Below are 57,671 nucleotides of genomic sequence, written 5' to 3'. Positions count from 1 at the left end.
GTCTTGTTGGCCCATTTCTGCTGGCGGGTTTCATCCCACCCGTGGTATAAGAGGCCGGTCTTGCTGTCGCGCGCATGGCGCTCCATTAATACAAACTGGCGGGTGATGTCATGGAAGGCTGTATCCTCATGAAATATTTTAGCATATTCCGCATAGTAAGGCTGTCCCATGTATAAGCCATCGAGCCACATCTGGAAGGGATAAACGTTTTTGTGCCAGAAGCCTCCTTCGGAGGTGCGGGGATGATGGCGCAACTGGCTGCGCAGGAGATCAGCGGCTTTTTTGTATTTCTCTTTGCCGGTTACCCGGTACAGCAGCAGGATGAGTTTTCCATTGTTGATGTGATCAATGTTGTATTCATCAGGGCGGTAACCTTTGATGGTACCATCTTCCTGTACAAAGAAGTCCATGCTCCGCTGAATGTAATCAAAGTAGCGTACGTTGGCAGCAGCATTCCAGATGCCTTCAATGCCTTTGAGTATTACCCCCTGGTCATAGCTCCAGCGGGCGGGACGATCGGGCGTGAGGGCAAAAGAATCACTCCATATTTTCATAGCTGTAGTTGCCATTTCCTGCGACCATTTTTTGGTGACAGGAACGGTAGATAGCTTTACGCTGGTTTGAGCAGCGGCAGTACCGGCAAAGCCGACTGCTGTTATAATGGTTAGTGATAATGCGATAGTAAGACGTTGTTTCATATTTCGTGAATCGTCGCTCGTGAATAGATTTGTTATTTCAAGGTGACGCTTTTTTCGGAAGCGCCAAATTCATATTGGATTTTCTGTTTGGCTTTGGAAGCATCGGTATTGGTGATGGCAATTTTACCGGAACGGTCGCCGCCAATACGGAATAAGAGATCCGATCCTTCCCTGTAGGTGATCTTATTGAACGACAGGTTATCGCTGTTGAGCACATCTACCACCGGATTACTGTCATGGGTAATAAGCTGGATATTGTTGAAAGTGATGCCGGTAGCTTCACTGCAATCAATGCCTTTCCTGGCCTGCAGCACCATGTTCTCCAGTTTAATGTTCTTAATATGCATTTCGGGCAGGCCGCGGATGAAGATGCCTTTTTCTGCACCATTGCATACTACATTGTTCACATAGATGTCCTTGAACACGGGCGTTGCTGCTGTTACGGGCAGGAATTCCACTTTGGGCGCTTCGCGCTTTTCACCGGTCAGGGGAACAGGGTCTTTCGCCATGTAATACATGTCGAACAGGATAGCTTCACCAGGAATGTCTTTCATATAGATGTCCCTGATAAATATGTTCTCCACCACCCCACCACGGCCACGGGTGGTTTTGAAACGGAGGCCGATATCAGTGCCTATAAAGGTACAATTACTGACAAAAATGTTGCGTGCGCCGCCGCTCATTTCACTGCCTACCACAAAGCCGCCATGGGCATGGTATACGATACAGTTGCGGATGATAACGTTTTCTGTAGGCATACCTCTCTGACGGCCAGCCTCATCACGGCCGCTTTTCATGCACAGGGCATCATCGCCTACATCGAAGGTGGAGTTTTCTATGAGTACGTTCTTACAGCTCTCCACATCAATGCCATCGCCATTCTGGGCATACCAGGGGTTTTTAACTGTGATGTTGCGAACGGTAAGGTCTTCACTCATAAGCGGGTGCAGGCACCAGGCCGGAGAGTTTTGCACGATGATACCTTCCAGCAGTATTTTTTTGCATTGGGTAAGTACCAGCAGGTTGGGACGCAGGAAGTCTTTGACAGAATCATAGAAAGCCGGTGATTTCCCGGGCTCTATGACACCCGGATTTTTAAGCTGCGACCCTTTGAGGGCTTTGGCGGTAGGGTACCAGGTACGTCCGTCGGTACTGATGCCGCCGGAAGCCAGGAGTTTTTTCCATTGGCTCTCTGTCAGCTTGTCTTTTTTTACCATCCGCCAGGCATCTCCATTTCCATCTATAATACCGGCGCCGGTGATGGCAATGTTCTGCTGCCCGGAGGCCGATATAGGCGATTGGTTGCGCATTTGCGGCAAGCCTTCCCAGTTCCCTTCCACGAGCGGATACTGGCTAAAATCGTCTGTAAACTGCAATACGGCCCCTTTCTGAAGGTGCAGGTTGACATTACTTTTCAGTACGATGGGACCTGTATTCCATAAACCGGCCGGGACCAGTACTACACCACCGCCCTTTTTATTGCAGGCATCAATGGCCTTGTTGATGGAAACGGTATTCAGGGTAAGGCCATCGGCTTTACCCCCATATTTGATTATGTTGAATGTGTCTTTCCGGAAGACCGGCGCTGCTATTTTAGGCAGGGTCTGCGTGCTGCCTTGCAGGGCAACTGCTATAAGCAGGGCTGGCAGCAACAGGTGCCGGGTAGTCTTTTTCATGTTAAGCAAATCAATCGCACTTGTTGTATTCATCAATAATTTAATTTGAGCAGGGACAGAAATAGCCCGGATGCCCTTTCCGGGCCCGGGTTCCGGCAACAATTGTAAACAGATATTCATTATTAACGAACTCATTCCCATTGTTTTTTTACGCAAACGTTGCCGAAAGCGTTTTAGGAAGAAGTATCGGGAATCCGGTATCCAATATTCAGCCTGTTAATGGTGTAAGTGGCTGATTAGTTTTGGGTTCCGTATTCCAGGTTTCCGGGTCCTGCCCGTCCGGGCGATTGATTAAATTTTCAAAATTATGGCCTGGTGCAAGGCGCTTTAGCAGAAGCAATAGCCGATCAATAACCTGAATATTCCTGACCCAGGAGGTAGGATTCTTTTTATGCCGGTTGCCCGTGAAGAGCTGTGCAAGATTTAAAAACCGGCCGGCGGCCCGGTGGAAACCGGGGCCGGCCGTTGTTGGTTGTTCCAAGGTTTCTACTATTAAACCAAGATCGATTTTCTCATGTGGTTGTGATCTATTGCTGATAACCCTGGTTCTGTTTGAATTCGTCTTTGTTGATGATGGCATCTATTTGTGATTGCGGTATGGGCCGCAGGACATGGAAATCTTTGATATTGGCACCAGCCTGCGGATTGTGTTTGGCAACACGCTCCACGAGCTTACCAGTACGCTTCAGGTCGAACCAGCGCCATTGCTCTCCTGCCAGTTCCCGCGCCCGCTCATCCAACAAAAAGTCGATGGTAACATCTGCCGCTGTGATGTTCAGCGTCGTAGGCGGCAGACTGGCAATGACTGCCCGGCGGCGAACGGTGTTGATGAGGTTAGCGGCCTCCTCATTGTCATTAAGCATATGTTTTGCCTCTGCGGCAATCAGGATGATATCGGCCAAACGAAAGATGACGGCATCGCGGGCGCTCTGCTGTTCGCCCACGCTGGGACGGGTAGGATCGAGGAACTTTTTGAGCGATATGAAGTTGGAGTTATTCTTAGGTGTACCATTGGGGTTGTAGACGTTGGTAGTATCGAATATCTCGTATTTGCGGGTATCCCGGAACTCACTGGTCACTTGGGCCCCCTTCTTTATCCAGTGCGACGTATCACCGGGATTAATGGTGAAGCTCTGTTTGACGCCTGTGGTTAAGGTACGTTCATAGGTAGTGGCCGTGGTTTTGTTGCTGAACCAGGTATCCTGGAAACTGCCGGCATAGCGGCTGTCTTTTGTTTCATCATAGAGGTTTAAAAGAAACCGCGTAGGCATGTACCGGCTGAAAGGACGGCCATGCGCGATGTCCCTGGCCATACCCGGACGCACATCATATTTTTGCAGGAACATGAGGTGGCCATTGTTGGCGCCACGGGGATGGCCGCCGGGATATACGATGGCGCCAGCCGCTCCCTGAAAGTCATTTAATGCAAGATTGGTGGAGTAATTGACGGCCCAGATAATCTCTTTGTTAACCTGGTTGTTCATGTTCCACAAAGCCGCATAGCTGGACTGCAACTGCAGGCCATAGAGCGTCATTACCCGGTTGGCATAGTAATAGCTGCTGTCGTAGTTTTTGGTGTACAGGAATATTTTGGACAGAAAAGCTTCTGCCGCAGGTTTGGTAACACGGCCATTATCGGTAGTGGTATTCGGCAATACGGCGGCTGCCCGGCGCAGATCGGTAATGATCTGGTTATAGAAAGTATCCACCGGTTTGCGGTTGGCTGTGTTGGCAAACCCTTTTGTCTCTTCGAGTGTGAAATGAACACCACCCCAGGTTTCCACGATGGTATAGTAATACCAGGCACGCAACATGCGCAGTTCTCCTTCCCGGATGTTTTTGAGGTTATCGGAAAGGCCGGATTGCTGCACGCGGTTGATGAGCGCATTGCACAGGTTAATGACTGAATAAAGCCGCTGCCAGTTGGCCTGTATGATGGTATTGGTGGGATTGAGCCCCCCGGTGAATTGTGTAAGTTCTGTATTGCCATCGTCCACACCACTCATCCACAGATCGCTGGAAGCTTCGTAGAGATGAAAACCTGCTTCCTTGCCCCAGAGGTGGCGGTTATAGCTATAAGCAGCGCTTACGCCGGCCTCAAAGCCGGCAGGGGTATTGAATACCGCGTCGGCCGTGAGACCACCGGGATTGTATTCTTCCAGTTTCTTTTTACAGGCAGTAGCCAGCATCAAAATGGCTGCTATGGCTGAGAGATATATTGCAATTCGTTTCATGATTACTATTTTTATTTGGTGTTTCAGGGTGAGCCGCCCCGGAAGGGCGACCCACCCTTACTATCAAAAGTCTACATTGATACCGGCTACTACTAATTTGGTGAGCGGATCATTTAAGGAACCGCCACGCTCTGCGTCATAATCATCAATTTTTGAGAAGGTGAAGAGGTTTTTACCGGTTATATAGAACCTCATACCTGCTACGCCGTATTTGTTCAGGAACGGTTTGGGCAGGTTGTACCCAAGGGTAATGTTCCTGATCTTGACAAATGACCCATCTACATACTGCAGTGTAGAAGAATAGAGTAAGGCGGAAAATGAGCTGCTGGTGCGTGGGTGGGGGAAGTCATTGGAAGGGTTTTCCGGCGTCCAGTAGTTAACTACCGCTCCATTTTCCCGGCCGGGCAGGTGTATACGCCCGTTATAGGCATATTCAATGGTTTGACCCATACGGGCAAAAACAAATACGTTGAGATCAAAAGCTTTGTACCGGAAGTCTATATTGAGGCCGGCATTCCATTTGGGTACGAGCTGGCCCACCACCATACGGTCTTTGAGGGGACTGATAACGGTGTCTTTTTTACCGCGGTCTTCCACGCGAATGTCGCCTGGCAGTTGTGTGTATAGTTTAGCCATGGCCGAATCGGCCATTTGCCAGATACCTATTTTATTATAATCATACGACACTTTGGTAGGATGACCTATGAACCATTTATTGAGCGGGTCATCAATACCTCCTGCGAGTGCCGTGATTTTTTCTTTGGCGGTATAGAAGCTGATGCCGGCATTGAGGCTGATGTCGGACTTGCGGATGATCGCGGCATTGAGGTTGATATCAATACCGGTGGTTTGTGTACTGCCCACATTGTCGAAGGTAGCTGACACACCGGAAGTGGGCGGCAGCTTACGAATGGTGAGCAGGTCATCGGTTTTGGTTTGATAGAGGTCAATGCTACCATTGAGGCGGTTGCCGAATAAACCGAAATCCAGGCCAAAGTTGAGGGCCTTGGTTTTCTCCCACCGGAGGTTAGGATTACCAATGGTATCACTGAAGGCAAAGCCCAGTGCAGAATTGTCGCCAAAAGAATTGGGAATACGCACCAGGGCAGATTGTGTACGATAGGCTGTAATGGCATCACTGCCGGTGACGCCATAGCTCACGCGTAATTTCAGGTCGCTGAGGTAGCTGACGTTCTGCAGGAAGGATTCATCACTGAGGCGCCAGGCAATGGCAGCAGCAGGAAATACATCCCATTTGTTGCCGCTACCCAGTTTGGAAGAACCATCCGTACGCACGCTTACAGAAGCGAGGTATTTTCCTTTGAAGGAATAATTCACCCGCCCTGCATACGAGACCAGGTTTTCTCTGGTATAGCCGCTGGTGATGGAAAGGTTCTCGGTTGAGTTTTGCAGGGCATAGAATAGTTGGGAAGGCAGTATTTGTTTGGTGCCCTGCGCCTGTACAAATTCATTGTTGATCTCCCAGAAGGTGGTGATACCGGTGAGCGTAATATTATGGTCGCCTATCTCTTTGTTATAGTTGAGTATGTTTTCCCAGTTGATATTGCGTCCGCGGCTGGCTACTCCCATTCCCAGGGTACGTTGCCCCCGTTGCAACATGGAGTTGAGATCAAAGAAAGCCCCCTGGCGGGAGTCAGTGAAGACAAGCCCAAGGTTGCTCCTGAGGGAAAGCCCTTTAAAAGGTGTCAGTTCGAGGTAGGTAGCTGCAAGGGTACGGGTAACAAGGGTATTGTTGGTAGCCATGCCCGGTTGCTCATCCACCAGCGGGTTCCACCGCGCCTGGTCATTCAGCGGCGACAGGATGATTTTGCCCGCACTATCATAAGGCAGTGACCAGGGAGCTACCTTACTGGCCTCATCGATTGGATTGGTGCGTACGTCAATGTCATAGTAGGTGAGCTGCATCTGCATTCCTGCTTTGGCAATTTTACCAAGGGTCTGGTCTACATTCATGCGGCCGGTATAGCGTTTCAGTTCATCCCCTTTCAGGAGGCCTTTTTCATTATAGTAGTTAAGTGAGAGATAGATTTTTGTTTTGTCGCTGCCGGCGGATACACCTACATGATGTTCCTGCTGGCTACCCTTGTTCAGAAGCAGATCGAAGTAATCGGTATCCACACCATTGGCAATGTTCTTCAATTCTTCTGCACTGAATAAGAGGCCATCATTGGCCTCACTGCTCCAGGAACCATTGGGATTAATACCGGCCTGGGGTATCCTGCGGTTGGCTTCCCTTCTCCATGCCTGGTATTCCTTAGTGTTCATGACACGCGGGTATTCGGATATAGAAGATATTCCATAGTAAGAGTTAACGCTGATGGCAGGCTTACCGCTGCTGCCTTTTTTGGTGGTGATGAGGATAACCCCATTGGCGCCACGGGAACCATAGATGGCGGTAGAAGACGCATCTTTTAGTACATCGAGCGACTGGATATCATTGGGATTGATGTCCTGGAAGGAGTTGTATTGTATACCATCAACGATGACGAGCGGGCTATTACTGGCTATGAGTGAGCGGTTGCCCCGGATAACGATGTTGACACCGGAAGAAGCAGAACCACTGGAGCGGGTGATATCGGCGCCAGGCAGTTTACCCTGCAGGCTTTCCAGCACGTTGCCGGAAGGGACTTTTTTGATCTCGTCGCTTTTAACAGATACAACGGACCCTGTAAGGTCACGCTTTCTCACTTGTCCATAACCGATGATGACGATATTTTCCAGGCTTTTGGCCGCAGAAACCAATTTAATGTTGATCTCGGTCCTGGTACCTACTTTCACTTCCTGGGTTTCATACCCCACATAAGAAAAGATGAGTATGTCGTTATCCTCCGCATTGAGGGTGAAGATGCCCAGCTCGTTGGTAGTGGTGCCTCTTTCCTTTCCCTTGATCTTAACGGACACCCCAGCGAGCGGAACATCATTATCATAAGTGATTTTGCCGGTAACAGGTCTCTCCTGACTGATGAGCAGGTGTTCTTTGATAACGATGAGGTTGTTTTCCATGAGTTGGTAGACAAGCCCTGTTTTCGCCAGTAGTTGATCGAGGGTTTGGCGAATGCTGGCATCCTGCACATCGAGGCTGACCCTTTGCCGGATGCTCCGGAGCTGGTCGTTGTACAGGAAACGGTAGTGGGTGTTTTTTTCAATGTTGCTCAGAATGCCAGCTATTTCGGTCTTCTTGAACCGGAAACTGAGCTTTTCCTGTCCGAATCCCGTAGCTGACACGTTGAGCGTGAATACAATAAGCAAAAAGATAGTCAATTTCATAACAAGCAGTGCTTTGGAAAGCAGGGGGCTCTGTGGCCCCGTTAGAAAACATTTCATATTTTAGCGATGATATGGGTTAACAATTCTTCCCGCCTACCGGCGGGAAATACACCAATTTTTAACCTGTAACCGAACGGGGAATGCTGCAACATTCTCCGTTCTCTTTTTCGGCAGTCGGCAATCGTGAATCGGCAATGGGTTGCTGATTGTTGAAGTACCTGACTATTTGTTAGTCATCTGCGGGTCTTACTATTTTTATCATTCTGTTGATTTAGGTGATCGTATATAGATGTCATTTCCTTTGATCTCATACTGGAAAGAGACGGCGGCGGTAAGGGCTTTGAAGGCCTGCTCCACCGTTTCATTCTCCAATGAGCCATTGAAGACGAGGTCAGGCGCCTGCTGATCTTCAAAATGAATGGTGATGTTGTACCAACGCTCCAGTTTTTTTGCCAACTGGTCAAAACGATCGCCCCGGAATTCAAGACGGTTGTAGATCCAGGCCGTTTCCAGCCGTTCATTTTCCCGGAGGTTGCTATCTATGCTGATGATAGCAGTCGCTTTATCCGATGTGGTTTCCTGCTCTTTTTTTACGGCCGCTGTTTCCTCCACCTGACTGGCTACTACTTTGAGCAATACAATTTTCTGGTTGGGGTGCAGGTAGATGGGTTCTCCTTTTTTCGCACCGGTGCGGGTAATTTGCACCGATCCCCTGATAAGGGTGGTTTCAATGGTAGGCTCTTCTGCATAGGATTTTACATTGAATGCCGTTCCCAGTACCCTGATGTTGATGTCGCCGGCATGCACGATGAAAGGCTTCTGTGGCATTTTCACGATGTCGAAATAGGCTTCCCCCTGCAGTATCACTTCACGGGTATTGCCCCTGAAGCCGGGATCATAGACGATGCTGGAACCTGCATTGAGCCATACAGTAGAGCCATCCGGCAGGATGGTGCGTGTTTTACTTCCTTTTTTAGCAATGATCTCATTGCTTTCCCCCTGTTCTTTTTGACTGAAGAATGACCAGGCCCATACCCCCATTGATATACAGGCTATCGCAGCCGCCCAGCGGATGATTGTCAGGACGCGGGCTTTTTTGAACGCGGGTGCGGGAACAACCTCCTGTTCCTGTTGTTCCTGCTGCGCCGCTTCCCTGGCAGAACGTTGCAGGATATGGCTGATCCTGGTGGCCACTTCCTCCGTATTTACAGCAGTATCGGGTTTCCACAAACGCTGTAACAGCTCGTACTGCTGCATCAGGGAAGGTTGCTCCTGCAAAGCCTTGTCAAGCGCTTCTTTTTCCCCGGGTGTGGCTTCCCCGCTGAGGTTGCGGGAAAGCAGGAACCATATTTGTTCAGGTTTTTCCATGCTGTATGGTCATTTACTACAGGAAGGACAGGCGTTTTGAAAAAGACCATTAAGCCTGAACCGGGATTTTTGGGGATTTTTTGGATGGGGAGGATTGAAGGGCACAAGATGCCAGCGAACTTTTCAGCGCCTTCATCTTGCGCCAGTAGGCATAAATACGGGAAAAGAGTCAATAGCGACTGTATATCAATCATTTACAATAACTAACCCTGGTTGTACGCGAAAGCTGGTTTACAGCCTGTAATTCCGCACACGTATCCGCTAAAACTTGCACTGGAGTGCTCTCAGATAGCACGTTTTCATTAGGGAATCAGTGCAAGTCGGAGCCCATTCGCAGAGCAGACGGACCGGATAATAAGTAGGTAGCCACCAGCGCCCAAAACCCTTTAAACCTTGTGTGAACCTTGTGCCATCCTGGTAGGTTAAAGCGCACTTGGCACATACCTGGTACAAGGATGGCAGGAGGATTGAGTTAGGATCAGACCCGGACTCCCGGGAAATTAAGGGGTCGCATTTTTACCCCTGTTTTGTCGTTTTCGCCCATCCGTGGTATAAATGCGCCGTCGTATGTTTGCATTATCAAACAATAAACAAACAACTCACTCTTTAAAAAGTAAGACATGGAAACAACAACAAAAACAAAGGTTACTGTATCTGCCACGGTTAATGCACCTGTAGCCAAGGTATGGCAATACTGGAATGAGCCCCAACATATCATGAACTGGGCTTTCGCTTCTCCTGACTGGCATGCTCCTGCCGCCACGAATGATCTGCGGGTAGGTGGTACGTTCTCTACTACTATGGCCGCCAAAGATGGCAGCTTCAGTTTTGATTTCGGCGGCGTGTATGATCAGGTTATTGAACATAAACTGATTGAATATACGCTCGGTGATGGCAGGCAGGTAAAGATCACTTTCGAAGGCAATGGCAATGAAACAAAGGTGACAGAAACCTTTGATCCAGAAGATATGCACCCCGTAGATTTTCAACAAGCCGGCTGGCAGGCGATCCTGGACAATTTTAAGAAGTATACAGAGGAAGCGTAGTACCTGATTCCGATAGAGCGTTCTTTTGGAGCTACAATGCACAGTACTCAATAGCCATGATTTACAAGTTACTGTGGTAGAGAATAGCGGTAGTTATGACTGCCGCTATTTTTGTTTTTATTATTACTGGCCCAGTTCCTTTTTAATTAAAGCGATCTGCTCTTCAAAATCTCCTTCTTCCATCGGCTCTTCCTCATCTGCCAGGTCCATGTATTGGTTGTGGACTTTTTTGGAGGCTTCATTGGCCTCGGTCAGCAACTGAAGGGCTGTATGCAGGTCTTTGGCAACCCCCATGCCCTGGAAGTAGAAGGAAGCAAGATCACTTTTAGCGACTATATGCCCCAGCCCGCTGGCTTTTTCGGTAAGCAGGAATCCGTGGCCGGGATCGGGTGTAATACCACCAATACCTGTCATGTAGATGTGGCCTTCCTTCCAGTAAGCCCAGGCAGTATTGATGTTGTTCTGCTGCATGGTATGCAGGGTATCCAGCGCCAGGTGTACTTTGTCGGGGTATTCGTCTATGATGAAATCGGCCAGTTCTTTCAGGTCGGCAGTTTCGCCTTCCTCAATAGCCCGGGTACGCCATTTTATGACTTCGTCCCGCTCACTGGTATTGAAATAGTAATGATTGGCCAGTTCATGACAAGCCCTTGCATCGCCCTTTTCTGCCAGGTCTTTGAATAGCTGCTGACTCTCTTTGTCCATTTCTTCAGAACCACGCTCGTCATAAACAGCCAGCGATAGTTCAAGGGCTATCCAGTAGAGGCTGCCCGGGCACTGGGCATACTGCTCTATGAAGGAGCGGTATCGCTTTATTTCTTCCCCCTCCCGCATTTTGGAGGTGATTTTAAAGAGGTCTTTTTTATTGAGCAGCTCACATATAGAAAAGTTGTGCAATGCAATACCTCTCTCATCAATGAGATAGATACGGGTATTGATAGTGAGAGGATCAGCCTCCAACCGGTACAGGTACTGCTGGTCCATATTGGCAGCGATCGGGATAAACTGCCTGCCCATTACTTCCTTGCGGTGTTGTTGCGTTTTGTCAAATGTCCACACGTCCACACCGTCATCTATTGAAATCTTGTCGCCATTGAGGATCGCCGTAATTATTTCAGTCATTTTTGCCTGATCTATCATAAACCATTGTCTAAAAGTTAAATATAAGCAGCCTCCCTGTAAAAACAAGCTGCAAATTATAAGCAGTGAGCTATGAACGGTGAGCTGTACGCTTTTTAAGCCACCAGCCCCTGAAAGCAAAGGTGTTGGGGTGATCTAAACTGGACAATTGTATTGATGATAAAGATAATTAAGCTGACATAGATTCAAAACATTGCTCCTATCTTTCAGGCTACGATTATTATTCCATATGAATATATATACCACGCTGACCATTTTATTGTTAACAAGTATACGGTTTCCGGCCCAAGCCAGGCAGCAACCGGTAAGCGATGCCTGTAGCATTGTACCGGCCCCCAGGGCGGCGCATATCGTCCGCATTACCGGCGATACCATAGTGGTGGCTCATGGCAGCACGTATTTATTTACGCCCGATACACCGGAAGACCAGGGCCTGGTAAGCACCAACCCGGGTGTAAAAGGACTGTTACAAGAGATAAAACCTAAAACCGGCCAGGGCCTGCAATATGCAGTGCTGAGCAAGGAAGGCGTTGAGAAAAAGGAGGGCGCCCTTATTACCGGCGATCAACTGGTGGTTCATTCAAAGGATGGCAAGCATACAAGAAGCTATTATGTTCTGCTGCAAACAATGGCCCTGAATGGCCGGCTTGTAGTGGAACAGCCCGGCATTACCCTTCATACGCCCACTAACCTGGTGTTCTATTATACAGCCGGACAGCGAAGCCCCAATGCCAGCATACGCATATATATTCCTGCCGGGATTACCGTAACGATGGAGAATACGACCGTGAATGTTATTGGCCGCGGTGATGTATTGCTGAAGTACCTGGCCACACAATCTATCGGCCGCGTGGGCACAAACTATTCTTATTCCAAAGTGGGAGAGGTAAAGATCACGAAAACTGCCCAGGGAGGTGCTGTTGTTGCATTTGATCACCTGGACCTGCGCCCGGCCAATGGCGCCGACCTGCGATTGGTGATCAGGGATGTTGTGTTGTCAAAGGCAGGGGCCTATTTTTTTAAAGCGGATTATACGACTTCCAGTCCGGCTGTACTCACGAGCGCCGGCACAGCCTCAGAGACAGCCACCCTCACCGCCAGCGCTACGATCACCAATTTTACCAGGGTAACTGGTAAGGAGGGGCAGTTTACCTGGCAGGCGGGAAAGTATCCTGCATCGGTCCAACTGCTGCAATCGGCTGACAAAGGAAAGAGCTGGAAGGCAGCGAAGGCCACTATTGATGCCCGTAAGGGTAAGGCTGTGGTTACCGGCCTGACAGCTAACCAGCTTTATAGTTTCCGCATACAGGTAAAGGATGGTATCCATAAAGGATTTTCCAATACGGTGCATTATTATGCCGGCCCGGTGGATGTGAAAAAGTTTGGTGTGGCCGGCGAGGATAACAAGGATTACACCGAAGGGATTAATAAGGCGATTGATTCCCTGCATGCACTTGGTGGCGGTATACTGTTGTTTACCAAAGGCGTTTATTCCGTACGTACGGTACATTTAAAGAGTAATGTATGGCTGTATGTAGACAAAGACGCTACCCTGAAAGCAATTAAAGGAGCCGATGCGCCGGAAAGCACGTGGTTCAGTGACCGGAAGTACCGCTCCGGCCTCTCTCCCACCGATACCGGTCCTTATGATGACCCGGAAAATTATATGACGAAGCAGGATGTGGGCCACCATTATTTCCGGAATACGATGTTTTTTGCAGAGCGGGAGGATAATATTAAGATTATTGGCAACGGACGTATTACCGGTGATGGCAACCTGGTAACGGGCGACCGCGTGATGAATAATGCACCGGATAACCGGGCCGATAAGATGTTTGTGTTTAAGTTATGTACGAATGTTGAGATCGGCGGATTGTACCGTAAGGAAGACCTGTGGTATGATGAAGAGAAAGATGAACCTTATTATATGAAGGGCGGCGCCAAAGATTTCAATACCGATAATATGCTGCAGATTGACCAGGCCGGGCATTTTGTGTTACTGGCTACGGGGACAGACCATATATATGTACATGATACTTATTTCTCCAGGGCCAATCAAAGGAACGTGCGGGATATTTATGATTTTATGGCCTGCAATGATGTAACCGCCGTTAATATTTATTCCAAAGTAAGTTCGGACGATATTATTAAGCCCGGTTCAGACTGCTCACTGGGATTCACCCGCCCGGCCAGCCGTTATAAAGTGCGCAATATTATTGGTGATACCAATTGCAACCTGTTCCAGATAGGCTCAGAAACAGCAGATGATATTACAGATCTCCATGTTGACAATATTTATGTGTTGGGCGCCAATAAAGCAGGGTTCTCTATTTCCACGAATGATGGCGGACATATTAAAGATGTACACCTGAACTGCGGCCATACCGGTCCTGTCCACTCCCGGTCCAAAATGTACCGGAGTACCACGCCTTTCTTTATTTCGATCTCTAACCGCGGACGTATTTTAGGCGCTACAGTTGGCAAGTATGCTTTCACTGACCATGGTGAAAAGCACAATGAGCTGCTGGTAAAGAATGTGAATATCGGGCGGGTAGAAAATATTATCCTGAACGGGATTGATATTTACGAGGTATACAGTGGCAGTTCTTTCAGTGGCAAGCGGTGGAAGGCCTATGATGGCAGCCAGAAGAAGGCAACACCTATTATTGCCGGCTATAAGTTGCCCGACGCTTCCGTGATGGAAAGCAAGCTGGATTTCAAATTGCCCAACGGCCAGCATACCGGTTATATTACTAATGTTGTATTTAATGATGTGCATGTATTGGTGAAGGGTGGCAATCCTTTGTCTGATACCGGACAGGCGCCGCCTGAGCTGGGTGTAGGTCAATATAATGTTTCGAACCTGAAGGTGCAGCCATCCTTTGGGCTGTGGGCGCGCCATGTAAAGGACCTGACCGTAACCGGATGTACTTTTAAGTATGAGCAACCGGACGGTCGCTATGCCATTTACCTGGATGATGTATTGGGAGCGAAGATCAATGCTGTAAAAACGATGCGCGGAAAGGATAATGAAGCGGTGATCAGGCTAAATGAGTCAAAGGACGTGGTGGTAGATGATGCCGTGTATTATGACGGTACCTGGGGCAATACACCGGTGGCGCTTCCCCGCATTCATTATACTTCGGGTAGCAGCGTAGCCAGCTTCCCGGATAAGAGCAGGCAATAGTATAGTATCAACAGAGACTCCGCACCAGCTCCCTTGCCTCTCTGGCGGGCAGCCTTTTCTGCATGACGGATATTCCTGTCTATGTTTAACGCAGTGCATATTTTTTTGATGGCAATGGCCATTTGCACATCCACGGTATTGATAGAGATGTTGAGTATCTCTGCGACCTCCCGGTGTTTAAGCCCGTCTTCCCGTACAAGCTTGAAAATGATCTTACAACGCGGTGGCAGGCTGTCTACCGCCTGTTGCATTTTCATCATTATTTCTGCTGTTACCAGTTGCGTGTAAGGATCTGTAGCCATCTGGCCGGCTTCTATATCAAGGTCATCAAAAGGGGCCTGGATGAGCGCTTTCGCTTTTTGGGCAACCGCATTGAGGGCCTGGTTTTTGGTAGCCACATATAAGTAAACGGTAAGATTGTCCACTTCGTTTATACGGGCGCGATTAGTCCACAGTTTTACAAATACATCTTCCACTATTTCTTCGGCAATTTCCGGTGAGCGGGTGATGACGCGTGCGAAGTGCAGCAGGCGTTTACTGAAGAGTTTGTACAATTCCGTAAGGGCAGGTTCATGACCTTTACAGATAGCATCCTGTATGGGGCGCAAGCAGTTGGACATAGGTTTACAATCGTCGCGACAAGTGTAGGCAGATTAGCCGGAATAGTGAATAAGAGACAGGATTTTATTTACGCAAACGTTGCCGGAGCATTTTAGCTAAGGGTTATCCTGTATGTTATAATTTAATACACCCTTCGACAGAGTTTATTCCGCTCTGCGGAACTCAGGGTGCCAGTTTATCCACACGGAACCAGTCGAAATCGGCAAAGCCGGCATCATTTATCCGGGTGATGCGGGTGCAGAACAGGCCTGTTTTAGCACCGATCCAGCGGCCAACCTCGGCCTGGAAGTCAGTTTCTATATCGGTAAAGGTGCTACCATCTGCACTATAACCAAAGCGGCATTTGGCGCCGGGGCGCACCTGCACCCGGAAATAGATGGTAGCCGTGGAGTCACCCACTTTGGAAATGATCTTTTCTGTTTCTGCATTTCCTTTGTAAGCGTCTTTACAAGTAGCATACACCAGCCAGATACCATCCTTTTTACTTTTAAGCGCCAGGTTAGCATAGCTCAATCCCATGACGATGATACCGGCTTTTTCATTTTCCAGTTTGGGATTGGGCGTAAAGGAAAGTTTGGTGGTAGTAACAAATTCTTCGGCCGGCCATTTCTGCAATAAGATGTTGGGCACGTCCCAAAGGTTTTTAGCCGAGTCCGGGAACAGGCCGGAATACAGGCGCAGCGCCCCTTTAGCCGTATTCATGAATGACCAGGTAGCCAGCGGATTGGCCTGCCATTGCCATTGCAGTCCAAGGGTGCGGCCATTGAATTCATCGCTTTCAGCCGGTGTGGCAATAGGATAGGTTTTACCTACGTTCGGCTTTTTGTATACCAATACCGGTTCGCCTTTACCATCACCGTCTTTATCTGTACCAATGACCGGCCAGTTGTTGTTCCATTTCATGGGTTGCAGATGCACTACCCTGCCATAGGCTTCTTTGTCCTGGAAATGCAGGAACCAGTCTTCCCCACCGGGTGTTTGCACCCACGCTCCCTGGTGCGGACCATTGATGGGCGTAGTACCCTGGTCCATGACGACCTTCCTTTCATAAGGGCCATAGATATTCTTAGCACGCAGTACCAGTTGCCAGCCTGTGGCTACACCACCGGCAGGAGCAAAAATGTAATAGTAGCCATTGCGCTTGTAGAGCTTGGGGCCTTCTATAGTCGCATCCGATTCATGTCCATCATATACCAACGCGCCTTCACTGGTAACTTTCGTACCAGTAGCATCCAGCTCTTTTATTACGATAAGGCTTTTGATGGAAGCACGGCTGCCGGCATAGGCATGCGCCAGGTATACTTTACCATCATCATCCCAAAGCGGGCAAGGATCTATTAAGCCTTTTCCGCCTTCTACCAGGATAGGATCTGTCCAGGGGCCTTTGATGTTTTTAGCTTTGGTAACATAGATCCCAAAATCAGGATCGGGATAGTAGATGTAAAATTCTCCTTTATAGTACCGGATAGCAGGCGCCCACACACCATTGCCATGCTGTGTTTTGGAAAAGTGATCAAACGGGGGCTGACGTTTCAATGCGTGCCCGATGATGGTCCAGTTTACCAGGTCTTTGGAGTGCAGGATGGGCAAACCGGGAATGCCGTCAAAGCTGGAAGCCACCAGGTAATAGTCTTCCCCCACCCGTACAGCATCAGGATCGGAATAATCGGCATTGAGGACAGGGTTTTTGTAGGTGCCGTTGCCATTGTCGGCTACCCAGACTTTTGAGACGGATGTATTGGTTTGAGCAAGACCTGTATTGGTCATTCCAAGCAAACAAGTAATAATAGAAGTAGCAGACAATAAACGCATCATGTTTTTAATTTGACAGGCAATTAATTCATTTCTACCATGGCCTTTATCACTCCATTGGCGGGATCGAGCCAGCCGGCGAACTGATCTTTGGTCTGGTCAAAGGTTACTTTATGGGTAATAAAGGTGAGCGGATCAATCTGACCGTTCTTTATACAGCGGATGACATGCTCAAAGTCGGTACGGGTAGCATTGCGGCTGCTCATAAGGGTAGCTTCCCGCTTGTGAAACTCCGGATGAGGGAAGCTGATGTCGCCCTTTTGCAGGCCCACCAATACATACCTGGCCCCATGCGCCATGTATTGAAAAGCATTGTTGATGGCTTTTAAGCTGCCTGTAGCATCTATGACAACCGTAGGCATATCGCCGTTGGTAATGTGTTTTAACTGCGCCATCACGTCCTCTGTGGCGGCATTGATGGTATGCTGTACGTTGAGTTTATCCTTACAAAAATCAAGGCGGTTCTGATTAACGTCCAGTGCAATGACTTTAGCTCCTGCAATGCCGGCCAATGCTATGATGCCAAGCCCGATAGGCCCTGCTCCCACTACCAGCACAAACTCGTCTTTTTCCACCCCGGCCCTGCGCAGGCCATGCGCACCAATAGCCAGGGGCTCTACCAATGCGAGCGCATCATAGGATAACCCTTCTCCATGTAATAAAGTATGGGCAGGAACAGCCAGGTATTCCACCATGCCTCCATCCACATGCACGCCACACACTTTGATGTTGGTACAACAGTTGGGCTTGCCATTGCGACAGGCAATACAGGCGCCACAATTAAAGTAAGGGATAAAAGAAACTGTTTCGCCGGGCTGAAAGCCTTCGGCTCCACCGGTCTCTACTAATTCACCTGACAGCTCATGACCAAGGATACGTGGATAAGTAAAGAAAGGCTGTGTGCCTTCAAATGCGTGCAGGTCGGTACCACAGATGCCGATACGGCGGATACGGATGAGTGCATGTCCCTTTTCAGGTACTGGCTTCTGCAGGTCCTTATACTCAAACTGACCGGGAGATGTACATACTAATGACTTCATGATGGTACAATATTATTAACTTATTTGTTAAGCAAAAGCGGAAGTCTGAGGTTCGAAGTCAGAGGTTCGACTTCAGACTTCAGACCTCTGACTTCCGGCTTCACCATTATTCCGGCGTCCAGTTCCCAAAGATATTTTTAAAAGTGTATTGTTTTGCCTGCTTGGCAGTGAGTTGCCGGGACCATTTTACTCTTTGGGTGGCATTGGCGCCAGGGCCTGTGCTTTGGTATTCTGCATATAAGACCGTCCTTTCATTATCCGGGTTGCGCCAGTTGTCCCAGCCTTCTTTTACGATGTGCACCTCCATATTGGTATGGAGGAAAACAGTTTTGCTGTAAGGCCGCCAGGGACGGCCGAGGAATACTTTTTTGGCAGCGGTATCGGCGATGAGTGAACAGTTAAAGAATACAAAACCGAAAGATTGACGGGGCGTGGTAGAAGCCGCCGTGATGTAGGAGTTGGAAAGGCTTTTAATGGTACAGTTCCGGAATACTACGGTAGCGGCGCCAAAGATAAAATCGGTGGTGCCTTCAATGTAGCAATCCTTGTAGTACTGGCGACTGTTTTCAGTGGCCACATATAAAGTATCCTGGTTGCCCAGTAACCGGCAGTTGGTGATGATGCAACGATCGCCTTCCACGTGCAGGGCTACCGCCTGTCCTACCCTGCCGGCTGTATTTTCGATGGTGAGGTTCTCTGCTGTAAAGTCATTGCCCTGCACCAACACAGTATAAGAAGTATAGGTACTGTATTTGTCTTTTCCGGTGAAGTCTTTCCCGGGATAGTCCTTCCCGGAATAATCATTGTTGGTGATGATGGTGCTGTCCTTGCTTTCTCCTATGAGCGATATCCTGGATTTCCAGGAAGGGATCACGAGCTTCTCCCTGTATATACCCTTCTTAATGAAGATCTTTACCTGCTGCTGGGAGAGGTCACGCACAGCATTTACAGCTTCCTGGATAGTTTTAAAGTTGCCACTGCCATCCTGTGCTACAGTGAATGACGAAGGATAGGTAGTGGTCTGCGCCATTACCTGTTGGGCGCAGACCACTATTAAAGCAAAAAGAACAATGGTTTTCATTTACTGTTTTACGAATTTCATTAATATTTTTTCCTGCAGCAGCCGGTATTCCACAAAATATATACCAGCAGGTAATGCACTTATGTTGATGGTGGTACTGTTGGCTGCTGACCGGGTATAGTGAACACCCATATTTCTTCCATTCATGTTGTAAATATAGAGCTTACCGATGGTGTATCGTTTCGGATGGTATACTGTCAGCCAGTTGTGCGCCGGGTTGGGATAGATCGTAAAGACCTGTTGTGTAATACCAGCTACCGGTATGGTTATATCGGTGGCTCCACCGGTAGCAATGGTAATAATACCTGTATGCACACCTGTCGTTGTTGCATTTAGCCGCACCTGGATATTCCTGGTGGGTATTGTACCTGCCGACGGAATAAAAGAAAGCCTTTTGCTACTGTCAATCCAGGTGGTTCCATCGGGTGAAATTTCGTAGCCAGCCGGCATCTTAAAGGTGATATTACCAATGAGGTATTGACCCGACAAGCCGATGACCTGTGTAGCAGAGGGAGTGCCCAGGGTTTGGGAGAAATCGCGTAAACTGCTGTTAATAGTAACTACAGGGGCATTGGCAGTAGTACCGGTAACTGCTACATTCACCGCAGTAGCGCCTTGTGTGGTGTGCGCGATGTTACCATTGTAATTTCCGGCAGCCACTGCTTTTAATCTTACTGATATCGTTGCATTGATGGAACCATTTGCCGGGGTCAATACGAGCGGCGCTGCTGCATTGAACCAGTTGGTGCCATTGGATGAAACCTCATAACCATCCGGTGGTGTAACCTTAATATTATCTGTGAGGTTGGTCCCACTTACTGTATAGGTTTGCACAGCCGATGCACTACCGGTGGTTTGCGTAAAAGCAGTGAGTGCTCCTGTGGAAGATAAGGAGGGCGGCGGAACAACAGTACCTGTTACCCCTATGTTGATGATATTGGACCCTGTGCTGGCGTGCACGATATTGCCTGTATAGGTTCCGGCCGCTGCAGCATTTAATCTTACGGTAATGGTAGTCGTATTTAAGGTGCCTGCAGTTGGTGACAGTACCAATGGCGATGCTTTGCTGAACCAGGTAGCGCCGCCATCGGCAGAGACCTGGTAGTTATCCGGCGGTGTGATGGTTACAGCGCTGTTGAGCAGGGAACCTGCAATGGTATAGGTTTGTACCGCAGAAGGAGTACCTACCGTTTGCGTGAAAGCAACCAGGGAACCGTTTGTTACCAGTGTAGGGCCAGCGGCGGTGTTTCCACTTACCGGAATGGTAAGGTCCGTTACACCCGTGCTCGTCGCTTTTATGTTCCCTGCATAAGTGCCCATCGCAATAGCATTCAGCCGTACCTGGATGGCAGTCAATGCTACAATACCATTGGTATGTGTTAAGGTGAGGGTTGTATTCCAGGTAGCCCCCCCGTCAACAGATAATTCATACGGTGCAGGAGCCGTGATAAGAACGTTGTTGGTCAATCCATTTCCGGAGATGCTGAATGATTGCGCTGCAGAGGGTGTGCCGTTTATCTGAGAAAAGGCATTCAGCGCAGCATTGGTAGCGATGGACGGAAAGTTATTGGTTACTCCAAAGGATGAAAAGTTGGTAAAACCGTTAGTCGTAGCAAAGAAAGGATCGGCCACTGTTCCCGTACCGGTAACAGTAGTGGTTTTGTTTTCCCATGCGCTGCCAACGTATTGCATGAGATTAACAGGCTTCGTAATATCAAAAGCCGCAGCCTGACCGGCCGTTAACCATCCCAGTTTGATATCGGCCACGCTTCCGCCGGGTGTTTCTTCGGCGATGGTCCACTGCCCGTTGACTACCTGTAAGGGAGCAACGGGTGCATGATCAAAACTGCTTTTTACACCTATTGAGAAGTTGTCGGTTGTACCTGTATTGGTAATAATGGCCGGATGGTAGCTGATATCAGAGGTGCCTACAGCGAACAATACAGGCGTGCCACCTACTGTACGCTTCAATGCACCTGATCCTTCTGTAATAAAGTAATTGGTACCCAGGTTGAGGTTGGTGGTTTTGGTCGCATCTACCAATCCTCCATTGGCGATGGCCAGCACTACTTTGCCATTGGTAGCGCCCGGTGCGCTATTCACTGTATTAAAGCCTGTTCCCAGTTTTAAAAGACCGGTAGTACCCACATTAATAGCCACTACCGAAGCTGCATTACCCGAAAAGGGAACAGCATTGGAGGTGGTAGTGGTAACGCTGAGGTCCAGTGTACCATTGATGTTATAGGTATACTTTCCGCCGGGGTTGGGGGTTGAGCCGGGCGTGGCATTGAAGGAACCTGCCGGGTTGGTAAGCTTCACGGTTTTACCGGCATTAATGGTATAGGTAAAGTTCTCTGAGGTAGTATTCGCCGCGTTGTTGTAATAAGCTGTAAACCCTCCACTGTTAAAGGAGATGCTGACATCCTGATCAAATGTAACGGCTAAAGGATTGGTATTAGGATATAAAGGACGAAGACGGGTAATTTTGGTGGCGCCTGAACCGGTGATGAGTACAGATGCGCAATTGGTAGTGAACTCAAGCGTAATCAGGTCATCGGGATTGGCAGCACCACCCAGTACCCCATCGTTCTTAATAGCAACGGTGGCCGCCGCACCCGCACCTACCCGCAATGCCTGGGAGGCCGGTGCTGCATAACCTCCATTGCTTTTCAGCACACCGCCGGTTTCGATGGTGAGGTTGTTACAGTTTTTCAATCCATCGAGTATAACGGTATGCCCGGAACGAATGGTAACATTAACACTATTGGGAGCCGCTCCTAAAGCCTGCAATACCCACGATGAGGAAGAAGCCACATATTTTTCCCAGATGGAAGTGGCATTGGCGCCATTGCCACTCACTGCATTGGTCCAAAAACCAGAACCGGCAGAACGGTACTCCCCGTCGAGTGGTGTATTGACATTCACGGAAGCAATGTTACTGTTGTGCGCAGGCATGCCGGAACGCGATGCTTTTACATAATAGTAATAGGTAGTCCCCAAAACAGGCAACGCATCGGTAACAGCAAAAGCCACCACGGTATCTGTAGCAGCCGTAACTTCATTGATCTTGGTAAAATTGATGCTGTCTGTACTGCGATACAACTCATACTTCATATTGGTGAGCGGCCAGCTCAGGTTCCAACTGATGGTGGACTGGCTGGAGCCCCGTTGTACCCGCAGGTTGGATACCGCAATTTCCGCTGTTTGACTGCTGCAAAGTGAGGAGGATAAAGTGCAGGGATCCCAGCCGCCAAAGATGGTTGGCAAGGTATAGGCCGCCGCTTCTGCATCTGTCAGTTGTTTTGACCAGGACACCCGCTGACTGGTATTGAGCAGTGTGCCATCCCATTTTTTGGTTTTGTATTCTGCATAGGTGATCACGCTGGTATTAGTACCTGCATCCCATGCAGACCATCCTTCGGGTTTAATGGAAGAACCCATCACGGCATTCAGGAACACTGTTTTGTTGTTGGCTCTCGTAGCATCGGTTGAATTGGCATCGTTTTGCCAGGGACGTCCAAGGGTATAATTGGTAATACCCCTGTTCTTTGTTAGCCTGCAATCCCGGAACACGTAGCCGTAAGTTTGGCCCGCCGGCGTATTGGCGGCAGTGACATATCCGCCATTGCTGCCATCCACACGATCACGGGGGAAGATGACACAGGAATCAAACACGGCGATGGAAGAACCGAAGATAAAATCGGTATTGCCGTCTATGTAGCAATTCTTAAAGTATTGGCGTTTACCATTACCATTGGCCAGTACCGTATCCTGGCCGCCAATAAAGCGGCAGTTCTTAAAGGCACACCTGTCGGCTCCCACATTGATGGCCAATGCCTGTGGGCCATCACCGGCATAGCCGGTAGAATTTTCAAAGGTAAGATTGGCTGCCATGCAGTCTGCCGCATTGATGGTAACGGTAGCAGACGTGCTGGTGCCAATGGTTACCCCATTGACTATTTTACCGCTGTAATCATCATAGGTAATGATGGTATTGGCTGCACTTTCTCCTATGAGGTGAATGAATGGTTTATTGGAAGGGATGGTTATTTTTTCTTTGTAAATGCCATTTTTTATGTAGATGATAAACGGTGTTGTTCTTCCTGTAGGGGCTGCATCTATGGCAGCCTGCAGGGAAGTATAATGACCGGTACCATCTTTGGCCACTATCATGTCGGCATTAGCGGGCACCGTGGAACCATTGGTAATGGTGTTCAGGTACACTTCCAGGTTGGTATATCCACCCGTTGTAATACCCGCCCTGTCCGACGCATCGTTGGGATTCAATCCTCTCGCTGTTTCCCAGGCATTGGGCATACCATCATGGTCATCATCAGCAAGGGGTGTGCCGGAAGCCAGCGCAGGCCATGCGTTCACAGTTTGCGCATAAGGGGTGCCATGTGGATATCCCCCCTGTACATCAATGACCCTGCCTGTTCTGTTGGTTACGTCGTTTACAATGCGTTGGTCAAGGGTATCTCTTGCCGGCAGCATGGCGCCGGCACCCTGCAATACTAGTTGATAGGCTTCCGTAGCAGTATGTGTTGTAAGCGGAGCGATATCAAAGGGCTGATCCACTTTCGATAAGGTTGTATCCGCCAATGAGCCACCCGCCATCGCCATACCTTTCCAGTTGTTGGCTGTAATAGCTGCCGACGCATCCACATAGTTGCCACTAAGGTATAGTTTCGGGTAAGGCAGATCGGTGGATTTGGAAGGGTTCATGATCATGTTTTTGATCGGAACGCCGCTGCTGGAACCCGAAGAAGTAGAAGGCCCGTATTTGTAGTAGTTGTTCACGAGGTTGTAGTTGCCCCCTTCACCTCCGTTGGTGCTATAGGAGATCCAGTTGTAGACAACGTTGTTGCGGAAGTCGGCATTTTCCTGTCCTGCTGTTCCGGGCGTGTAGGTACTGCTGCCTGCAAAGCGTGGGGCCCTTCCTTTTACGTGTGCAATGAGGTTGTGGTGAAAAGACCCTCTCTTTGATCCCCAGATACCGCCGTAGCCATGCTCCTGGTAATCATTGCCACCTGCCTCAAAATGGTAGGAATAGTTCAGCGGTTCCGAGACAATACTCCACTGCACGGTAAGGCTATCGCCCCGGTAGATAGTCAAACACTCATCCGAGCTCCAGCTTATGGAGCAGTGATCTATAATAATATTTTTATTGCCCAGGTTACCGAAGGCATCATCACTGCCACTCCCATCTACCATGCCCTTATCCTGGTTTTTATCACCCATCCGTATACGTAGATAACGGATTATTACATTATCGCCACTGATCACCACCGGATGATCGGCAATACAGATACCACCGCCCGGCGCTGTTTGTCCCGCAATAGTAGTATTGCTCCGGATGTTGAGTTTGGAAGTAAGGTGAATGGTACCCGACACGCGGAATACAATGGTTTTATGTGGATAGGTAGCGGCTGAAGCCTGCAAAGCATAGCGCAGGCTACCCGGGTTGTTATCGTCATTGAGATTGGTTACTTCAAAAACAGTAGTAGGCTGCACAGCAGTTCCCCTCCCACCGGAAGTAAAGCGGCCCGCCCCTTCAGCGCCGGGGAAGGCAATGATTTGTGCCTGCGTGCACAGGACAGCGCAGATCATGCATACGAATAAGATCCCGGCTTTACGCAGCAGGGCGGGGTAATACGGTAGTAAGGTAGAAGTCAGGTGCATAGCAGTCGTTTATGGTTCTTAGAAATGCAGGGTTTATATTGTTATTTAGCCGGCTTTGTTATTCTTCCGGCCAGTTCCAGATTCAGCGTCCTTATTTCGGCCAATACGATCTCGGCCATCATCCGGGCGCCCAGTTCATTAAAATGTGTGTTATCCTCTTTACCACCAGGATAGTTAGGATGTTCACCGGGCTTTAACTGCAGGAATAAGAGTTTTGAATTTTCAACACCCATGGATTGCAATAAAGCCTGGCTTTTCCTGTCAAGGTCAATCAGCGGCACATGCTGCTCGCGGGCAGTGGTGCGCACTATTGCTGAATAGAGCTCATGCGTGCTTTCCAGTTTGCCGGTACTATCAAATTTCCTGCGCGCCACCGGTGTTACTAACACAGGAATAGCATTCCGGCTCCTGGTATCGGTAACATATTTGATGAGGTTGTTCTTAAATTCCTCTTCCGTGGTATAGCTGGCTTTTGTTTTTACTTCATCATTGTGGCCAAACTGGATGAATACATAATCCCCTTCCTGTAAGTTATTGACTACAGGCTGCCACCGGTTCTCGGCCATGAAGGTGCGGGTGCTTCTGCCATTCTGCGCCCGGTTATCAACCGTTACAGTAGAATCGAAGAAATACACAAAAGGCATTCCCCATCCTGTTTCCGGATAAGCTTTGACCTGCTTGATGGACATGGTGGAATCGCCAATGAGGTATACGGTGATCTTCTTTGCAGGAGGCAGGGAAAATGCCAGGAGTATCCCGGCATATAGTACTATTGCCCGGGCATTTATTTTACTGCGCCAATTCATTGAGGTATATTTCTATGTTGGTGTATTGTTTATGGAGTGTGTACAAGCTGGCATCGCTGTTATCAGCAGGATCGAGCTGGTGCGCTTTTTCCCATTGATCGGGCATACCATCTTTGTCTGTATCCCCGGGAGCAGGGGCCGACTGTAAAGCAGGCCATGCGCCCACCGTGAGCTCATACGCTGTGCCATGGGGAAAACCACCTTGCACATCAACAAAACTGCCTGTTCTTTGCTTCACATTGTTCACGATCCGTTGATCCATTGTATCCCTTTTCGGCAGACTCGCGCCTGCCTGTTGCAATACAAGTGTATAGGCTTCTGCTGCCGGTTGCGTAGTGATGGATACGATATCAAAAGGCGCTTCCAGCTTTACCTGCGCCATGTCGTCTTTGCCATTACCTACTTTTACGCCCAGCCAGTTGTTGACGGTGACCTCCGCAGCCTCATCCACATAGTTACCCGCCACATAAAATTTACCGTAGGGAATGTCCTTCCGGTTGAAAGGATTCAGCAACTGGTATCTCACGTTCTTGTTGGTAGAAGGGCCGTATTTGTAATAATTATTGACGATGTTATACCGTCCGCCCTCACCAGCATGGGTATTGTTGTGTCCCCAGTTGTAGATAACATTGTTGCGATAGTCTACATTTTCTTCGGGGGCATTGCGGATGCCATCAAATCTTGGTGTACGGCTGTTGCAATGGGCAATGAGGTTGTGGTGCGCCGATAAGTGCCTGCCACCCCAGATACCGCCATAGCCATGGTGCTCATAGTCTTTATCACCTGTTTCAAAATGATAGCTGTAGTTGAGCGGCTCTGCCAGGAGGTTCCATTGCAGGGTGGAGCTATCGCCGGCATAGACAGAAAGCAATTCATCGGTACTCCAGCTAAGGCTGCAATGATCAATGATGATGTGCTTACGGCGGGTACCGCCAAAGGCATCATCCGCGCCATTGCCATCCACCATGCCACCCCGCTGGTATTTATCGCCCATGCGGAAACGCAGGTAACGGACGATGATGTTATCACCGCCTATACTTACTGGCTGATCGGCCAGGCAGATGCCATCGCCCGGGGCCGACTGACCGGCAATGGTAAGGTTACCTGCCAGCGTGATCTTTTTTTCCAGGTGGATGGTGCCTGATACAGCAAACACAATGATGCGTGGTATTTTGGCTGTAGCGGCTTCACGGAAGCTGCCGGGGCCATCATCATTGAGGTTGCTCACTATAAATACCTTTCCGCCTCTGCCACCTGTAGCATACTGTCCAAAGCCTTCCGCACCGGGAAAGGCAATGGCTTTTTCACCGGGAGCGGAGGTCACTAAGTTTTGCTGCGCGGTACAGGATAGCAGGAGGCAATAAATAAGTCCTTTCACCAATATAATCTGTCTCATCAATTTGTTTTTACCATAATGTATTCATAGGGTCAGATTAACAGCTTCTTATGGCCTCCACCTTGGATCGCCTGTAGTCGATTTTCCGGGGAAGGTATTGTCTATGATGGTAAAATCACCATTCGCCGGATTAGCAAACAACGCAGTAGATGCTTTGGTATAGGGTGTTGTGCCTGGAACTGCATTGGAAGTAGCCACATAGTCGGAAGTACTGTAGTTATCCGATCCTGTAACAACGGTAGCTGCAGCGGCTCTTACTCCTCTTACGGCAGTATTGGCTCCACTGGCTTTTCCGATACCAAAGATGCAATTCTTAACAGTGATGCCGGATGCCGCACTCTGTGTGTTCAAATCCACCAGGTATCTGTTATAATTCGGTGCCTCATTAAAGGTGCAATTCTCCAGCCGTATGGACTGGGTAAAGCTATTTTGGGTATTGCGGAAAACACCCTGGGCATCTCCCACCCGGTAAATAGTGGAATTGGTAACAGCGATGTTTTCCAGTTTTACATTGGCATTGTCAACAATCACCACGCCATAGTTACCTATATCGCTGATCACAGAATTATTCACCACAAGTGATGAAATAGTCATCGCATTGTCTTTTGTCCTGAAAAAGCCCCTGAAATACTGCATTCTGCAGGATTCAAAAACGATTTTCCCAACCGTGCACGACTTGCTGACATTAAATACATATTTGGAACCAAGTGCAAGATCATCGCTGGTGATTTTCACATTATTAAACACAATGGAGTCAATTACGCTACCACTGGCAATATCAAAGTTGGAACCTGCCATAAACAGGGTGGCCGGTTCTGCCACAGCGAGGTCATCGCCACTCACAATAATAACTGTTTTACTTAAAGCAACAGCGGCTACCTGGTAAGTCATTCCGCGCTTTAAAATAACAGTACTTCCGTTATCTATTAGTGGCAATGTATCTGATAAAACAGAAGGCCTGTTGGTAAATTCGCGCAGGTCAATAATAGTCCCGGAGAAGCTTCCTTTGGTGGAGAAATCGGCCCATCCGCGCACTTTGGTTCCACTGTAGAGATAGATGATGTATTGGGTACCAGAGGTCAGGCCCGACACAATCTTATACGCATTGGAAATATCATCGTTTGTAAGATCTACCTCTTTTACAACCGAACTGTCACTCCCCAAAAGTATTTTAATGGCAGATACGGGATCGCCACTGGTTGTCCAGCTTACCTTTACAGCGGCATCCGTGATGTCGTTGATCGTAGGCGTATTCAGGATAGTAGGAAATTTGGACGTTTTAATGGCTCCCAGGATGCCCCATTTGGAATTGAAGGCAGTATCCTTTGCATTGGCACGTACCTGCAGTTGGTATGACTTGTCCCACTCCAGATCTTCGAATGTATACGTATTGGTATCTACAAGGATTGTTCTCAGGACAGTCTCAAAAGTGTCCTTGCTTATTTGTATGGAATAGGACTCCGCGTCTTTGATAGCTTGCCAGTTGGCCTCGATCCAATTGCCATCGGATAACAGCGGCCCCTTGATTACGGGCCTGAAAAGACGCACGGGGTTATCGAGGTCATCTTTTTTACAGGCCGGCAAGAGGGCCACGGCACATAAGCAGGTGAGCAGGATCTGTATAATAAAGTGTTTGGTTTGCATGGTAGTAGTTTTATTAGTAACCATATCCGTCATTTTTCAAAACGCCCTGGCTGTTGGTAATTACTGATGAATGCAACGGGAGGATATAACGAACAGGCTCAGTACCCGCATTATCCTTGTAGCCTCTCCAGGTCCTCAGGATAAAATCGGCAGGCCCTTCGGTAGTTGTATTGCGTAAAGAACGCAACCAGTTTACCCGGATATATCCGTCGGGATTATCGCCTTTATTGGGCACATCTACTACCGGGAGAGCGACTGCAGGTTTGGAATATTTGGTATAAAAGACAGCAGTCTTATCATTTTTCTTGTAATAGAGATAATCCGGCAGGTTGGTATAATCGCCCGGGCCTGCACCATAGGCATCAGCGCCCATGTCGGTCAGCGCCTGGATGGCGTCTGCGAGCTTCCTGCCATAAATGTTCCAGCGGGCCAGGTCATATTTACGCAGGCATTCCCCGCCAAATTCCCAGGCACGTTCATTGACTATTGCCTCAAAAAAGCCTTCTTTTCCTGCCAGTGCTGCGATGTAGTTGTCTACTTTTTCGCCCCAATGCTCAGTGGCGAATGCCCTGCGCCGCACCATGGCCAGCGCATCTTTTGCAGTACCGGTAGGCCCGTTATTGATCTCGTTCTCTGTTTCGGCCAGCATCAGCAATACATCACTGTACCGCATCAGTGGCCAGTTAATGCCGGTACCTTTGGCAGAAGCCGATCCGGGCGCTGTTTTGAGCCATAAGCGGTTCCATTTACCCGGAGCAATAGACGTTACGGCCGTGGGTGTTTCCAGCAGGGTACCGTCATAGAAGATAATAGAACAGGTGACTTCGAGACGCTTATCCAGTGTATCAAAGGAATAATAATAACTGGGGGGCAAACTCAGGTAGTTGGATCCCGACCCGTAGGCGTGCGTTCCTGCATCCACCTTCACACCATTGCACCAGCCCACATCACCAAAGCCGGGCTGAAAAGCTACTTCGTACAACACATCATCATTCAGCGGCGTTACGCCCTGGCATTCATTATGGAATATTTTTTTGAAATCGGTATTCAGCGTATGCGGCTTTGATTCTATTAATTTCTTACAATAGTCATTGGCTATTTTGTAATAGTTGAGGTAATCTGACTTTCTTCTCATCTGCATATCGGGATAGAGCCAATATCCGCCTCTCATGAGGGAAAGGCGTGCTATCATGCCCAATACGAATTCCCGGTTGATGCGCTCAATACCAAAATCGAGGTCGCTGGCCCATTGCATGCCTTCTTCCGCCTTACGCAGGTCATCTATCAGAAAAGCAAGAATGGTATCGCGTCCTGTACGGGGCAAATAAAAATTATCGCCAGACTTTGTGGAAGTAGTTTTAAAAGGCACATCGCCCCAGTGGTTCACCAACAGGTAATACCAGTAAGCACGCAGGGTAGCCGCTTCGCCCAATAACTGTTTCATGGTAGCATTACCCGCTTTATATAAGGGACTATTGGTAATGCCTTCTATACAGTCATTGGCCCTGTTGATGGCGCTATAGGCGTTGTTAAATACGGTCAACAGATCGGCATTGGCATCTGTGGCTTCAAATGACCAGATATCCCTGCGCGAGTTATCGGGAGAAGCCCCCACGCTTCCTACCTCTATATCAGAGTTGCCGGTAAAGTTGTTGGATACCCGGGAAGTAAAGGCATCCTGGTTGAACAATGCGTATACGGCATTTACAGCCTTCCTGGCATCTTCCTCATTGCTGTAAATATAGTCCTGTGTAAAAGAGGATTCATATTCCTTATTCAGGAATTTCTTACAGGAACCAGCCACCAGCGGCAGTATGACGAGGCTGTATATGGCAAATCGTTTCATAATAATAATTTTCATGTTGAGACAATGCAATCAAAAAGTAACGTTTACACCCACGGTATAGGTACGGCTCTTGGGGTACCCCGAATAGTCCACTCCCGGCGTTAACGCCTGGTAACCTGAGTTGCGGGTGGCGCTTACTTCGGGATCATACCCGCTATAGCTGGTCCATAAGAAGGCATTATAAACGGTTGCATACACCCTGAAGCGTTGCATTGCGATCTTAGAGATCAGTTTTTTAGGCAGCGAGTAACCAAGGGTAATATTATTCAGGCGTAAAAAAGAACCATCTTCCACAGCATAAGAATGAAATACAGGAGAAGCGGTACCCATAGAGAAGGGAGACCATATTTTTGCGTCTTTATTCAATTCGGCCAGTTTCTGCAGATCAGTAACCAGGACCCCATTGGCATCTATATATTTATAGCGATTGGATGAATTCATAGTATTGAGCATATTGCCATAGGTAGTCCTGTACAGCATATTAAAACTGATCTTTCCGGTATTGTACACATCATTGCCATATACAAAGTTGAAGAACAGAGAGGCGTCGAAACCCTTGTAGGAAGCATTCAATCCAAAGCCACCGCTGAATTTGGGCATGGCATTGCCAATGATCTGCCGGTCCTTATCTGCTGTAATAAGAGAATCACCTCCCAGGTTTTTCAGCTTTAACACGCCGGGGCGCAAGCTGATGCCTCCCAGCACGCTGCTCGAATTGGCCACTCCTTTTGCCAGCGTGTAAGTATTGGTAGCGGGGTTATAGGAAACGAAATCGTCGGAAGTATAGAAGCCATCGGTAACGTAGCCATACATGAGGCCTACTGTTTGACCCACAATAGCCCGGTAATCGTCCTGCGCCTTCAGATCGGTACTGGCCCAATTGGAGTTAATGGATAACCTGTCTGCTGCGCCAAGGGCGTCAATTTTTGAATTGTTGGCGCCAATATTAAAGACAGCATTAAGGGTAAAGTCTTTCTTATTCACAAGGACAGCATTCAATCCCAGCTCAATACCCTTGTTGGAAGTTTGTCCGATATTGATCATCTGTGAAGTAAACCCGGTCAACTGAGGGATCGGTTCCTGTACGAGCAGGTCCTTGGTAGTATTCCAATAAAGGTCCAGTGTACCGGTAACCTTATTGCCGAATAGCATAAAATCAAGCCCGAGGTTACGGGTAATCGTCGTTTCCCATTTTAAGGAGGGGTTGGGCAATAAAGTTGATGCAAAAACATAATAGGGGTTGGCTACATCGCCAAAGCCAATGGTACGTACATCCGAGATAGCATAGGTCTTTTTCCACAGGTCAATACCAATGCGGTTATTACCGGCCTGGCCATAACTGGCGCGTAATTTAAGGTCGGTAATGAAGCTGATATCCTTCATAAAGTCTTCCTCAGAGAGGCGCCAGGCAGCGGAAACAGACGGGAAGTATCCCCATTGGTTCTGCCCGGAAAACAGGCTGGAACCATCAGCCCGGAATGTAGCAGACACGAGGTATTTCCCCTTGTAAGAATAATTTACCCGGCCGAAGAAGGACATCAGGGCCTGGCCATAGAGATCGTTGGTAGACATCCTGTCGATGGTACCCAGCGCCATATTTGAAAAAAGTTTGTCGGGCGACAGGCTTTCTGCAAAGTATTTGGCGCGCATGAATTTGGATAGGCCATTTCCATCCATCATTTCATGACCAACCATGGCCGTAAAGGAATGATCTGCTCTGAGTTTGAAATTATAGGTGAGGGTATTGGCCCAGCGGTAACCGTCTTTGTCGAGGTCGGTAACCTCACCCAGTGGCAGGTTGCCGCCCACGTTACGTGATTCACCGGTAAGCGGACCATAATACCGGCGTGTTTCTTCCTGCGATCTGTCAATATTAAAGTCGGACCGGTAAGACAGTCCTTTCATAATGTTCCAGGTAAGGGCTGCACTCAGGTTCAGGGTATTGTTGACCCTTCTTCTATAATCCTGTTCAGCCAGTTTGGGAGGACTGATGAGGCTTCTGAGGAACTGTTCATAGTCATCGCCGAGATCGTTCGACACCTCGTCAAATATAATCTGATCAGCCAATCCATTAACGGGGCGGGTTGTGATGGCATCTCCTACCCGTACACTTGAAGTACCCGCAGTACCAGCCCCCATGGTAGTAGCTTTGCTGTACCGGACGCCTGCATCCAGTTTGAGGGAATTGGAAATTTCATGGTTTAATTTAAAGCTTAAATAATTCCGGTCATAGGATGAACCGGTCATCAACCCTTCATCTTTATTATTAGTAAAGCTCAGGTTTATTTTGGTTTTATCCGTTCCGCCTGCCAGGCTGATGTTGTGCTGCGTAGAAGTAGGCGGATCACCAAACAACTCGTCCTGCCAATCGGTCCCTTTCTGCGCCTTGTATAATTCAAGGTCACCGTATACGCCAAAGAGTTTTTGGAAATTGTCTACGTCAGACTGGCTTCTGAGCCGGGCATATTCGTATTGGGCCAATACAAACTCATAGGGAGAAAGTACATCCAGCTTGCGGGGGAAAGCCCTTAACTGTGCAAATCCATTATAGGCAATCGTTGTTTTCCCTGCTTTTGCCCTTTTGGTGGTGACGATTATTACCCCATTGGCGCCACGGGAACCATAAATGGCCGAAGCGGAAGCATCTTTCAGCACGTCAAAGCTTTCAATGTCCGTGGGAGCAATATCATTGATGTTATCTACCGGAAACCCGTCTACGATAAACAATGGGGAGTTGTCCTGGGAAACCGAACCACCCCCTCTCACCCGGATCACAATTTCCGCGCCGGGCTGACCATCCACTGTGGTTACCTGCACACCGGGAATGCGGCCGCTAAGCGCTTCAGCAGGATTGGCCACCGGTATTTTCTCCAGCTCCTTGCCCGACAGGGAAGCAATAGCTCCTGTAAGGTCTTTCCGCCTGGAAGTTCCATAGCCGATCACGACCACATCTTCCAGCGAACTTTGGCTTCTTTTCAGGCGAACAGTAACCGCCCCGGCGTTGTTGCCAACCGTTATGTGTTGTGAAGTGTAGCCCAGGGAGCTGAGCTCAAGTTGTCTTTTTTTGGCATTGGCGGGAATCGTAATGGAGAAGAGACCGTCTTTATCCGTCTGGGTACCAATCGTGGAACCCACCACCAGCACAGTTACACCCGGTACAGGAAGTCCGGTACTATCGTCCAGTACGGTTCCTTTTACCGTTTGTGCCTGCGCAAACAGGCTCTTTGATGCAACAAACAATAACAATAGCATCAATAGTCTTTTCATATAGCAGTTTTTAAGTTGAAATGTCTGGAGTTTTGGTTTATACAAGCAGGCAGAACAAAGCAGCAAGGCTTTATTCCCGTTGATACAGGTCAAATTGAGTGCTCAATACTTTTAAAGGATAGGAATACAGACGCATAGGGGGACATGCGCTATGAGAAAGGATTGTTTTCGGCATAGCAAGCAATTTATTAGTTAGCAAATAGCACAACAAGTCTATACAGTTTTTCAGTAATGCCGAAGAGATTGAAACCTTTTATTTACGCAATCGTTCCCGGTAACGATGGCGTAGTGTCAAACTGACAAGTTAATGTTCTACAGGGCTTTGCAGGAAAAATGGTACCTTAGTGACCAGCGCCCTTAAAAGCATCTTTTAAAACCCAACGGCAGGCATATGAAATTTGAAGCAGTCACTATTAAGGATATTGCTAAAGCACTCGGAATATCAACCTCCACTGTTTCAAGAGCCCTGCGCGACAGCTACGAAATAAGCCCGGAAACCAAGCAGTTAGTACTGGATTGCGCCGAGAAACTGAACTACCGCCCCAACCCTATTGCATTGAGCTTAAAGGAGAAACGCAGCCGCTCCATCGGGGTGGTCGTGTGTGAGATAGCCAATAATTTCTTTTCCCAGATCATCAATGGCATTGAGTCTATTTCCTACGACCGGGGATATAATGTAATTATTTCCCAGAGCCATGAATCTTATGAACGGGAAGTAATGGACCTGCGCTACCTGGCTTCCCGGTCGGTAGACGGGCTGCTGATCTCTGTATCTACAGAAACCAATGACATTAGCCACCTGAAGGCTTTGCATGAAAAAGGATTACCCATTGTTTTCTTTGACCGCATTACGGAAGAGATCAATACACATAGCGTGATCGTAGACAATTTTAAAGGAGCTTATGAGGCTACTGAACACCTGGTACACAATGGTTATAAGCGGATTGCCGCCATTGCCAATTCAGAATTCCTGTCCATTACTTCAGAACGGTTGGCTGGCTACCGGGAAGCTCTATTATCCAACGGACTACAACCCGATGACAGTTATGTTAAGCATTGCTTTTACGGGGGTATGATCTTTTCTGAAATAGAAGAAGCGGTAAACAGACTATTTACCCTGAAGCAAAAGCCGGATGCCATTGTTACGATGAGTGATAAATTAACCAGCGGCTGCCTGAAAACCCTCAAAAGACGTGGCCTGCGGGTACCGGATGATATTGCGCTGGTAGGTTTTTCCAATTCTGATATTGCAGAGTTGATCAGTCCGCCTCTCACTGTAGTACGGCAACCAGCTTATGAAATAGGACGCGATGCCACAGAACTACTGTTACAATTGATAGAAAGCAAACGGCCTGTTAAGCAATTTGAGAAAAGGACCCTCACGCCGGAATTGCAGATACGGGAATCTTCACTGCCAAGGAAATAAGAAGTGGTCAGTTTATATTAATAGCCTACCTGCTTAGACAAAGCCTCTATAGCAGCCGCCAGGTACACGGCAGGCGCATTCCAGTTAATGGCAATCTCGTTGGAAGCATAAGAACAATCATGATCAGTAAAAGCTGTTTCCGGCTCTGTGAATTCATACTTACAACGGTCCTGCCTGCCGGGATTGGGTCCGCCTGACAATAGTCCCGGTACCGGTTCTGCAATACCGTCTGCTACAGAAGGACGGTGATGGGGATGCATGACAGAATAAGTACCAATACCTGTTACGAATGAATAGCCGGTGGCATTCCTGCCCAGCAGGTAATCCAGGTTGGTAAGCGCATTATCCAAATACTTCTTGTCTTTTGTAAGTAAGAAGGCATTAATTAGTAAGATACCCTGGTTAGCAGCCACTGAACTACTGCCCCACACAAAGTCAGTGCGGAATCTTCCCATTACTGTATAGAAAGCGCTTCCCTTGGTCTTTGTAAATTCATCAGCAAAATAAAGCAGTCTTTTTTTAAGCGCCGCCGCATCAATAGCCTGTTTGCCCACCCTTAATAAGGTATAATATCCCAGCATGCGCACATTGGCCCAGGAAGGAATTGTAAGCGGGCTCCTCAGCTCTTTAGTTATAATATCATTATAGGCTTTTTCGCCCGTAGTGGCCATTAACTCTGCGGCAGCCCAAAACCATTCATCGCCAAAGTTCCTGTCGCCGTAACCACCTGTTGTAACAGCAGGCTTATGTATCGTATTCATTTTATCCTGGTCGTAAACCAGGTCGGGATATGTCAATGCCCACTGCCAGGCCCGTTTGGCAGCAGCCAGGCAGGAATCGGATAAACCGGGCAATTGTTTCTTGAACCGTTTATAGATACGTGCTGCCTGCGCCATGACGGCTGCAAAATCGAGGGTGGCTGCTGTACCTTTCTGCACCACATAACGCGGCAGTTTGGTTACACCCGGCATTACCATGCCATCGAAAGCTGCATTGGTGCATTTGTTGTATACCCCACCGTCGTAGGGATCCTGCATGGTAAGCATCCAGCGCAGGTTATAGAGTATCTCGTCCAACAGATCAGGAATACGGTTATTGCTTTCCGGGATATTGGTTTTCAGGGTATCAAAGTAAGTGGTAAAATCTTCATAGGCCGATAAGAGCGTGCCCATGGTAATGCCACTGTTCACAATGTATTTATTGTAATCGCCGGCATCATACCAGCCGCCGGGTGAAGAAATGGTGGTACCTGCAGGTCGCTTTTCTGTTGCCGCAGAAGGATGGATCAATACAGTCCTATCAGGATGACCGGCCGGGCGATGCCATTTACCGGCATATTTTTCTTCCAATGGCATAGATACCCGCTGGTAATAAAACCCCTTTAATAAGGCTACAGCAGCCGCATGATGCGCCTGATTGGCCACCCGGAATACATAAGAAGGCCCTACACCCGGAACAAGCAACCGGAAGTTACCGGGCCGCCGGAAAGTGCTGAAGTCGGCCAGTTTGGTTTGCAGGGAGGAATTGGCCGATTGTTTGGTCTCACTCAGTTTTCCTTTATAGACAGTATCCTTCCTGCCGGCGTCAACGATATAAAAATCAGTAGCTGGTATATTGCCCACTACAGCCGCCACTTTAGGGCCCTGTACATAATAACCTTCCTGGTTGATGCGAATGGGATGAGTGGTTTGCTGCGCCTGTATAGTAATAACAAGCGAACAGCTAAACAATAGCAGGCAATGTTTCATGGATAATGTTTGAGGCTGCTTTATTGAACAATAATCTTTTTCGTAGTTGTGCCTTTGGCCGTAATCACCTGCAGGCAATAAGCGTCCGCTTTCAGGAATTGCTGTACAGGCCATATTTGCACACCCCGCACAGTTGCTTCATACAATAATTGTCCTGCCTTGTTAACGACCCGCATGCTTACCTGCTCTGCCGGCGAAAAGCCATTCAGCCGTATGGTAAAATTGCCGTTACGGGATGGATTGGGAAATACCTGCACCAGCTTATCATTGGGGTCAATATCCACCACACCGGTCACGCTGCTTTTATCAACCAGTACAAAAGTAGCAGAACGGGGCGGGATACTAAGCTTTACATCATTTTCACATAAAGATGAATTGGCTTTGAGGTCTACATAACCGGCCGGTCCGCCGGCAACGCCGGCGGGGCCATTGCCGTTGACCAGCACTTTGCGCGAAAACTCTCCATTGTCTGTATCACCGGTAAGGGTATACCAGTAGTAACGGTTACCGGGATAGAAGTTCTGGAAATTCAATTTGACCAGTTGGGTACCCGTTCCCTTATTGACAATCACCACACCTGCCTGCCCAGAACTAAACGTAGAAGCATAACTGATGATGTCATTGTGACCGGTAACGGCAGCCGAAACCATTTGGTCACCGAAGTATTTTTGGAAATAATACAGATGGTAGAAGGATGGCCGGGGCGTCCATTGAGCAACATCCGGTTCATTGCCGCTGCTAAAAGTACCGTGATCATTGCCATTGTCCCAGCCATTGGAAAGGTCCCAGCGGGAAGCCTGCCCATATTTGTTCCTGATCAGCTCACCCAGGGTGAGTGTGGCATGCAGGCCATTGATATGCGATACCATCTGCTTTGACCCCACGGCAAAAATGTTCCATTCCGTTAAGGCAATGGGCTTCAGCGCTACTCCACCCTGTTGCGTGGTCGTCTTCATCCAGTTCATCATGCTCTGGGTTTCGGTAGCTGCTGTATTGAGGATCACATCGGCTGTGGAGTTTTCATTGAAGGGCGTGTAATAAGAATGAATAATATAAAAATCCGCCGCATTACCTGCTTTGCTGAAATACCCGCTGTTCCAGGTTCTGTCTACCGGGTTCCAGGAATTGACAGCATCATATTGTATCAGTTGTGCACCGATGTAAATAGTAGCTCCTTTTTCTGTAGCGGCTTTGCGCATGGAATCAATAAATACTTTACAGTGCTGGCCATACAGCTCGCCGCTGATGATCTCCGGCTGGCCGTCCTTATTTTTGGTAACATCAATTTTATAGCCCGCCTGCCAGGGACCTGCATCTTCATTACCGATCTCCCAGAATTTGGTACGTCCATTATCATAGCGCACCCATTCAGCAGCGAGGTGGGCAGCCTGCCTTACCGGATCGGTGCTGGTACCATAACGGGCATAGCTGTAATTAACGGTAATGATGCCGGTGCTGCCTGTTTGCTGCAGCATGGCATAATAGTTATCCAGCGAGAGCGTCCAGCCCGCCGTATTCTTGCCATACCAGTAACCGGCCAGCACTTTCTTACCATCGGAATCATATAAAGAATCCGGCACATCGCCAGGCGGCGTATTGGGCAGGGCATTCCAGAAGTATACACTGCTGATATTACCGCCCGGCATGCGGATGACATTGGGCGCCAGGTTCTTTATATGGTTGATCAATACCGGCTCTGTGACCATCTGTGTCATGTACGGATTGGCATTGTTGCCAAAGAGGTACTTCGACACTTTGTTGACCACATTATTGGCATCTATCATAACAGTTACCCCCGGTGTGCCGGTAGGTTTAGTTACGTTATTATAAGCAGGAGCCGCTATGTTTTTAGGCTGCCAGTCGTTCAGGAAAAAACCAGGGTCCTGGGCGTGCGCTGTCAGCCAGCGCACGCATAGAAAGCAAAAAGCAAGTGTTATTTTTTTCATACGGGTCGTTGGGATAGTACAGTACAACCTTACTTCACAATTTTATATACACGGATATTATCAATCGCTATGTCCAGCTTTGCAATAGGTGTTCCGGTATCATTGACGAACATGAACTTGGCGATTTCATTGATGCTACCAATCACATCACCTACGGTGGAGGCAGGATCGCCGCCGCCATCAACTCCGCCGGCAGATTTTTTCCTGAACTCGCTCAACGGTACCGTCACTGTTATCCAGCCATTTGTTTTGAAATTGGGCGTGTTTTTCCAAGGCTCATACCGGTGCATATATACCCATGTATCATTGGGTGGGGGGCCGATAAGTAATACGCCGGTAGACCAGGCTTCCTTCACATAAATATCAAACTTCATTGCATAGTTAGCTGCGGGATTACTCATTTCGGAAGCAGGTAGCCAGTCTTTTGCATTGGTGATCACACCTCTTTTCCCATTCCACCAATCCCAGTTGTTGCCAGGAATGTTATCCTGCGTGAGGTGCGCATATTTTCCATGATTGCCGGGGAACAGTGCAGCGTCGTCTTTAACGGGACACCCCCAACTAAAGTTATTAATGTCATCAAAATTGCTGATCATGCCGGTACTGAAATCGTTGAACAGGAATACAGAAGAGCCTGTGCCGAATTTTGTAACAACCTGCAAGGGACCTGCCTGCGTAATGCCGGCCGGCACTGTCACCTCTATGGAAGTGCCGGCAGCCACCGTACCCAGGTTGGTAGTAACTGCTATGCCACCGGGGAAGATCACTTTCTCCACAAAGAAGAAGTTATTACCCATAATGGTAATGCGCTCGCCGGCTTTTGCATTTTCATTGCTGGCCGACGACAATATGGCCGGCGGTGGGATGACCGGAAAAGAGAATACCACTTCCCCATTCCTGGTAACGACTTTTACCGTATTTAACTGGGCCGGGTCAAGACTGGCAAAAGGCATATCGGCCGGGATGGCCACTATAATATTATTATCGGACAGCAAGGCTGAGTTAAAAGGAGTCGGATAGCCATTGAAGAATATCTGGGTGGTGGAAGCAAAACCACTACCCTGTATCACTACGACTTGTCCCGGTCCGGCCACGGTGAGGGTAGAGTCATTGGGAGCCGGGCTGCTGGCTCGCAGCCTGGTAATAACCGGCTTGCCGTCGTTGTCCTTGTCACAGGCCACCAGGCCTGCCAATACAAGCAGCAGCAGGATGATTACAGGAAATTTATATGTACGCATGTTGCGGATATTATGGTGTTTAGGAATGTATTAATCAGGCAAAAGGCTAAAGTCAAAAGGAACAGGAGCGGCAGCCAGGTTGGGTGCTTTCACCAGTTCCGCTTCCGGAATGGGCAGGTACATGGTTTGATCAGTGACCGGGTATTTTTTGGTATTGTATACCGCTGTCCAGGTACGCGGGCTCGTAGAACCAGTATTATAGGTCAGCGTATAAGCGCCCTTATCCTGGGCATCGATAATGGATTTGGCCTTCGTGGGATTAAAGTAATACAAACGCATGAGCTCATACCAGTAGATCCCTTCAAATACCGTTTCAATTCTTTTTTCCAGGAAGATATCATCGAAGGTGATGGAGGATTTCTCCGGCATACCAGCCCGTGTGCGTACAGCATTGTAATACTTCAGGGCCTCTGCATCTGCAGTGCTGGCTGCATCCCCTAAGATAGATTCGGCATAAATGAGGTATACTTCTGCCAGGCGCAGCATATAGGTATTGATGTAAGCACACATTTCACTGCCCTTGCCGCCATTGTCTTTAACAGAACCAATGATGTATTTTTTGGTATTAGCAACATCGGTAGCTGTAAAGCGATAGCCGCCGAGGTCTTTGCGTATCTCGGGATAGAAGTCGCTCTGGAACATGAAAGTAGCTTTGCGTCGTATAGAGTCAGCCTCATTGTCCAGGTAATACTGGATCAGGTTGGCAGAGGCGCCATGTGCAGCCCCCCATCCATCCCAGCTACCGGTAATATCCCCGTTGCGCGCCATATAGGCCTGGAAAGAATTGTTGATGCCCCAGGGGTCTTTAATAGGCATCCACTGAATGGAAAATAAGCTCTCTTTGTTATTCTTTGAGCTGTTGTGGTTTTCTCCCCGGAACAGGTCATAATAGTTTGGCTCCAGTACATAAGGACCATTGTTGATCACATCGGCGGCATAATACTTCGCACTGTCCAGGTCAGCTTTCCGGCGGGTACCGGCGCTGCCTACACCTGCGCGGGTAAGGTACATCCTGGCCAGCATCCCTTCGGCCGAGTGTTTGGTAACACGGCCTTCCCCAAAAGAAGCAGCCGGCAAGTTCTTTGCCGCATAGGTCATATCCCGGATGATCAATTCCCAAATGCTCTCTATCGTATTGCGCGTTACCTTGGTATCACCCATCTGGGCTACGTTGTCGTAGATAATGGGCACAGCTCCCCAGTTGCTTACCAGAAAATAATAGCCCATGGCCCGCATAAAGCGGCATTCCGCAATGGCAGAGCGCTTTACATCATCCGGAACGGTAGTGGCATTGTTGCGGACGTTGAACATGGTTTGATTGCTTTGCGCAATGATCTTGTAGAAAGATTTATAGGCCGGCAATAAAGTATTAACGTCTGTAGCAGGCACTGCAAAGCGGTAGAATTGATCCCTGTCGTTAGAGATCATATTGCCGCCACGGGCATCACCAAAGGATAGCGCCGCTTTGTCGTTATAATCAAACCACACAATATTATAGAGTGGCGCCGTACCGGCCCTTACCTCTTCGGTGGTCTTATAAAAGATGTCGGCTATCAACTGGTCTTCCGGCGGCCGGTTGAGGAAGTCTTTTTTACAGGACTGCGCTGCCACCAGCACCAGTAATATGATTAAAAGCTTATTCATATACAGCAATTTTAGAAAGGTTAAAAATCAGCGGTGAGGCTGAAAGAATACATTTTGGTAGAAGGATAACGGGCATCATCCACTCCTACGGTGAGAGAACCATAGTTGGGAGTCATGCCAATTTCAGGATCATATCCTTTATACTTCGTGAACGTATGCAGGTTCTGTACGCCGGCCGACACCTTCAGGTTACGCATGGCTATTTTGGAAGCCCATTTGGCCGGCAGGAAATAAGAAAGGGTAACGTTCTTAATACGGATGTATGACCCATCTTCAATGTACCACTGTGAAGCCCGGAAGTTGCCATTGGCAGTGTTGGTAGCGATGCGGGCTATCTGGTAACCGGGATTGGTTAGCGTGGTATTTTGATCATTGACATCAGTACTGCTGGGGCGGGCAAAGTTGGCTACTGATTTAAAGTAGTTGCTATACACGCCAGCACCTTGCGGATTCTCGTTTAAATACCTTGTATAGTTGTATACATCATTTCCCTGCACGCCAACGATCAACACGTTCAGATCAAAGTTTTTGTACGAGAAGGAGTTGGTGAACCCGAAAGTAAATTTGGGCCAGGGGTTACCAATCACTACACGGTCATTCTGGTCTATCTTACCATCTGGCTTTCCATCAGGGCCGCTGATATCCCGGAATTTAACATCCCCAACCCAGGTGCCCTGTGCGGGGTCAACCAGCATCACCCCGCTGGCCAACTGAATAGCATGGCCTTTGATCTCATTAATGTTCTGAAATATTCCATCAGCAATATAACCGGTGAGTAGGGCCACCGGCTGACCTGGCCTGGAAGAGCTGATCACCGAACTGGTTTTATACGTGCTGTTAATAGGTGTATTGTTGTACAGTTCTGTGATCTTATTACGATCTACAGAGAAATTCAATCCTGTTCTCCAGGTAAAGGGCTTTTCAATATTGACCGTATTGATGGTGATACCAAACCCTTTGTTCTCCATGGAGCCTACATTGGAGGTGGGGAAACGGATATACCCTGATGAATACGACATATCGCCACCGGAATAGTAAGGATAATCGTTGGTGGTCAGCAGGTCGGTTATTTTCTTGATATAGAAATCGGCAATTATTTCTACCCGGTTATTGAACAAACGGGCATCAAATCCCACGTTCAGTGTTTTCGATTCTTCCCATTTCAAATACGGGTTGGCAAAATTGTTGGAAAGATAACCAGTACCGCTGGCAGTAGGCACACTATACAAGGCGGCATAATAACCAGCGGCTGCCGCATTGCCACTAAGGCCATACTCTACCCGCAGCTTGAAGTCATTAAGCGCTTCTATGTTTTTCATAAAATTTTCCTGTGACAGTCTCCAGGCAGCCGAGAAGGAAGGGAAATAGCCCCACCGGTTCTCGGGACCAAAATTGGAAGAACCGTCTGCCCGCATGGTAGCCTGCAGAATATAGCGGTCATTGTATACATAATTCAACCGGCCAAAATAAGATTCCCGGGAGCTGGAGCCTTTGGAGCTGCTGTTGGTAGCTGATAAGGCATCACCTCCAGGCAATTCCTGTATAGCATTGGTGATGAAAGTGCGGCGCAACCCTTCCAATCCTTCATGCCCGTTTTCTGTAGCTTCATGGCCCACCATGGCCGTAATACCATGTTTACCAATCTTGGTATCATACTGTAGCCGGTTTTGAATACCCCACCAGTAGCTATTGCCGCTCCGGCGCGAAGAAACAGTAGTGGTATTCTCATAGCCATTAAACTTATAGGAGGGGTTAAAGATATAGCTATTCGTATATTGGTAATAGGTATTTAGCTCATTGTGGAATACAAGTCCTTTGAAGAGCGTAATATCGGCATAAATACCGCCGATAAAGGCCATTGATTTATTACGGTTATCATTTATTTCTGCCAGCGCCACCGGGTTGGTGTACTGGTACTGTGTGTTTACCGGCCCACCCCAGCTACCGTCGGGATTGGTAACAGGCACGGCAGGATTCTGGGTGATGGCAATATTCAGCAGGTCGCCATTGGTAGTATTCACGTTCTCCTTCACCTGGTTTACGCTCAGGTTTGTCCCCACTCTCAGCCATCGCCTCGTTTGATTGTCTATGTTTAAACGGATGGAGTAACGTTCAAAGCCCGAGCCTTTCGCTACGCCCTCCTGTTTAAAATATTCCGCGCCTGTATAAAAAGTAGTACGGTCATTACCGCCACTCAATCCCAGGCTGTATTTCTGCAGCAATGTTCGGTGGAACAGGGATTTTTGCCAGTCAGTGCCTTCCCCCAGTACAGAAGGATCGGCAAACGCAGGTTCAAAAGCAGCACCGCCTGCTTTGGCAAACTCATTACGATAGGTGGCATACTCCCGCAGGTTCATCACAGGCACTTTTTCGGGCCTGTCCTGAATGGTAGCCAGGCTGCTGAAAGATACTTTGGTGTCGCCGGACTTCCCTCTTTTGGTGGTGATGAGGATAACACCATTGGCGCCTACCGCACCATAGATGGCGGTAGCCGATGGTCCCTGCAACACATTGATGGTTTCAATATCATCGGGGTTAATGCCCGCCAGGATGTTGGAAGAAACATTCGTGGCGGTGTTACTGGTGCCCGTTCCACCATTGGGGTTATCGGGCTTTATCTGCACCCCATCAATAACATACAAAGGCTGACTGGAATAATTGATAGAGCTAACGCCGCGGATCAGCACGGAAGGCGCCGCACCGGGCTGGCCACTGTTGGAGGTAACGTATACGTTGGCCGCGCGTCCCTGCAATCCCTGCTCCAGTGTGGTGTTCACTGTCCGCTGCATATCAGCAGCCGTAACAGTCACCTGCGAGCTGCTGAGGTCGGTCTTCTTCATACGGCCGTAACCTACCACCACTACATCCTGCAGGTCGTTGTAATCTTCCTCCAGCCTGATGTCCATGGTAGACCGGCTGCCCACTTTCACTTCCTTGGGGGCATAACCAATGGAAGAGATGACCAGTACATCACCGGTCTTTGCTTCAATGGTAAAATTGCCCGTAGCATTGGTAGAAGCTGAATTAGTGGAGCCTTTAATAGTAACCGATGCTGATACGATCGGTTCGTCGCTCATTTTAGCAGTTACCTTTCCGGTAATTTTTCTCGGGGCAGTTGTTTCCTGTGCATACCCCTGAGTAAGGGCCAGCAGGCACAATAGCAGTGTCCAGAACAGGACAGCCGGCTGTCTGGCAGTTTTGGTTTTTTTCATATGCGATCGTTTTCGTGTTTTTGAGAGAATTAGTTTGAATATTTCATCTTCACAGCCACTTTCTTCCCATTATACTTAATAGTATGGTCCGCTTTTGCATCCGGATCAAAGGGCCGGGGATTGTTCTTCCCGATCCATATTACCCGGAAGGTTCTTTGCTTTAGCATCCCATTGAATGCTCCTGTACGCTCACCAATGGTTAATGTCTTGGTAGCTTCTTCATAACTGAAAGGGATATTGGAGAAAGCACCGTTCTCATAATTATAATTGGTGCCTTCATCTTCATAGAGCGAAAATGCCCCATCCTTACCGGCATATACCAATAAGGTAACCGGATCAGCAGGCTTTTCCGATGTGTATTGCAGGGCAGGCCCTGCCGGCAGTATGGAACCTTCTTTAATAAACAGCGGTATTCTTTGCAATGGTGCTTCCGCTTCTATGGTTGTACCACCTGACATATACTTTCCGGAATAGTATTCATACCAGCCGGTACCTGCAGGCAGGTATACTTTCCTGCTGGCAGCTTTGTAGGCACAAACCGGGTTTACCAGTATGGAAGGGCCAAACATGTATTGATCACTGATGTCTTTCACCTGCGGGTCGGCAGGGAAATCCATGGCCAGCCCGCGCATAATGGTATAATTATTATGATAGGTTTTGCCGGCCAAAGAATAGATATAGGGCATGAGCCGGTAGCGGAGCTTGTCATAGTATAACATACTTTGATAAGCAGGATGTGTTTCCGGCGCCACATTGTATATCTCCCGGTAAGGGAATTGACCATGCACGCGGAATATCGGGCAGAAAGCGCCAAACTGGTACCAGCGTGTCATCAGCTCACGCCATTCTTCGAGGTTTTCACCAGTCGCATTTTCATAACGCGGCTCTACCGCAAAGCCGCCTATATCTGTAGTCCAGTAAGGAAGACCAGACAGGGAGAAATTGAGCCCTGCCGGTATTTGATTTTTAAAGTCTTCCCAGCGGGCGGCGATGTCACCACTCCAGGAAGCGGCCGCATACCGCTGTAATCCTGCAAAGGCCGAACGGGTAAAGATAAAGACGCGCTCATTGGGATTCACCCCACGTTGTCCTTCATACACGCCCTTTGCATTCTGCAGGGCAAAGGCATTGAAATAGCGGGCAGCAGAACCCAGTGCCGTCGGGTTCATGGTTTGTTTTCTTTCTTCGGGCGACATGTTGGAATGAATATCCGGCTCTGTAGCATCCAGCCACCAGGCATCCACTCCTTTACTGTACAGCTTTTCATTCAGCAGGTTCCAGAAGGCAGTACGCGCCTGTGGATTGTAAGCATCATAAAAAGTAGACGTATATCCTTTACCAATCCAGTCGCGCCGTTGTTCTGTAATATTCCTTTTATACAACCAGCCATTTTTATCAAACTGTTTATAGATGGGAATGCCTTCATAGAACTTGGGCCAGACGGAGATCATGAAATGGGTCTTGTAGGTTGAATGCAGGGTTTTGATCATTCCCGCCGGATCGGGAAAGCGGGTGGAATCAAAGTCCTGGCTGCCCCAGTCATTCTCTTTCCAGAATGACCAGTCCAGCACAATGTTATCCAGCGGTATCTTCCGCTTCCTGAACTCACTGACGGTGGAGAGTATCTCCTCCTGTGTTTTATACCGCTCCCGGCTTTGCCAAAGCCCCATTACCCATTTGGGCATGATGGAAGCCTGGCCGGTAATGTCACGGTATCCGCCAATCACTTCATCAAGGTTATTGCCCCGGATGAAATAGTAATCCAGTTGATCACCCACCTCAGAACTAAAGCCAAACTGGTTTTGAAGATCACCCTGCAGCGGGCTTAACCATTTGCAGGATAGGTATGATACGCCGCCATCGGGCAGCCACTCAATACGAAAGCTGTGTTTCTTTCCTTTTTCCAGTTGTACTGGCACAATAGCTGTGCCCGGCATCCAGGCATGCCGCCAGCGATCAACCAGCAATTGACCATCAATCCATAACTTACTGTAGCCACCATAACGGAACAGGAACTGATGGGTGCCTGTAAAAGCAGATTCGATGGCGCCTTCCCAGGTCACTTTTACCTCGTCCAGTTTTACTGTTTCGGGAAAATCTTTTTGTGAGCACAGGTAGTCATACGCCAGCATCGATTCGGGCCGCTGTGCTATGATCTGTTTCGGGTCTGATTTGCTGGCATAAGTAGCAGTGAGCCAGCCCCGGCTGCCATCTGCAGCATAGAGCTTCAGGGTAGACAGTGGTTCAAAATCCCGCGTATCGCCCACTTTGGAGATGGAATAATTATCCCAGAGGATGCCATAGTTGTTGGAAGATACCATGAAAGGAACGGCGATCTCTGTATTGTTCTGCAACAGTTCCACCTGTTGCCCTTTATGGTTCATGATGCCATTCTGGTGCTGGCCCAGTCCATAAAATGCTTCTTCGGGGGCGCTGGTGAAGGATTGACTAAGCCTATAAGCCGGCTGGCCTTCTTCTGTAACCGGGATAAAATATTTGCCGCCCTCTTTGGGTTCGGCCAGCAGGGATCTGCCGGTATGATCGGTAAAATTGATTTCCCCCGAAACCAGGGATACCGTAACCCTGAGGGCCGGTGTAAGCAGGATAACCTGTTCTTTCTCTTCTTTTAAGGTCCATTTTACAGGTGTTCTTTTTTTAGCCTGGATGATGAGGCTGGTCGTATTGGTAAAAGAATCCACCGGACTGGCAGTAACCCGTATAATATGGTCGGTGATCGCCTGCAATCGTACGAGACAAACACCATTGGGTAGTTTTCTTTTTACATGTACGATAATACCGTCATCTACTTTTGAGTATTCACCGGGGGGAATATGATGGGCTGAAAGGGTGGTTACGGACAATAAGGTCACCACAAGGCAGGACAACAATGTCTTGATCTTCCGCATAGCAATCGTTTCGTTTTGTTCAACAATCAGGGATCAGCAGGCCTTATTTTCCTGCTTATCGCATCGGTATAAATGTAGAATGTTACCTGTTAAAAGAGGGTAGGCAGATGTTTATGAATGGGTATTCAAATGTTAACCGGAGAGATTAATAAACTGATTGTCAATATAAATTATATGCAGCCGGACTATTATTGAACGCCACCCCCGGCCCATTGGCTGGGCAGCACATGGTATTCCGACTTGAAGTATTTAGAAAAGTATTTGGGATTGTTGAAGCCTACCTCGTAAGCAATTTCGGCCACGGTCATCTGGGATTTTTCCAATAACTGGGCCGCCCGTTTCAGCCGCACCGAACGGATGAACTCGATGGGTGTTTTGCCGGTCAGGGCCAGTACTTTTTTGTACAGGGCCACCCGGCTCATGTACACGCCCCTGCTCAGCTCTTCCACGGAGAAGTCGGGATTAGACATATTCTTTTCTATCATCTCCATCACCTGGTGCAGGAACTGCTCATCGGGAGAGGCTACGCTTACGTCGGCCGGGTTTACCTCGATCCGCTTTTCAAAGGTTTTGCGGGCAATGGCCTGCTGTGTCAGCAGGTTCCTGATGCGCGATAGCAGTATCTCAAAATTGAAAGGCTTGGTGAGATAATCGTTGGCGCCGGTTTCCAGGCCCTTCAACTGTTGTTCCTCCCCGGCCAGGGCCGTGAGCAGGATCACCGGGATATGGGAAGTACGCTGGTCCTTTTTAATCTTCCTGCAAAGGTCAGTGCCGCTCATTTCCGGCATGCTGATATCACTCACTACCAGGTCCGGATGATGACCCAGGGCTTTTTGCCAGCCCTCTTTTCCGTCCGCCGCTTCGAGGATAGTAAAGTACTGCCGCAGGTTGTCTTTCAGATAGAACCTGAAATCTTCATTGTCTTCCACCAGTAGCAACGTCTTCTTCCTGTTGTTAGAGACCTCTGCCGGCACAGCTTCCACTTCCTGCTCCGGGGCTTCCGGTTCCAGCAGGGCTTCTGCTACAGCATGTCCGTTTAAAGCAGTTGCCGGCGCGGCAATTATGGCTGTTTGCACCGGCAGCCATACGGTAAAACAACTGCCCTTTTCCGGTTCACTGTCTACCATTATATAACCATTGTGCAGTTTTACAAACTCTTTGGTAATAGACAAGCCAATACCGCTGCCCTGGTTTACAATACTGCCGGGCGTTTCATGCTGGAAAAAACGTTCAAAGATCTTTTCCTGCTTTTCTTTGGGTATGCCAATGCCGGTGTCTTTCACCTGGATGGCCAGGTAGGGCTTACCGGCTTCTTTCTCTTCTGGGTGCAGCGCTACCGTTACGCAGCCATGCTCTGGCGTAAACTTAAAGGCATTGGAGATGAGGTTAAATAAAATACGTTCCAGTTTATCGTGGTCAAAGCTGGTGACCAGGCTATCCAGGGTAGTATAAAAATTAAAGCGGATATTCTTTTTATCGGCTATATCGGTAAAAGAGTAAGAGATATCTTTCGTGAACTTAATAATATCGGCAGATACTGCATTCAGGCGTAGCTCCTGTACTTCCATTTTACGGAAATCAAGCAACTGGTTCACCAGGTTTAATAAGCGCCGGGCATTGCGGTGGATCAGCCGGAACTGTTTTCGCTGCCCGTCATCCTCCGACTGTTGCATCATCTTTTCCACGGGGGTAAGGATCAGCGACAAGGGTGTTCTGAATTCATGGCTCACATTGGTAAAGAAACGGATCTTCATCATGTCCAGCTCATGCATGCGCTGCGCCTCTTTCCGTTGTTGTTCCATTTGAAAACGGATGCGGGCGCGCTGTACCACCATGTGGCGGCTGAACCATAAGATGCCTGCCAGCAGCAGGGTATACAATACATACGCCCAGGGCGTTTTCCAGAAAGGCGGTAATATTTTAATGTGCAGGGCCAGTTCTTCCTTATTCCATACATCATTACTGGTGGCGGCCTTTACCCGGAAAGTATAATCACCGGGGTCCAGGTTGGTATAGGTAGCTACCCGCATCTTCCCGTCGGTAATAGTCCAATCCTCATTAAAGCCCTCCAGCTTATAGGCATATTTATTCTTGTCGGCATTGGTGAAGTTGAGGGCGGCAAACTCAATAGACAATACATTCTCTTTATGCTTCAGGACAATGCGTTCTGTTTGCATAATGGACTGTGACAATACTGTTCGCCCATTGATCCTTTCACCGATACCCACATTTTTATTGAAGATCCGGAAACCGGTGAAAGCCATTGGAGAGGATTGCCGGGCCGGTACAATGGCGGCAGGATGAAACAGGTTAAAGCCATTGGCGCCGCCAAAGATCAATTCCCCTTTCCTGGTTTTATAGGCGGCATTTTCATTAAAGGCCGTTCCCTGCAATCCATCCAGCTCATCATAATTATGGCATTGCAGGGCAAAGCTCTTTTTGTGCTCATCGTATTGCGGAAAAATATGCGAAATACCATTGGGCGAACTCATCCATATCGTACCTGCATCATCTTCCAATAAAGTTTGCACCGTATTATCCGGCAACCCATCTTCCCGGCGGAATACCTGGAAAGCATTTTTAGCGGGATCAAACAGGTTGAGCCCATCCCTGGTGCCTATCCAGATACGGTCTTTCCTGTCCTGCAGAATACAGATCACATTATTATTGCTTAGGCTGTTGGCATTGCCGGGGGTATTATAATAATGTACAAAACTGTCCGGAAGATTGGGACGGCGCAGCAATACATCCACGCCATTGGCAGTGGCTATCCACAACTTGCCGGTTTTATCTTCCATCAGAGCAGCTATATAGTCGGCACTGATAGAATTGGGCTGACCAAACCTGTAGTGATGAAAGATATTCCTCTGCCGGTCGAACCTATCCAGTCCTCCATTGAGCGTACCGATCCACATTTCCTTTTTTGAGTCCTCGTAAATCTCCCATACCCGGTTATCCGAAAGACTATTGGGATTGTCTGAATGCTGGTAATGCGTAAACTTCCTGCCGTCATAACAATCCAGTCCGCCAAAATAAGACCCGATCCATAATCGCTGGGTATGGTCTATAAACAGACTTACAATGACATTATTACTGATGCTGTTGGGATCGCGGGGATTGTGCAGAAAGCGCCGGAATGTTTTTGCAGATCGGTCATAATAGATAAGGCCTCCCCCATTGGTACCGATCCACAGGTTGCCGGCAGCATCTTCTATAAACCTGTTCACATCATTGTAGGGCAGACTGGCAGCATCTGATACCTGGTGCGTAAACAACGGGAAGCTCACGGTACGTTCACGGTAATAATTAATGCCCTTCTTAAAGGTACCTAACCATATAATGCCTGCTTTATCCTTATAGGCGGTGATGATGCTGTTCTGGCTAAGACTCCTGGGGTCATCATCATTGGTCATGAGGTATTGCCAGGTACGGGTCTTTTTATTGAATACGTTGACGCCGCCATGATCGGTACATACCCATATATTGCCTTTGTTATCCTGCAGCAAGCCATTAACAATGTTGTTATTCAACCCGTATATGCCCGCATCCCCGGTAATATGCCGCAAAGCGCCTGAAGCCGGATTGTAATGGATTACGCCCCGGGCATCATTGGATATATACAACCACAATTCATTCTCCGCATCCACATAGAGCGAATAATTGAGCCGTTCATAGCCCATGGAAGTAGCCAGCGCATCTGTTTTAAAAGTAACAGCGCCGGTACGCCCGTCCATCTTTTCAATGCGGCCATCATTGAATACGACCCACAGATCACCATGGGCATCTTCGGCCAGGGATACAGGGCTTACCTGCGCAACAACTGGTCCCACAGGTTGATACACCCGGGTGGTTTTACCGGTAGCAGGATCATATTTATACAGCCCCGCGCCCGACATGATGAACCAATAATGCCCCCTGCTGTCGCGCACAATATTGGCAACAGTTGCCGGCGGCAAAGCATATCGGGCCAATCCGGCAGAGGCATTGCGGTTAAACTTTTCAGTAAGGGGATCAAAAATATTGAGGCCGCCCCTGTTCACTACCCAGATGGTATTGTCGGGCCCCTCCATGATGCGGGCGATATAATCATCACTAATGGTGGAAGAATCATACAGGTTATGCCGGAAGATGGTAAACGTGTAACCATCATACCGGTTAAGGCCCGACATGGTGCCGAACCAGATAAAACCTTTACTGTCCCTGAAAATAGAATTGACCTGGTTATTGGATAGGCCCTGGCTGATATCAATCCGGGAGAACTGGTAAGACGTGTTTTGGGCAAACAGCACTGCTCCTGTAATACAGAGCACCATTATAATAACAATCTTCCTCATAAGCGACCGCAAAAAATTAAGCTTTTTTGAGGGAATGAGGAAAAATGTCTTTAAGACACTAAATATGAAAGGCTTAGATATTTTCTATCCAGCAACCGGCGGCACCCATGATATGGGCATTTTCTCCGAGGCGGGCAATGCGCACGGGAATGTCAATGGATTGCGCCAGCAATGCTTCCTCTACCGTCGCCACGAACCATTCAGCACTTTTGGAAATATTGCCGCCGATCACTACCACTTCAGGATTATTGTCGCGGATAAATGTCGTAAGAAAAGCAGCCAGGTTTTGGCCAAACTCCTTAAAGATGTCTTTGATACGGGGATCATCGGGGATCAGGGACACTAATTCTTTCACATGTTCAACGGTAGTACCACTCACCTCCTGGTACTTTTTGATCAGCCAGCGGGCGGAGATATAATCTTCTGCGATGCCATCGAGAAAAGGTGCACACCAGAGATTGGCATCTTTGGCCACTCCCCCATGAAAAGTAGCTGTACCCAGGCCAGTACCCAGCGTGACCCCTACAGCACTTTTGAACCCACGGGCAGCGCCGCCCACCACTTCTCCCTGCAGGAAACAACCGGCATCGTTCATCAGGCGGATATGGTCCGGACTTACGCCGAGACGTTCGGCCATCATTTCTTTCACATTGAGGCCATACAGGGCTTCATATTTATTCTGGTCTTTTATAAAGGAAATGCCTTTTTCATAGTCAAAAGGGCCGGGCATAGCGATACCTACCCGCCTGGGCAGTGTAGGCTGCGCCTCAAAAACCTGGCCGATCGTTGCACACCAATTATCTATAATACTGGCCGCATCTTCCTGGGCATTAATACGTTTACGGGCACAAAAAGCAGGTAATACGCTCCGGACCTCCAGGTCTACCAGAGCAGCAGTGATGTGGGAACCTCCGATGTCAACGCCGGCCACTAAAGGGTTATTCATGCAAAAGTCATTTTAGGCCTTCGCCTACAGTTTTGGTATCAAAAAATAAGGTTATGTTTATGTTATGCAGCGCAAATATACTCGCGGATTCGCTAACTATACCGTTTTAGCTAAATTTTTATTAGTACCAAAGCCACTCACCACTCACAACTGACAACTCACCCTCCCAAAGCAACCCCCAATGCCTAAAAGCCGTATGGAGAATTGATCATCAATACGCTAACGCAACAGTCTGTGCTTGAAACACATTATCAAAAAGAGTATCACCATCCTCCGGCCGGAAGAACGCAAGCAGATGGGTGTGCTGGTAGTGCTGGACCTTCTCATCAGCCTGGCCGACATTGCCTCCCTGGCCTGGCTGCTGCTGATCATTAAGATCTATACGCAGCCGGAAGCATCGGCCACTGTTACTTTTTTGCCACACTGGCTGCAGAACAGGCAGTCACTGCTGCCCATCACCCTCTTCCTGCTTTTATTCAGCGCCAAGAACCTGGCAGGCTTCCTTGTGTACCGCCGCCAATGCCGTTTTATAGCCCAGGTAGCCACCCGCATGGCGCGCCACCGGTTATTACACTACCTCGAAGGTGCTTATACCAATTACATCAACGTAGACTCTGCTGTCCATATCCGCAACATCAGTTACCAGCCCATTGATTTTTGCCAGCATGTACTGGCCGGCATTCAACAGGTGATCACCCAATGCGTATTGATCCTGCTCACCATTACTGCCATCCTCATCTTCAATGCGCAGTTGTTCCTGCTGCTGTTCCTCTTGCTGTTGCCACCGGTAGTAGTGGTATTTTACCTGGTTAAAAAGCGGCTGAAACAGGTACGCAGTGATGCGCGCAGCAGCAGTGAAAAAGCGTTGCAGCACCTGCAGGAAGCCCTGCATGGTTTTGTAGAAAGCAATATTTACAATAAGAATGAAGCCTTCCTGGAGCGTTACATGACCTACCAGCAGCAGTTCAATACCCATTTTGCCAATACGCTGATTGCCCAGGGCATGCCTGCCCGCATGATGGAAATATTTGCCCTGCTGGGACTTTTCATCCTCGTAGCCCTCAGTCAGTGGTGGGGCAATACCGGAAACACCATCATCACCATCGGCGCTTTTATGGCAGCAGCCTATAAGATCATTCCGGGTATTGTAAAGATCCTCAACATCAGCGGCCAGATCCAGACTTACGCCTATACCGCCGATGAACTGATCCCGGAATCAGCGCCTGCACCTGCCCAACAGCCTGGTGAGGCTGTACCCACCATCCAATCCCTGCAGTTCAGGGATGTACAGTTCAGCTTTGGGCACAAAACCATCCTGCACAACCTGAACTGGAGCATACAACGGGGCGACTTTGTAGGTATATCCGGCGCTTCGGGGCAGGGAAAGACCACAGTACTGAACCTGCTATTGGGATTCCTGAGCCCCGCAGCAGGCCAGATCCTGATCAATGATACACCCCTGGACAGTGATGAGCGCCGCCAATACTGGCCGGTTATTTCCTATGTAAAGCAACAGCCCTTCCTTACCCATGATACCATACTACATAATATCACCCTCAATGGCCGGCATTACCAGGAGGAACAGTTCAACCAGGCCATTACAGTAGCAGGGCTCAACAATTTGCTTAACGAAACAGCCCACACCAGTAAGGTGATTACAGAGAACGGCCGGAATATCAGTGGCGGGCAAAGACAGCGGATCGCTATTGCCCGGGCGCTGTACAAAAACGCAGATCTCATTATATTGGATGAACCCTTCAATGAGCTGGATGCCGATTCAGAAAATGCCCTGCTGCATCATTTTAAACAGTTATCAGCAGCAGGAAAAATGGTCATACTGATCACGCACCATAAAGAGAGTCTTTCATTTTGTAACAAAATAGTGTCGCTGCATGAAGAAGCCTGACACACTGGTAGTCATCACACCGGCTTTCCCCGATCATGAGTCGGCTACCTGGTGGGTGCCTTCGCAGCAAGGTATGGTAAAGGCCTTGCAGGAAAACTTTCCCGGCATCAGGATCACCGTACTTTCCCTGTTGTATCCCCAGCATCAAACCACTTATACCTGGCATGGCATCCGCGTAAAGGCTTTTGATGGCATGAAAAAGCGCAAATGGAAACGGCCGGCGCTCTGGAAAAATGTATGGCAGTCGTTACAACACCTGCATCGTCAATACAACATCATTGGCTTATTCAGTTTTTGGAGTGGTGAATGCGCTTTTATAGGGCAATACTTTGGCCGGGTGTATCGCATTAAACACATTAGCTGGATCTGTGGCCAGGATGCCACGAAGCAAAACAAATGGGTGCGCTTCATCCGGCCCAAAGGCCACCAGTTAGCCGCTATGGGCGCTTTCCTGCGCGATCAATACCGGCGCAGCCATGGCATTATGCCCCTGCACCTGGTACCCAATGCCATCAACCCCCAATCCTTCCCCGCCGAATTGCCTGCTGTCCGGGATATTGATATTATGGCCGCCGGTTCTTTTGAACCCCTCAAACAATACGATCTCTTTGCCACCATTGTAGGCAGGCTGCGGCAATCCTTTCCTGTCATCAGGGCCGTTCATTGCGGACAGGGAAGAGAAAAAGAAAAAGTGGAAGCAGTCATCAGGACACTGGGCCTGGAAAATAACCTTTCCCTGCTGGGCGGTCTATCACAGTCTGCTGTACTCGCACTCATGCAGCGCAGTAAAGTATTCCTGCATACCTCCCGCTATGAAGGCTGCAGTACCGTATGCCTCGAAGCCCTGTATGCAGGCGCGCATGTGATCAGCTTCTGCTATCCTGCTGATTATCCGGTACCGCACTGGCATGTGGTGCAGGATGCAGACGCCATGACAGCAAAGGCCATAGAACTATTGCAAAACCCCGCTACGGAATATACACCGGTGCTGTACCATTCTATGGACGACAGCGCCAAAGCAGTGATGGAATTGTTTACAGCAACTACCGGCCAATGAAAGTAGTCAACATCTTTTATTATTATGATGAAAAGGTGACCAGTGAAGAAGCCCTCATCCGGTATTATTATACCACGACCGGCTGGGCCGAAGCACTGTATTCACGGGGTGTTGAAACAATTATTGCGACCAGGTTCTATAAAGACAGCGTCTTTCAAAAAAACAATGTGCAGCATTACTTTATAAAAGACAACCTGAAAAGCATCTTCAGGGCCTGGCAGCTTCCTGTGCAGTTCCTGCGAAGGATAAAAGCGCTGGATGCAGACGTTGTTCATGTGCACAGCCTCTCCCTTTCTGTACAAACTTTTTTACTGCGGTTATTACTGCATAAGAAAACAGCCATTATCATCCAGCACCATGGCGGCAAATCGCCCGGCCCCCTGAAGCGAATGATCCATAACCTGCTCAACAGTGTGGCCGATGGTTTCTTTTTTACCACTGCCGACCAAGGGAAGGAATGGCTCATGAAGAAGCAATCATTTAATAAGATATTACCCGTAATGGAAGGCGCCACCTTTTTTAATTATGACGAGCGGGATACAGCAAGGGCGCCGGTTTATTATGACAGAAATACCGCCCGGAAAAAAACAGGCATGACCGGCACCCCTGTATTACTGTGGGTAGGCAGGCTGGATGCCAACAAAGATCCCCTCACCCTACTGGAAGGCTTTGAAACCTTGCTGGATAAACATCCCGGCGCCCGGCTGTATATGATCTATAGTGATGATCAGTTATTACCGGCCGTACAGCAACGGATTACTGCCAGTCACACCTTACACCACCGTGTTCACCTATTGGGAAAGATCGCCCATGAGGAAATAGAACACTATTATAACAGTGCCGATTATTTTGTATTGGGCAGTCATTATGAAGCAGCAGGCTATGCCTTGAGTGAAGCCCTGCGTTGCGGCTGTGTGCCGGTGGTGACCCATATTCCCAGTTTCCGTATGATGACGGATGACGGACAACTGGGCGCACTCTGGGAGCCGGGCAACCAGGAATCATTGACAACCGCCCTGACCAAAGCACTGCAGAAACCTTTGCAGGCGGAAGCCAATGCCTGTATCCGTTTCTATCAGGAGCATCTTTCTTTTGAAGCCATTGCCCGCGTAGCGGCCGGGCATTATGAGCAGGTAATCAAATCGCGGCGGCAAAAGAGTTAATGTCCTCCAACATAGTACAGGTAAACATTCCCACCTTTTTCTATAGCGCCTTCTATCTTGTCTCTGAGAGTAACCTTAAAATCTTTAAAAAAGCGGGCATCCACTTTATTCAGATCGGCTGGCGAGCCGGAAGATACCATCCAGAATTGTTTAACGCCTTGTGCGGCCAGGTAATCGGCCCCCTCGCAATACCGGTTACTTGTTTTTGTAAGCCTGGCCATATCGCTATCCCACAATAGAAAGTATTGTTCCTTCTTCAGGTCCATGCAATAAAAAGGCTTATCCATAAAAGCAGCGATGGCATTCAGCGCCC

The 57,671-nt window shown here is 48.5% G+C and carries 31 protein-coding genes (2 of these 31 running past the window's edge); 6 read left to right on the top strand and 25 right to left on the bottom strand.

What is annotated here, in order from left to right; all coding sequences use genetic code 11:
- The 5 genes from HB364_RS19570 to HB364_RS19550 form a co-directional block, all read right to left on the bottom strand.
- A protein-coding gene (locus tag HB364_RS19570) for a glycoside hydrolase family 88/105 protein (protein ID WP_167289999.1) crosses the window boundary here: on the bottom strand, positions 1-698 show its 5' end (the start). 1,267 nt of this gene lie to the left of the window's left edge; the window shows 698 of its 1,965 coding nt (coding positions 1-698); it begins with the start codon at positions 696-698; its stop codon lies beyond the left edge, outside the window.
- 32 nt (positions 699-730) lie between these two features.
- Positions 731-2,374: a glycoside hydrolase family 28 protein gene (locus tag HB364_RS19565; RefSeq protein ID WP_167289998.1), complete on the bottom strand. Its 1,644-nt coding sequence runs from the start codon at positions 2,372-2,374 to the stop codon at positions 731-733.
- Positions 2,375-2,901: 527 nt separating this feature from the next.
- Complete coding sequence (locus HB364_RS19560; protein ID WP_167289997.1) at positions 2,902-4,608, bottom strand: RagB/SusD family nutrient uptake outer membrane protein; 1,707 nt, start codon at positions 4,606-4,608, stop codon at positions 2,902-2,904.
- Positions 4,609-4,671: 63 nt separating this feature from the next.
- Positions 4,672-7,896, bottom strand: coding sequence for a TonB-dependent receptor (locus HB364_RS19555; protein ID WP_246228552.1), 3,225 nt, complete (start codon positions 7,894-7,896; stop codon positions 4,672-4,674).
- Between the two features lie 258 nt (positions 7,897-8,154).
- Positions 8,155-9,264: a FecR family protein gene (locus HB364_RS19550; RefSeq protein WP_167289995.1), complete on the bottom strand. Its 1,110-nt coding sequence runs from the start codon at positions 9,262-9,264 to the stop codon at positions 8,155-8,157.
- Positions 9,265-9,884: 620 nt separating this feature from the next.
- Here HB364_RS19550 and HB364_RS19545 point away from each other — a divergent pair.
- Positions 9,885-10,310: an SRPBCC family protein gene (locus HB364_RS19545; protein ID WP_167289994.1), complete on the top strand. Its 426-nt coding sequence runs from the start codon at positions 9,885-9,887 to the stop codon at positions 10,308-10,310.
- Positions 10,311-10,433: 123 nt separating this feature from the next.
- Here HB364_RS19545 and HB364_RS19540 read toward each other — a convergent pair whose 3' ends face one another.
- Positions 10,434-11,432: a tetratricopeptide repeat protein gene (locus HB364_RS19540; protein ID WP_167289993.1), complete on the bottom strand. Its 999-nt coding sequence runs from the start codon at positions 11,430-11,432 to the stop codon at positions 10,434-10,436.
- A 247-nt stretch (positions 11,433-11,679) separates the two neighbouring features.
- On the opposite strand from HB364_RS19540, the gene HB364_RS19535 reads away from it, so the two are divergent.
- Positions 11,680-14,637: an endopygalactorunase gene (locus tag HB364_RS19535; protein ID WP_167289991.1), complete on the top strand. Its 2,958-nt coding sequence runs from the start codon at positions 11,680-11,682 to the stop codon at positions 14,635-14,637.
- Here the strand turns inward: HB364_RS19535 and HB364_RS19530 are convergent.
- The 10 genes from HB364_RS19530 to HB364_RS19485 form a co-directional block, all read right to left on the bottom strand.
- A complete protein-coding gene (locus tag HB364_RS19530) occupies positions 14,586-15,257 on the bottom strand; it encodes an RNA polymerase sigma-70 factor (protein WP_167289989.1) in 672 nt (223 codons plus the stop codon). The genes HB364_RS19535 and HB364_RS19530 overlap by 52 nt on opposite strands.
- 163 nt (positions 15,258-15,420) lie before the next feature.
- Entirely contained in the window at positions 15,421-17,073 is a 1,653-nt protein-coding gene (locus tag HB364_RS19525) for a glycoside hydrolase family 43 protein (protein WP_167289987.1), read from the bottom strand.
- 20 nt (positions 17,074-17,093) lie between these two features.
- Positions 17,094-18,110 (bottom strand): zinc-binding alcohol dehydrogenase family protein, encoded by a 1,017-nt coding sequence (locus tag HB364_RS19520; RefSeq protein ID WP_167289985.1) that lies wholly within the window; start codon positions 18,108-18,110, stop codon positions 17,094-17,096.
- Between the two features lie 106 nt (positions 18,111-18,216).
- Positions 18,217-19,191 (bottom strand): pectinesterase family protein, encoded by a 975-nt coding sequence (locus tag HB364_RS19515; protein WP_167289983.1) that lies wholly within the window; start codon positions 19,189-19,191, stop codon positions 18,217-18,219.
- Positions 19,192-24,873, bottom strand: coding sequence for a pectinesterase family protein (locus HB364_RS19510; protein ID WP_167289982.1), 5,682 nt, complete (start codon positions 24,871-24,873; stop codon positions 19,192-19,194). It lies immediately after the preceding gene.
- Positions 24,874-24,914: 41 nt separating this feature from the next.
- Entirely contained in the window at positions 24,915-25,679 is a 765-nt protein-coding gene (locus tag HB364_RS19505) for a rhamnogalacturonan acetylesterase (RefSeq protein WP_167289980.1), read from the bottom strand.
- Positions 25,663-27,075, bottom strand: a complete 1,413-nt coding sequence (locus HB364_RS19500) for a pectate lyase family protein (protein WP_167289979.1) — start codon at positions 27,073-27,075, stop codon at positions 25,663-25,665. The genes HB364_RS19505 and HB364_RS19500 overlap by 17 nt, the downstream gene beginning before the upstream one ends.
- Positions 27,076-27,123: 48 nt before the next feature.
- Positions 27,124-28,743, bottom strand: a complete 1,620-nt coding sequence (locus HB364_RS19495; RefSeq protein ID WP_167289977.1) for a DUF5123 domain-containing protein — start codon at positions 28,741-28,743, stop codon at positions 27,124-27,126.
- Positions 28,733-30,565 carry a RagB/SusD family nutrient uptake outer membrane protein gene (locus HB364_RS19490; RefSeq protein ID WP_167289976.1) on the bottom strand — a complete coding sequence of 611 codons (1,833 nt, stop codon included), beginning with the start codon at positions 30,563-30,565 and terminating at the stop codon, positions 28,733-28,735. Before HB364_RS19490 ends, HB364_RS19495 begins: the two co-directional genes overlap by 11 nt.
- A gap of 30 nt (positions 30,566-30,595) precedes the next feature.
- Positions 30,596-33,832 carry a SusC/RagA family TonB-linked outer membrane protein gene (locus tag HB364_RS19485; protein ID WP_167289974.1) on the bottom strand — a complete coding sequence of 1,079 codons (3,237 nt, stop codon included), beginning with the start codon at positions 33,830-33,832 and terminating at the stop codon, positions 30,596-30,598.
- Positions 33,833-34,223: 391 nt separating this feature from the next.
- Between HB364_RS19485 and HB364_RS19480 the strand changes: the two genes are divergently transcribed.
- Positions 34,224-35,258 (top strand): LacI family DNA-binding transcriptional regulator, encoded by a 1,035-nt coding sequence (locus HB364_RS19480; protein ID WP_167289972.1) that lies wholly within the window; start codon positions 34,224-34,226, stop codon positions 35,256-35,258.
- A gap of 17 nt (positions 35,259-35,275) precedes the next feature.
- Here the strand turns inward: HB364_RS19480 and HB364_RS19475 are convergent, their stop codons facing one another.
- The 8 genes from HB364_RS19475 to HB364_RS19440 form a co-directional block, all read right to left on the bottom strand.
- Positions 35,276-37,006, bottom strand: a complete 1,731-nt coding sequence (locus HB364_RS19475; RefSeq protein ID WP_167289970.1) for a glycoside hydrolase family 9 protein — start codon at positions 37,004-37,006, stop codon at positions 35,276-35,278.
- A gap of 20 nt (positions 37,007-37,026) precedes the next feature.
- Positions 37,027-38,952, bottom strand: a complete 1,926-nt coding sequence (locus tag HB364_RS19470) for a T9SS type A sorting domain-containing protein (protein WP_167289969.1) — start codon at positions 38,950-38,952, stop codon at positions 37,027-37,029.
- Positions 38,953-38,981: 29 nt separating this feature from the next.
- Positions 38,982-40,190 (bottom strand): glycan-binding surface protein, encoded by a 1,209-nt coding sequence (locus HB364_RS19465; protein ID WP_167289968.1) that lies wholly within the window; start codon positions 40,188-40,190, stop codon positions 38,982-38,984.
- Positions 40,191-40,220: 30 nt separating this feature from the next.
- Entirely contained in the window at positions 40,221-41,834 is a 1,614-nt protein-coding gene (locus HB364_RS19460) for a RagB/SusD family nutrient uptake outer membrane protein (protein WP_167289966.1), read from the bottom strand.
- A gap of 20 nt (positions 41,835-41,854) precedes the next feature.
- Positions 41,855-45,046, bottom strand: a complete 3,192-nt coding sequence (locus tag HB364_RS19455; protein ID WP_167289965.1) for a SusC/RagA family TonB-linked outer membrane protein — start codon at positions 45,044-45,046, stop codon at positions 41,855-41,857.
- Positions 45,047-45,075: 29 nt separating this feature from the next.
- The gene (locus HB364_RS19450; protein ID WP_167289964.1) at positions 45,076-47,952 is read right to left on the bottom strand and encodes a TIM-barrel domain-containing protein; all 2,877 of its coding nucleotides are present in this window, start codon (positions 47,950-47,952) and stop codon (positions 45,076-45,078) included.
- A 188-nt stretch (positions 47,953-48,140) separates the two neighbouring features.
- Entirely contained in the window at positions 48,141-52,286 is a 4,146-nt protein-coding gene (locus tag HB364_RS19445; protein WP_167289963.1) for a hybrid sensor histidine kinase/response regulator transcription factor, read from the bottom strand.
- 73 nt (positions 52,287-52,359) lie between these two features.
- Positions 52,360-53,232 (bottom strand): ROK family protein, encoded by an 873-nt coding sequence (locus tag HB364_RS19440; RefSeq protein WP_167289962.1) that lies wholly within the window; start codon positions 53,230-53,232, stop codon positions 52,360-52,362.
- A gap of 238 nt (positions 53,233-53,470) precedes the next feature.
- Here HB364_RS19440 and HB364_RS19435 point away from each other — a divergent pair, with 238 nt between their 5' ends.
- From HB364_RS19435 to HB364_RS19425, 3 genes are read left to right on the top strand one after another with little or no spacing between them, the layout of a single operon-like run.
- Positions 53,471-55,138 (top strand): ATP-binding cassette domain-containing protein, encoded by a 1,668-nt coding sequence (locus tag HB364_RS19435; protein WP_167289961.1) that lies wholly within the window; start codon positions 53,471-53,473, stop codon positions 55,136-55,138.
- Positions 55,125-56,195: a glycosyltransferase family 4 protein gene (locus HB364_RS19430; protein ID WP_167289960.1), complete on the top strand. Its 1,071-nt coding sequence runs from the start codon at positions 55,125-55,127 to the stop codon at positions 56,193-56,195. Before HB364_RS19435 ends, HB364_RS19430 begins: the two co-directional genes overlap by 14 nt.
- Entirely contained in the window at positions 56,192-57,358 is a 1,167-nt protein-coding gene (locus HB364_RS19425; protein ID WP_167289959.1) for a glycosyltransferase family 4 protein, read from the top strand. Before HB364_RS19430 ends, HB364_RS19425 begins: the two co-directional genes overlap by 4 nt.
- On the opposite strand, the gene HB364_RS19420 is transcribed toward HB364_RS19425, so the two are convergent.
- A protein-coding gene (locus HB364_RS19420) for a hypothetical protein (protein WP_167289958.1) crosses the window boundary here: on the bottom strand, positions 57,355-57,671 show its final stretch. It continues 1,225 nt past the right edge of the window; the window shows 317 of its 1,542 coding nt (coding positions 1,226-1,542); the start codon falls outside the window, past its right edge; its stop codon occupies positions 57,355-57,357. The genes HB364_RS19425 and HB364_RS19420 overlap by 4 nt on opposite strands.

The organism is Paraflavitalea devenefica (assembly GCF_011759375.1).
Classification (GTDB): Bacteria; Bacteroidota; Bacteroidia; order Chitinophagales; family Chitinophagaceae; genus Paraflavitalea; species Paraflavitalea devenefica.
The sequence above is the reverse complement of the archived record's forward strand: the minus strand, read 5'-3'. Positions and strand labels throughout refer to the sequence as shown.

Coding starts and splice junctions, on each gene's coding strand:
- HB364_RS19560 (WP_167289997.1), bottom strand. CDS start 4,608: ATGAAACGAATTGCAATATATCTCTCAGCCATAGCAGCCATTTTGATG.
- HB364_RS19535 (WP_167289991.1), top strand. CDS start 11,680: ATGAATATATATACCACGCTGACCATTTTATTGTTAACAAGTATACGG.
- HB364_RS19430 (WP_167289960.1), top strand. CDS start 55,125: ATGAAGAAGCCTGACACACTGGTAGTCATCACACCGGCTTTCCCCGAT.
- HB364_RS19550 (WP_167289995.1), bottom strand. CDS start 9,264: ATGGAAAAACCTGAACAAATATGGTTCCTGCTTTCCCGCAACCTCAGC.
- HB364_RS19545 (WP_167289994.1), top strand. CDS start 9,885: ATGGAAACAACAACAAAAACAAAGGTTACTGTATCTGCCACGGTTAAT.
- HB364_RS19470 (WP_167289969.1), bottom strand. CDS start 38,952: ATGAAAAAAATAACACTTGCTTTTTGCTTTCTATGCGTGCGCTGGCTG.
- HB364_RS19440 (WP_167289962.1), bottom strand. CDS start 53,232: ATGAATAACCCTTTAGTGGCCGGCGTTGACATCGGAGGTTCCCACATC.
- HB364_RS19480 (WP_167289972.1), top strand. CDS start 34,224: ATGAAATTTGAAGCAGTCACTATTAAGGATATTGCTAAAGCACTCGGA.
- HB364_RS19465 (WP_167289968.1), bottom strand. CDS start 40,190: ATGCGTACATATAAATTTCCTGTAATCATCCTGCTGCTGCTTGTATTG.
- HB364_RS19510 (WP_167289982.1), bottom strand. CDS start 24,873: ATGCACCTGACTTCTACCTTACTACCGTATTACCCCGCCCTGCTGCGT.
- HB364_RS19445 (WP_167289963.1), bottom strand. CDS start 52,286: ATGAGGAAGATTGTTATTATAATGGTGCTCTGTATTACAGGAGCAGTG.
- HB364_RS19555 (WP_246228552.1), bottom strand. CDS start 7,896: ATGAAATTGACTATCTTTTTGCTTATTGTATTCACGCTCAACGTGTCA.
- HB364_RS19490 (WP_167289976.1), bottom strand. CDS start 30,565: ATGAAACGATTTGCCATATACAGCCTCGTCATACTGCCGCTGGTGGCT.
- HB364_RS19530 (WP_167289989.1), bottom strand. CDS start 15,257: ATGTCCAACTGCTTGCGCCCCATACAGGATGCTATCTGTAAAGGTCAT.
- HB364_RS19450 (WP_167289964.1), bottom strand. CDS start 47,952: ATGCGGAAGATCAAGACATTGTTGTCCTGCCTTGTGGTGACCTTATTG.
- HB364_RS19460 (WP_167289966.1), bottom strand. CDS start 41,834: ATGAATAAGCTTTTAATCATATTACTGGTGCTGGTGGCAGCGCAGTCC.
- HB364_RS19505 (WP_167289980.1), bottom strand. CDS start 25,679: ATGAATTGGCGCAGTAAAATAAATGCCCGGGCAATAGTACTATATGCC.
- HB364_RS19540 (WP_167289993.1), bottom strand. CDS start 11,432: ATGACTGAAATAATTACGGCGATCCTCAATGGCGACAAGATTTCAATA.
- HB364_RS19525 (WP_167289987.1), bottom strand. CDS start 17,073: ATGATGCGTTTATTGTCTGCTACTTCTATTATTACTTGTTTGCTTGGA.
- HB364_RS19455 (WP_167289965.1), bottom strand. CDS start 45,046: ATGAAAAAAACCAAAACTGCCAGACAGCCGGCTGTCCTGTTCTGGACA.
- HB364_RS19485 (WP_167289974.1), bottom strand. CDS start 33,832: ATGAAAAGACTATTGATGCTATTGTTATTGTTTGTTGCATCAAAGAGC.
- HB364_RS19515 (WP_167289983.1), bottom strand. CDS start 19,191: ATGAAAACCATTGTTCTTTTTGCTTTAATAGTGGTCTGCGCCCAACAG.
- HB364_RS19425 (WP_167289959.1), top strand. CDS start 56,192: ATGAAAGTAGTCAACATCTTTTATTATTATGATGAAAAGGTGACCAGT.
- HB364_RS19495 (WP_167289977.1), bottom strand. CDS start 28,743: ATGGTTACTAATAAAACTACTACCATGCAAACCAAACACTTTATTATA.
- HB364_RS19565 (WP_167289998.1), bottom strand. CDS start 2,374: ATGAAAAAGACTACCCGGCACCTGTTGCTGCCAGCCCTGCTTATAGCA.
- HB364_RS19500 (WP_167289979.1), bottom strand. CDS start 27,075: ATGAGACAGATTATATTGGTGAAAGGACTTATTTATTGCCTCCTGCTA.
- HB364_RS19520 (WP_167289985.1), bottom strand. CDS start 18,110: ATGAAGTCATTAGTATGTACATCTCCCGGTCAGTTTGAGTATAAGGAC.
- HB364_RS19475 (WP_167289970.1), bottom strand. CDS start 37,006: ATGAAACATTGCCTGCTATTGTTTAGCTGTTCGCTTGTTATTACTATA.